Source organism: Streptomyces sp. NPDC048361 (assembly GCF_040651795.1).
GTDB lineage: Bacteria > Actinomycetota > Actinomycetes > Streptomycetales > Streptomycetaceae > Streptomyces.
The window spans coordinates 1-57,671 of record NZ_JBEZKW010000011.1 but is presented as its reverse complement, the minus strand read 5'-3'; the positions used below and the strand labels follow the sequence as shown (position 1 = coordinate 57,671).

Sequence of the window (57,671 nt, the reverse complement as noted above, 5' to 3'; positions counted from 1 at the left end):
CGACGAGGAGCTGTTCCAGCGGCTCAAGGAGGCCGACCCGGACATCATCGTCGCCAACAACTGGCGCACCTGGATACCGCCGCGCGTCTACACCCTGCCCAAGCACGGCACCCTCAACGTGCACGACTCGCTGCTGCCCCAGTACGCCGGTTTCTCGCCGCTGATCTGGGCCGTCATCAACGGCGAGCCCGAAGTGGGCGTCACGGCGCACCTGATGGACGAGGAGCTCGACGCGGGCGACATCGTGCGCCAGGAGGCGGTCGCCGTCGGCCCCCGGGACACCGCGACCGACCTCTTCCACAAGACGGTCGACCTGATCGCCCCGGTCACCATCGGCGCCCTCGACCTGATCGCCTCCGGGCAGACGGAGTTCACGAAGCAGGACCGCACCCGGGCCAGCTTCTTCCACAAGCGGGCCGAGGAAGACATCCGCATCAACTGGGAGTGGCCGGCCGAGGTGTTGGACCGCCTGATCCGCGCGCAGTCCGCGCCGTACCCGGCCGCCTTCACCTTCCACAAGGGCAAACGTCTGGAGGTGCTCGGTGCCGTGGTGTCCGAGGGCCGGTACGGCGGCACCCCGGGCCGTGTCTTCTATCGCGAGGGCGACGGCGTGGTGATCGTCGCCGGGGCGGACGCCCGCACGGGCCGCAACCACGGGCTCGCCGTCACCCGGGTACGGACCGAGGACGGCCGGGAGCTGCCCGCTGCCGAGTACTTCACATCGATGGGTGGCTACCTCACCGCGCGCCCCTGACAGCGACGGCGACCGTGATCACCGGCCCGGCCCGGACGGTCCCGGGCAGGCCGTGATCGCCGGGCTCAGAGCAGGAAGCCCGCCGGGAACGGGTCGGCCGGGTCCAGGAAGTACTGCGCCGTGCCGGTGATCCACGCCCGTCCGGTCACCGTGGGAATCACCGCGGTGAACGGGCCCACCGTCGTCTCGCCGACGAGCCTGCCGCTGAACTCCGTACCGATGAAGGACTCGTTGACGAAGTCGCGGCCCAGGGGCAGCTCGCCCCGGGCGTGCAGCTGGGCCATGCGTGCGGAGGTGCCGGTGCCGCACGGGGAGCGGTCGAACCAGCCCGGGTGGATCGCCATCGCGTGCCGCGAGCGCGTGGCGTCCGAGCCCGGGGCGGCGAGGTAGACGTGCTTCACCCCGGCGATCTCCGGGTCCTCGGGGTGCACGGGCGGCTCGGCCGCGTTGATGGCGTCCATGATCGCGAGCCCGGCGGTGAGCAGCTCGTCCTTGTGGTCCCGGCCGAACGGCAGGCCCAGCGCGTCGAGTTCGACGAAGGCGTAGAAGTTTCCTCCGTACGCGAGGTCGTAGGTGACCGTGCCGAGCCCGGCGACCCGCACCTTGCGGTCGAGCGCGAGGCAGAACGCGGGGACGTTGGTCAGCGTGACGGACCGCGCCGCGCCGTCCTCGACCCGCACCTCCACGCTCACCAGGCCGGCCGGGGTGTCGAGCCGTACCGTGGTGACGGGTTCGCTGACCGGGACCATCCCGGTCTCCACGAGGACCGTCGCCACCCCGATGGTGCCGTGCCCGCACATCGGCAGAAGACCGGACACCTCGATGTAGAGCACGCCGTAATCCGCGTCGGGCCGGGTCGGGGGCTGGAGGATCGCCCCGCTCATCGCGGCGTGTCCGCGCGGTTCGTACATCAGGAGCGTACGGATGTGGTCGAGGTGCTCCGCGAAGTACCGCCGGCGCTCGGCCATGGTGGCGCCCGGCACGACGCCGAGCCCGCCGGTGATGACGCGGGTCGGCATGCCCTCGGTGTGCGAGTCGACCGCGTGGTAGACGTGTCGGGTCCGCATGAACGTCCCTCTCTGACGGGCTGGTTGTGGCCTTCGGCCTGGCGGGCCAGGGGGTGTCCGGCCGCTCTAGTTGTGGCCTTCGGCGAGCGCCTTCTCGGTGGCGGCGCGCACCACCGCGTCCTGCTCGGCCGTCAGCGGCTGCCTCGGCGGCCGGGTCGGGCCGCCCGGGCGCCCGGCGATGTCCATGGACACCTTGATGGCCTGGATGAACTCGGTCTTGGAGTCCCAGCGCAGCAGCGGGTGGAGCGCCCGGTAGAGGGGGAGGGCGGTGGCGAGGTCGCCGGCGACCGCCGCGTGGTAGAGCCGGGAGCAGGCGCCGGGCAGCGCGTTAGGGTATCCGGCGATCCAGCCCACGGCTCCGGCGGTCGCGAGTTCCAGCAGCACGTCGTCGGCGCCGGCCAAGAGGTCGAGCTCTGGGGCGAGTTCGGCGATTTCGTAGGCCCGGCGCACATCGCCGCTGAACTCCTTGACGGCGACGATGGAGCCGTCGGCGTGGAGTTGGGCGAGAAGGGCGGGCGTCAGGTCCACCTTCGTGTCGAAGGGGTTGTTGTACGCGACGACGGGCAGGCCCGCCCGGGCGACTTCGGCGTAGTGGGCCCGCACGGAACGCTCGTCGGCGCGGTAGGCGTTGGGCGGGAGCAGCAGCACGGAGCCCGCTCCGGCGGCGGCGGCCCGCTCGGCCCAGCGACGGGATTCGGCGCTGCCGTACGCCGCGACGCCGACCATGACGCGGTCGCCGTCGCCCGCCGCCTCGATGGCCGTGTGCACGACGCGTTCGCGCTCTTCGTCGGTGAGCGTCTGGTATTCGCCGAGCGATCCGTTCGGCACGACTCCGTCGCTGCCGTTCTCGATCAGCCAGCGGACGTGCCGGCCGTAGGTGTCGAAGTCGATGGAGAGGTCGGGGCGCAGGGGAAGCGCAGTCGCTACGAGGATTCCGTGCCAGGGGCGCGCGCGGCGGGGTGCTGCTGACGTCATGGTCCAACTCCCAAGTGTTCCAACCCCAGTGTGGTGTGTGACATTTTACTGAACTGCCACAGCTACCCACAAGGGCCTTGCGGCCGCTGCGCTCAGTCGAGGACCGCGAACCCGTCCAGTTCGACCAACGCGTCGCCGTCCCAGAGCCGGACCGCGCCGATCACGGCCATCGCCGGATAGTCGCGGCCCGCCAACTCCCGCCAGATGGCTCCCAGTTCAGGTGCCCGTTCGCGGTAGTCCGCGACGTCCGTGGCGTACACGGTGACGCGGGCGAGGTCGCTCGGGGTGCCTCCCGCCGCTGACAGGGCCGCGAGAAGGTTGGTGAGCGCAGTGCGGAACTGTTCGGGCAGCGTGGCGCCCACCACCTTGCCGTCGCCGTCCAGCGCGGTCTGCCCGGCGAGGAACACCAGACGGGACCCGGTGGCGACGACGGCGTGGCTGAAGCCGGTCGCCGGGGACAGCCCGGCGGGGTTCACTCGGTCGAGGCTCACCGGTACAGCTCCTTCGCGATGATGGTGCGCTGCACTTCGCTCGCGCCCTCGTAGATACGGGGTGCGCGGACCTCGCGGTAGAGGTGTTCGAGCAGGTGTCCGCGGTGGAGCGCGCGGGCGCCGTGCAGCTGGACCGCCGTGTCGACGACGTACTGCGCGGCCTCGGTGGCGAACAGCTTGGCCATGGCCGAGCCGCGCGCGATGCCGGCATCGCCCCGGTCGTGGGCCGCGGCGGCCGCGTACACCAGGAGCCGCGCGGCCTCGGTGCGGGTCGCCATGTCGGCGACCTGGTGGGCGACGGCCTGGAGCTCCTTGAGCGGGCCGCCGAACGCGGTGCGGCGCGCGGTGTGGGCGAGGGTGGCGTCGAGCGCCGCCTGCGCCATGCCGACGGCGAACGCGCCGACGCTCGGCCGGAACAGGTTGAGCGTGGTCATCGCGACGGTGAAACCCCGGTCCCGCTCCCCCAGCATGTCGTCGGCGCTCACCGGCACGCCGTCGAAGGTGAGGCTGCCGATGGCGTGCGGGGAGAGCATGTCGAGCGGGGCGCCGGCCAGGCCCGGCCGGTCGGCGGGGACCAGGAAGGCGGTCACGCCGCGTGCGCCGGCGTCCGCCGTCGTGCGGGCGAAGACGGTGTAGAAGTCGGCCTCGGGCGCATTGGAGATCCAGCACTTCTCGCCCGTCAGCCTCCAACCCCCCTTGTATTCGGCCGCGTTGAGACTGAGCGCCGCCGCGTCCGAACCCGCGTCCGGCTCGCTGAGCGCGAACGCGGCGACCGCGCGGCCCGCCGACACCTCGGGCAGCCAGCGCTCGCGCTGCGCCGGCGTGCCGTACGCGGCGACGGGGTGCCCGCCGAGGCCCTGGAGGGCGAGCGCGGTCTCCGCCTCGGTGCACGCGTACGCCAGCGATTCCCGCATCAGGCACAGGTCGAGCGCGCCGGAATCGAAGAGGCGGGCGAGCAGCCCGTGCTCGCCGAGCGCCGCGACGAGTGGCCGGTTGACCCGGCCTGGCTCACCCTTGTCCGCAAGGGGACGCAGCCGCGCCTCCGCGAGCACCCGTAGCTCCCCGCACCACTCCCGCTGACCGGGCTCCAGCGCGAATCCGGGCATGGCCACCCCTCTCCCACTCGGGTTTCGACGGTCCCACTCGGCTCGGACGACGACTGTCCCACTCGGCTCGGACGACGACGCGGACCGACACCGGCCCGCACCGCTCACCCCGACCGGCGCCGGCCGGATGTCGAGCCGGCACCGACCGCACCGACCGCTCTATCGCGAACTGTTGACTGTCGTCATCCAAACGATACGCTCCAGAGGCGACAAGGGGGCGATCCCATATGGAGCTGAAGACCTCAGCGCACGCCGACACCTTTCCCCGCGACCATCTGCCGTCCGCCGACCAGTGGCCCCAGCTGCTGTTCGGCCCGCCGGGGCCGGACTACCCCGACCGGCTCAACTGCGGCGCGGAGCTCCTGGACGCCACCATCGCGCGCTTCGGCCCGGACCGTCCCGTCTTCCGCACCGGCGAGGGCGAGGTCTGGAGCTATCGGGAGCTGCGTGACCGGGTCGACCGGATCGCCCATGTCCTGACCGGCGAACTCGGCGTGGTGCCCGGAAACCGGGTGTTGCTGCGCGGGCCGACCACGCCGTGGCTGGCCGCCTGCTGGCTCGCGGTGATGAAGGCGGGCGCGGTCGCCGTCACGGTCCTCGCCCAGCAGCGCGCCCGTGAGCTGGGTGTCATGTGCTCCATCGCACGGATCGGCCACGCCCTGTGCGACGCCCGCGTCCTCGACGACCTGGAGCGGGCCGAAGCACCCGGGCTGCGCATCACGGCGTACGGCGGCGACGGGCCCGGCGACCTCGTGAACCTGGTCAAGCGGGCCCCGGCCGGGCGCTTCGCCGCCGTGGACACCTCCGCGGACGATGTCGCCCTGATCGCCTTCACCTCCGGCACCACGGGCCGCCCCAAGGGCTGTATGCACTTCCACCGCGACGTGCTCGCCATCGCCGACACCTTCGCGCGGCACATCCTGAAGCCGTCCCCCGACGACGTCTTCGCGGGCAGCCCCCCGCTCGGCTTCACCTTCGGGCTCGGCGGCCTCGTCGTCTTCCCGCTGCGGGCCGGCGCGTCCGCGCTGCTGCTCGAACAGGCGGGCCCCAGGCAGCTGTTGCCCGCGCTCGCCGAGCACCGCGTCTCCGTCCTGTTCACCGCGCCGACCGCCTACCGCACGATGCTGGAGGAGCTCGACAGCTACGACCTGGGCGCTCTGCGGCGCTGTGTGTCGGCCGGCGAGAACCTGCCGGCGGCGACCTGGCGGGCCTGGCGGGAGCGGACCGGCCTGCGGATCATCAACGGCATCGGCGCCACCGAACTCCTGCACATCTTCATCTCCGCCGCCGACGACGACATCCGGCCCGGCGCCACCGGAAGACCCGTACCGGGCTGGCAGGCACGCGTCGTCGACGAGGAGGGCGAGCCCGTCGAGGACGGCGAGCCGGGACTCCTCGCGGTACGCGGCCCGGTCGGCTGCCGCTACCTCGCCGACGAGCGCCAGCGCGCCTACGTACGGCACGGCTGGAACGTCACGGGCGACACCTATGTGCGCGACAGCGACGGCTGGTTCCGGTACGTGGCCCGCGCCGACGACATGATCATCTCGGCGGGGTTCAACATCGCGGGCCCCGAGGTCGAGGACGCGCTGCTTCGCCACCCCGACGTGACGGAGGCCGCGGTGGTGGGCCGGCCCGACGAACGGCGGGGCCATGCCGTTGTCGCGTACTGCGTGCTGAGGCCCGGTGTGCCACGCGGCGAGGAGACCGTGGCGCTCCTCCGCGACTTCGTGAAGTCCGAACTCGTTCCCTACAAGTGCCCGCGCGAGATCGTCTTCCTCGATGCCCTGCCGCGCACCCCCACCGGGAAGCTCCAGCGCTTCAGGCTGCGGGAACTAGAGTGACCGCGTGGCCGAGCTGCACACTCCCCGATCCCTGATCGTGACGCTGTACGGCGCCTACGGGCGCGAAACCTCCGGCTCCCTCGCGGTGGCCGAACTGATCAGGCTGCTCGCGGCGGTCGGCGTCGACGCGCCCTCCGTCCGCTCGTCGGTGTCCCGGCTGAAACGGCGTGGGCTGCTCGTGGCGCAGCCCACGGCGCTCGGCTCGGCCGGTTACGCCTTGTCGGACGACGCGCGCCAGCTCCTGGACGACGGCGACCGGCGCATCTACGCCCACCCCGCGCCGCGCGCCGACGACGGCTGGGTACTCGCGGTGTTCTCCGTCCCCGAGACGGAACGCAGCAAGCGGCACGTCCTGCGCTCACGCCTGGCCAGGCTCGGCTTCGGCTCGGCTGCGCCCGGCGTGTGGCTCGCCCCGGCCCACCTGTACGACGAGGCGCGGCACACCCTGGAACGCCTCCAACTCGCCCCGTACGTCGACCTGTTCACGGGCAACCACCTCGGCTTCGCGCCCACGGCCGAGGCGGTGGCACGCTGGTGGGACCTGCCCGCCATCGCTCAGCAGCACGAGGACTTCCTCGCCCGCCACGAGCCGGTGCTGCGCACCTGGGAGTCGCGCGCACCCGCCGGCCCGGGCAGCTCGGAGGCCGCCTACCGGGACTACCTTCTGGTCCTCGACTCCTGGCGCCGTCTTCCCTACGCCGATCCGGGTCTGCCCGCCGGCCTGCTGCCCCGGGCCTGGCCCGGCGCCCGCTCCGCCGACGTCTTCGCCCGGCTGCACGCGCTGCTGCGGGACGCGGGAGCCGGGTTCGTGCGGGGCGAGCTGCCCGGGTCCGGTGTCCGCGCGGGCGTCGTTTCAGTCTGAGGTCAGCCTGAGGCGCGGGCGGGGGGCGTCGGTGCGGCCGGTGGGCGGGGGGCGGCTGCCCGCCCGGTAGGGCAGGGGCCAGCTCGCGCCGGGGCCCGCGTAGGACTGTTCGGCGGCGGCGTGCAGCGTCCAGTGCGGGTCGTACAGGTGGGGGCGGGCCAGGGCGCACAGGTCGGCCCGGCCGGCCAGCAGCAGGGAGTTGACGTCGTCCCACGAGGAGATGGCGCCGACCGCGACGACCGGGATGTCCAGCTCGTTGCGGATCCGGTCGGCGAACGGGGTCTGGTAGGAGCGGCCGAACTCGGGGCGTTCACCGGGGACGACCTGGCCGGTGGAGACGTCGATGGCGTCGGCGCCGTGCGCGGCGAAGGCGCGGGCGATCTCGACGGCGTCCTCGGCGGTGGTGCCACCGTCGGCCCAGTCGGTGGCGGAGATCCGGACCGTCATCGGCCGGTCGGCGGGCCAGACGGCGCGGACCGCGTCGAACACTTCGAGGGGGTAGCGCAGCCGCCCGGCGAGGGAACCACCGTAGGCGTCGGTCCGTTGGTTGGTGAGAGGGGAGAGGAAACCGGAGAGCAAGTAGCCGTGGGCGCAGTGCAGTTCGAGGAGGTCGAAGCCGCAGTCGGCGGCGCGGCGGGCCGCGGCCGTGAACCGGTCGCGGAGCGCGGTGAGCCCCGCGCGGTCGAGGGCGTGCGGGATCTGGTTGACGCCGGGACGGTAGGGCAGGGCAGAGGCGGCGGCGAGGGGCCAGTTGCCGGTGTCGAGCGGCTGGTCCATGCCGTCCCACATGAGCTTGGTGGAGCCCTTGCGCCCGGAGTGGCCGAGCTGGACGCCGAGGGCGGTGCCGGGCGCCTGGGTGTGCACGAAATCGGCGATCCGCCGCCAGGCGTCGGCCTGTTCGCCGGTGTAGAGGCCGCCGCATCCGGGGGTGATGCGACCCTCGGCGCTGACGCACACCATCTCGGTCATGACCAGGCCCGCGCCGCCGAGCGCACGGGCACCCAGGTGCACCAGGTGGAAGTCGCCGGGGACGCCGTCGACCGCCGAGTACATGTCCATGGGTGAGACGACCACGCGGTTCTTCAGTTCGAGGCCGCGCAGCCGGAAGGGGGTGAACATGGGCGGGGTGCCCGGCGGGCAGCCGAACTCCCGCTCGACGGTGTCGGTGAAGCCGCTGTCGCGCAGCCGCAGGTTTCCGTGGGTGACGCGGCGGCTGCGGGTGAGGAGGTTGAAGGCGAACTGCCGCGCGGGCTGGTCGAGATAGCGGCCCAGCTCCTCGAACCAGCGCAGGCTCGCGGCGGCCGCGCGCTGCGTCGACTCCACAACGGGCCGGCGCTCGCTCTCGTACGCCGCGAGGGCCGTGGGCAGATCGGGCTGCTCCTCGATGGAGGCGGCGAGGGCGAGGGCGTCCTCGACGGCGAGCTTGGTGCCGGAGCCGATGGAGAAGTGCGCGGTGTGCGCCGCGTCGCCGAGCAGCACCGTATTGCCGTACGCCCAGCGGTCGTTGACGACGGTACGGAAGGCGGTCCAGGAGGAGTTGTTGCCGCGCAGGGTCCGCCCGCCGAGGGCGTCGGTGAAGATTTTCGCGCAGAGGTCGGCGGAGGCCTTCTCGTCGAGCGTGTCGAATCCGGCGGCCGTCCACACCTCCTCCCGCATTTCGACGATGACCGTGGAGGAGCCGGCGGCGTAGGGGTAGCCGTGGAGTTGCATCACGCCGTGGTCGGTCTCGGCGATCTCGAAGCGGAACGCGTCGAACGCGAAGTCGGCGGCGAGCCAGATGTAGCGGCAGCGGTGGGTCGTGATGCGGGGCGCGAAGTGTTCGGCGTGCGCACCGCGGGTGAGACTGTGCACCCCGTCGGCGGCGACCACCAGGTCGTACGCGGAGGCGAGTTCGGCGGCGGGCGGCGCCTCGGCGCGGAAGCGCAGGTCGACGCCGAGCGCCTGGCAGCGCTCGTGCAGGATCTCCAGGAGCCTGCGCCGGCCGAGCGCGGCGAAACCGTGGCCGCCGGAGGTGAGGGTGTTCCCCCGGTGCACGATGTCGATGTCGTCCCACCGGACGAACTCGGCGCGCAGCGCCCGGTAGACGGCCGGGTCGGCGTGTTCGATGCCACCGAGGGTCTCGTCCGAGAGCACGACGCCGAAGCCGAAGGTGTCGTCGGGTGCGTTGCGCTCCCAGAGCGTGATGGAGCGCGCCGGGGCGAGCCGCTTGAGCAGGGCCGCGGCGTAGAGCCCGCCGGGGCCGCCGCCGATAACAGCGATGCGTAGTGGGGGGCGACCGTTGGGGGTGCCGGGCGCGTCGGGAGTGTTGCGCGCGTCGGGCGCGCTGGATGCATCGGGAGTGCTGGGCGTGTGGGGCGCTTCGGGCACATGGGGCGTGACGGGCGTGCTGGGCACGTGGGCCGCGTCGGGAGTGCTGCGCGCGACGGACGCGGCGGCTGGTGGGTGGGCCATCGTCAGCGGCCCTGCCATTTCGGGGGGCGCTTCTCGGTGAAGGCGGCGTGGAATTCGGCGTAGTCCTCGCCGTTCATCAGGAGCGCCTGGGTGGCCGCGTCCAGCTCGACGGAGGCCGCGAGTGGCATGTCGAGTTCGGCGGTGAGCAGCGCCTTGGTCTGCGCGTACGCGAGGGCGGGGCCGTCGGCGAGACGGCGGGCGAGCTCGACGGCGCGTTCGTCCGCGCGGCCCTCGTCGGTCAACTCGCTGAGCAGGCCGATGCGTTCGGCCTCCGGGGCGCGCACCGGCTCGCCGAGCATGAGCAGCCGGGTGGCGTGGCCGAGGCCGACGACGCGGGGCAGCAGATAGGCGGCGCCCATGTCACCGCCCGACAGGCCCACCTTGGTGAACAGGAACGCGAAGCGCGCGGTGGGGTCGGCGATACGGAAGTCGGCGGCGAGGGCGAGCACTGCGCCCGCGCCCGCGGCGACGCCGTGCAGGGCCGCGATCACCGGGAAGGGGCACTCGCGGATCGCGCGGACGACCTGGCCGGTCATGCGGTTGAAGTCGAGGAGCTCCGCGGTGTTCATGGACAGGGTGGCGCCGATGATGTCGTCGACGTCGCCGCCCGAGCAGAAGCCGCGGCCCTCGCCGGCCAGGACCAGGGCGCGTACGGAGCGTTCCCTCGTCAGCTCGGCGAGCAGGTCGCGCAGGTCGGCGTAGGCGCCGAAGGTCAGCGCGTTGAGCTTCTCGGGGCGGGCGAGGGTGACCGTGGCGACGCCGTCGGCGATGACGAGCCGGAGATGGCGCCAGTCCTCGGTGCGGGGCGCTGAGCTGGGAAAGGGGCTCATCGGGGGCTGCGGCCTCCTTCGGCGGGGCGGCGTGCCGCCGCTGCGTCTGCTGCCTGCCCTCCGAAGGTAACACCCTTGTGTGACTGTCGTCACGAGTACGCGATACGCGCCGCCGGTGGCGCTGGGCCTGCCGACGGGCAAGTGCGGGGCCGGGTCAGTTTGCGACCACTTCGTCGTACGGGGCGGGCACGGTCTGCGGGTACTCGCGGTGCGGGGCCGGGCGGGCACGGCCTGCGGCCACGCCGTGGTGCGGGGCCGGGACCACGTCGCCGTGCGGGCTCACACCACCCCCCGTACGGGCCCGAGACGGCCGTGCAAGGCCGGGGGCGACCGTGGTGCGAGCCCGCACCACCGCGCCATACGCGCCCAGGACCACGGTTCACGGAGGGCCCAGGATCTGCCGAGGCACGGTTCACGGAAGGCCCCCGGGCCCGGCCGAGGCCACGACCCGCGCGAAACCCGTCCCGGCCCTCCAGCGGCCCGCCCGCACACGGGCCCGGCCCCGTCCCGAGCCCGCCGAGCGGGCAGCAGGCCACCGCTCGCGCCGGGCCCTGGGCCGCCCAGAGACCAAAGTCCCGTGCACCGATGGCCCACCGTCCGGCGTCCCCGGCCCCAGCTCCCCTATGACCTGGCGCCACTCCTTCGTACCGTGGGGGGAGGACCACTCCCCGCGCCACGACTGTCCTGGCTACCCGAACGGACCCTCCGCCTTGCCCGACCCCTCCGGTCCCGACCGTGACGCCACGCCCTCCGCGTGGCGCATCGCGCTGCCCCACACCGCCGCCGCGGCGCCGATGTGGCGCATCGCGCTGCCCCACACCGCCGCCGCGGCGCCGATCGCCCGCGCGCTGATCCGTACCGCGCTCGCGGACCTCGACGCGGGCGCCGACAGCGACACGGCCGAGCTGCTCACCGCGGAGCTGGTGGCCAACGCCGTCGAGCACACGACGGGCGACGCGCCGATAGAGCTGGTGGTGGAGCTGCTCGGGTCGGGCTGTCAGGTCGAGGTGCACGACGGTTCGCCGGTACCGCCGGGCGATCTGGGCGAGTCGGCGTCCGGCCCCCACCCCGACCCCTGGCAGGAGCACGGCCGGGGTCTGCTCCTCATCCGCACCCTGAGTTCGGCCTGCGGCCACCGCCCCACCGCGAGCGGCAAGGCGGTGTGGTTCACGCTGTCGGACCGCCACCCCTGACCGGGGCCCGGCTCACGCCGCCGGGCCGGCGCCCCCGGCCAGTCGCGAGCGCCCACGGCCGTAGCAGGCGTACAGGAGCGAGCCCGCCAGTAGGAACACGGCGAACTGGAGCCAGGTCGTCCAACCCGTCCCGTACATCAGATAGAGGCAGAAGCCGACGCCCAGGATCGGGCTGACCGGGTAGAACGGCACGCGGAACGAACGCTTCAGGTCCGGCTCGGCGCGGCGCAGGGCGACGACGGCCACGTTCACCACGGCCATCACGGCGAGCGTGCCGATGGTGGTCAGGTTCACCACCGCATCGAGCGAGGCGAACGCGGCGGGAACCGCGAAGACGAGGGCGACGATCCAGGTGTTGACGGCCGGCGTCGCGGTCTTCGGCGAGACACGCTCGAAGACCCGCGGGACGAGACCGTCGCGGGACATCGACATCAGGATGCGGGTCTGCCCGTACATCACGGCGAGCACCACCGAGGCGATGGCGACGACCGCGCCGAACGCGATGACACCGCCGCCGAACGCCGACCCGGTGACCTGGTTGACGATGAGCGACAGCGCGGCGGGCTTGTCGCCGACGGCGTCCGCGCCGAGTCCGCCGATCGCGGCCAGGGCGACCGCGCAGTACAGCAGGGTGACCAGTCCGATGCAGATCATGATCGCTATCGGGATGTTCTTGCGCGGGTTCTTCACTTCCTCGCCGGCCGTGGTGATCGCGTCGAAGCCGATGTACGAGAAGAAGGCCAGCGAGGCGCCCGCGGTGACCCCGGCGGCGCCGTGGGTGGCGAACGGCGAGAGGTGGCCGGCCTTGAACGCCGTGAACGCGATCGCCAGGAACAGCAGCAGGATGCCGATCTTGAGGACGGCCATGGCGGCCGTCGCCCGCGCACTCTCCCTCACGCCGCGCACCAGGAGGGCCGCCGCGAGCAGGATGACGACGACCGCGGGCAGGTTGACCACCCCGCCGTCGCCGGGTCCGGCGGAGAGCGCGGCGGGCAGCTGCCATCCGACGACACTGTTCAGGAGCTCGTTGAGGTACTGGCTCCAGCCGACCGCGACCGCGGAGACCGAGACGCCGTACTCCAGGAGCAGACACCAGCCCACCAGGAAGGCGGTGCGCTCGCCGAGCGTGGCGTACGCGAAGGAGTACGAGGAGCCGGAGACCGGGATCGCGCCGCCGAGCTCCGCGAAGGCGAAGGCGGTGAAGACGCAGGTGACGGCGGCCAGCACGAAGGAGAGGACCACGGCGGGGCCGGCCTTGGCGACGCTGTCGGAGAGCCCGACGAAGATGCCGGTGCCCACGATCGCACCGACGCCGAAGCAGACGAGCTGGAAGAGCCCCATCGTGCGGCGCAGGCCGTGCCCTTCGAGGTCGGCGCCGGATTCGGCGATGAGCTGCCGCGGCGGTTTGATCCGCAGGCGGTGGGCGGGGCTGGTGGCGGGGTGGGGGCGCCGCATGGGGGGACTCTCGTTCCTGGTCGTACACGCCGCGGCCGGGAGGGGGAGCCGCGCACAAAGAAAGCGGGGCCCGAGCGTGCGAGCTCGGACCCCACCAAGAGGCGACATAGTAGCCACCCCGCCGCATCTTCACCCAATCGAGCGCATTCCTATTCGACGCGTACGCCCGTCTCCGTGTGCCACCCCGGCAGGCTAGGCGGCGCCCCAGCCACCGGAGGCCTCGGGCCGGGCCCCGAGCGTGGCCACCAGGACCGCCTTGATCGTGTGCAGCCGGTTCTCCGCCTCGTCGAACACGACCGAGTGCGCCGATTCGAAGACCTCGTCGCTCACTTCGAGTTCGGTGAGCCCGTACCGCTCGAAGATGTCGCGGCCGACCTGGGTGGCGAGGTCGTGGAAGGCGGGCAGACAGTGCAGGAACTTGACGCCGGGGTTGCCGGTGGCGCGCAGCACGTCCATGGTCACGGCGTACGGGGCGAGCGCCTCGATGCGCTCGGCCCAGACCTCCTGGGACTCCCCCATCGAGACCCAGACGTCGGTGGCGACGAAGTCCGCGCCGGCCGCACCCTCCGCGACGGACTCGGTGAGCGTGATGCGGGCGCCGCTCACCGTGGCCGCCTCGCGTGCCTGCGCGACGATCTCCTCGGCCGGCCAGTACGCCTTGGGCGCCACGATCCGGACGTCCATGCCGAGCAGGGCGCCCGTGGCGAGGTAGGAGTTGCCCATGTTGAAGCGGGCGTCACCCAGATAGGCGAAGACGACCTCGCCCAGCGGCTTGTCCGTGTGCTCGGTGACGGTCAGGACGTCGGCGAGCATCTGGGTGGGGTGCCAGTCGTCGGTCAGGCCGTTGTAGACGGGTACGCCGGCGTGGGCGGCGAGGGTCTCGGCGGTCTCCTGCGCGTCCCCGCGGAACTCGATCGCGTCGAACATCCGGCCAAGGACCCGGGCCGTGTCGCGCGGCGACTCCTTCTTCCCGATGTGCGAGCCGGCCGGGTCGATGTACGTCGTCGACGCGCCCTGGTCGGCGGCGGCCACCTCGAAGGAGCAGCGAGTGCGCGTCGAGGACTTCTCGAAGATCAGCGCGATGTTGCGGCCGCGCAGCTGCTGGACCTCGGCGCCCGCCTTCTTGGCGGCCTTGAGGTCGGCGGCGAGCGTGACGAGCCCGAGGAACTCCTCGGCCGTGAAGTCCAGCTCCTTGAGGAAGTGGCGGCCTGCGAGGTCTATCGCCATGGTGGCTGCTCCTGGGGCGGGTAGGGGACGGCAGCGAGACCCGGCAGCGCCGGACATCACTGGAAGTCTATACGTTTGAGCGCATCACTATACGGCATCACGTTCGACCGGACAGCTCATGCACCGCGGGCCTCCCCTCCCCCGGCCCAGCTCATTGCCCCGGATCTCGATCACCTCGATGCCCTCCTTGCGCAGATGCGTATTGGTCGTGACGTTGCGCTCGTACGCGACCACCACCCCCGGCTCGACCGCGAGCACGTTGCAGCCGTCGTCCCACTGCTCGCGCTGGGCGGAGTGCACGTCCTGGGTGGCGGTGAGCACCCGGATCCGGTCGAGGCCGAGGGCCGCCGCGATCGCCCGGTGCATGTGCTCCGGCGGATGGTCGGTGACCTTGAGCTCCTGCTCGCCGGCGCCCGGCTCGATCGTGTACGAGCGGAGCATGCCGAGGCCCGCGTACTGAGTGAAGGTTTCTCCGTCGACCATTGTCATCACCGTGTCGAGGTGCATGAACGCCCGCCGTTTCGGCATGTCGAGCGCCACGATGGTCGCTGCCGAGCCCGCGGCGAACAGCCCGCGCGCCAGCATCTCGACGGCCTGCGGCGTGGTCCGCTCGCTCATCCCGATCAGCACAGCCCCGTTCCCGATCACCAGGACGTCACCGCCCTCGATGGTCGAGGGATAGTCGCTCTGCCCCCGCGACCAGGTGTTGAACGGCCCCGCCTGCGCGCCCGTGAACAGCGGGTGGTGGCGGTAGATCGCCTCGAAGTGCACGGTCTCGCGCTGCCGGGCCGGCCAGCGCATCGCGTTGATCGAGACACCGTCGTAGATCCACGCGGAGGTGTCACGGGTGAAGAGGTGGTTGGGCAGCGGGCCGAGCAGGAAGTCGTCGAGGTCCATCGCGTGGAAACGCACCGACGTGGGCTCCGGGTGGCCTTCGAGGAATTCCCTCTTGGTCATCCCGCCGACGAGCGCCTCCGCCAGGTCCGCGTCCGGCAACTCCTCGAAGGCCGCCCGCAGATGGTCCGTCGCGAGCGGCCCGTACTCCTTCTCGTCGAAGACCCGGTCAAGGACGAGCCCGCGGGCCGCGGGGATCCCCAGCGACTCGCGCAGCAGGTCTCCAAAGAGGTGCACCTCCACCCCTCGGTCGCGCAGTACGTCGGCGAAGCCGTCGTGCTCCTGTCTGGCCCGGCGCACCCACAGCACGTCGTCGAAGAGCAACGCGTCCTTGTTGCCGGGCGTGAGCCGTTTCAGCTCCAGGTCTGGCCGGTGGAGTATGACGCGGCGCAGCCGCCCGGTCTCGGAATCGACATGGAATCCCATGCCTCCATCCTGTCCCGCCCCGCCCCGCCTCACCCGGCAAACACGGTGGCCTCCGGCGGTAGGGGGGAGAGGACGCCCGCGGTGGGCTCCGGGTGCCCGCTGGTTGCCCTGAGCCGGGCGTCCCCCTTTCGGCCGGAACCGACCGGCTCACGGCCGGGGGCACACCCGCGCCACCACGCGTGAGGGCGGTGCGGCCTCAGCCCCCGCGGGGCGACCCCGGCTCACCATTCCGCGAGTCCACGGGTCCACGGGTCCACGGGTCCACAGGGCGGCCGACTCCCCGGTCCCGGGGGTGACTGCACCAGGGCCGGAAGCCTGCTTGTAGCCGCGGACCGGGCGTCCCGCCGACCGGGTTTCGCCAGGGGCCCCGCACCCCGGCGGAACCCGGCCCGGGCCAAGGCCGCGCACACCAAGGTTTTCGCTACGCCTGAGCGGTGCGGATCCGCGCCGACAGCTCGGAGATCCCCGACGGCCCGACCCTGCAGCACCCTCCGACGAGCCGCGCTCCGGACGCTGTCCACTCCTCGATCCGCGCCGCGTCGAACGTCACGTCACCCGTCCAGCGACGGTGCTCCGCGTCCCAGCGCTCGCCACTGTTGGGATAGACCACCACCGGCTTGCCCGAGACCGATGCCGCGAGCGGCACCGCCCGGCCGGCGTCGGCCGGAGTGCAGCAGTTGACCCCGGTCGCGATCACCTGGTCCCGGCCCGCGACGAGCCCGAACGCCTCGGCCAGATCCTGCCCGGCCCGCGTGCGCCCGCCCTCGATGCTGTACGAGAGCCACACCGGCACCCCGCACCCCTCGACCGCCCGCAGCAGCGCCTCGGCCTCGTCGATGTCGGGGACCGTCTCCAGGGCCAGCACATCGGGTTCCGCCGCGACCAACGCCTCGATCCGGGGCCGGTGGAACCGCTCCAGTTCCCGCACGCTCAGCCCGTACCGCCCCCGGTACTCGCTGCCGTCGGCCAGGAAGGCACCGTAAGGGCCGACGGAGGCAGCCACCCAGATGTCGTCACCGAGCGACTCCGCGCGCCCGACCGCGGAGCGCAACTCCTGCAACTCCCCTGCCGCTCGTGCCAGTTGGACACTGGTGGCGAGAAGGCGCCCGGCCTCTTGACGACCCAGGCCCCGGCGGGCGAACCCTTCGAACGTCGCCTGATAGCTGGCGGTGGTGAGAACTCGGGCGCCCGCCCGTACGTACGCCGTGTGGGCGGTCCCGATCTGCCGCGGGTCGTCCGCGAGCAGCCGGGCCGACCACAACTCGTCGCTCAAGTCGCAGCCTTGCGCAACGAGTTGGTTGGACAAACCACCATCCAGGACGACCGCCCCCTGTGTGAGGGCCTCGGCGAGTGTCCGGGCGGGGCGCACGGTCAGGCTCCGGTCAGCTGCGGCAGCACCTGCGCTGAGATCAGTTCGAGGTGGTCGAGGTCGTGGAGGTCGAGGAGCTGCAGATAGACGCGGGACGAGCCGGTCGCCTCGTATTTGCCGATCTTCTCGACGACTTCGGCGGGCGAGCCCGCGAGGCCGTTGGCCTTGAGCTCCTCCACGTCCCGTCCGATGGCGGCGGCCCTGCGCGCCACCTCGGCGTCGTCCTTGCCGACGCACACCACCAGCGCGTTGGAGTACACGAGGTCGTCCGCCCTGCGCCCGATGGCTTCGGCGGCCGCCCTCACCCGGGTGAACTGCCGCTCGCTGTCCTCGATGGAGGCGAAGGGGATATTGAACTCGTCGGCGTACTGCGCGGCGAGACGCGGGGTGCGCGTGGCCCCGTGGCCGCCGATCAGGACGGGCACCTTGGCCTGCGCGGGCTTGGGCAGCGCAGGCGAGTCGCTGAGCTGGTAGTAGGCCCCCTGGAAGTCGAAGGTGCGGCCCACTTCGGTGGCCCAGAGTCCGGTGACGATGGCCAGCTGCTCCTCCAGCCTGGCGAACTTCTCCTTCGGGTAGGGGATTCCGTACGCCTTGTGCTCCTCCTCGAACCAGCCGGCTCCCAGGCCGAGTTCGACCCGGCCGCCGGACATCTGGTCGACCTGGGCGACCTGGATGGCGAGGACACCAGGCAGCCGGAAGGTCCCTGCGGTCATCAGGGTGCCGAGCCGGATGCGCTTGGTCTCCCGTGCGAGTCCGGCCAGGGTGATCCAGGCGTCGGTCGGACCCGGCAGTCCGTCGGCGGTCCCCATCCGGAGATAGTGGTCGGAACGGAAGAAGGCGTCGAAGCCGAGGTCTTCGGTGGCCTTGGCGACGGTCAGGAGAGTGTCGTAGCCGGCGCCCTGCTGGGGTTCGGTGAAGATGCGAAGATCCATGGCTCCATCCTGCACCGTGGAGCCGCCGTCAACCCTGCCTCCACGACTCCCCCGACCAATCCCCGGTCGGGTGAACATTGGCCGCTCTGGTGGTGCACGCACCCTCTGACCAGTGACGTTGAGGCCCAACGGTCGTTGGCTCGGGCGGAGCCGGAGTGCCCGGCCCGCGTGTCGGCGGCCGTGGCCGGTACGTCGACCGATTTTCCGCCCTCCGCCCCTGCCGGAGGGCTCGGGCCGAGGAGGCCGCCATGTCCCAGGAAGCCGTGCCGGAACAGGAAGCCGGGCCGGAACAGACTGTGCCGCAGCAGTCGGTGCCCCACTCCGCATCCCAGCAGCAGGGCGCGCCCAAGGGGCTGTTGCAGCAGATGGAGGAGCTGATGGCGGCACTGAGCGCGGACCTGACCCAGCTCGACGCGGACCTCCAGTCCACCGCCGACCGCACCCCACCCGCGGCGGGGGCCGGCCCGGCGCCGGTCCCGGCCTCGGCCCCGGTGGCCGTGCCGTTGCCGGACCCGGTGGCGGAGGAAGCGCGCGAGGCGGGCGAGGGGGGCGGGGCGGGCGAGCTGCACGACGTACGCGGAACGGCGCAGGCTCACGGGGAGGGAGCGTGCGAGGTGCGCCCGGGGCACGAGGCGGACGAAGAGCAGTACGAACAGTACGAGCAGCACGAGAGCCGTCCTCAGCCGTAGGCGCCGAGCACCGCCGCGCGGGGGACATCGGCGACTGAGGTATGCGGCGCCCCGCCCGGGGCCACGCACCGGCCCCGGCTATGGGCTCGGCCAAGTGCTCCCTCAAGCTGAGCGGGGCGCTCGGCCCTTCGGCCGCCCCTTGCTCAACCGCGAGGCCGCCCCATCGGCCTCTCGGTCCTTCAGTCCTCCGACTCACTGCCCCTCCCGCCCCTCGGCCCTCTCGCCGGTTGGCCCGTTGGTTCGTGGCTCGCCGGCCCTCTCGCCGGCCCCTGGCTCGCTGCCTCTCTCGTCTTCTCATCCCTTGACCTCCCGGCCCCCGCTGCCCGCCCACCGCCCGCACGTCAGGGTCCCCGCCAGGTCAGGCCAGCCCCGAACCGGCTCGGTTCGGGCCGGAATCAGTTCAGCTCGGCCCACGCCGGAACCGGCTCGGCGCGGCTCGGTCCGCCTCGGCTCGGCTCGGCCCAGGGCCGGCTCAAGCTCGGGCATCCGGGGGGCCTTCAGGGTGGGCCCGTCGTCGAGTCGCGTAGCACCTCCGTCGATCTCTCCTGGTTCCGCAAGGTCAGGCGGCGCAGCATTCCGCGGACCCGGTCCGTCGATTCGTCGGCCGCGTCGATGGCTTCCATGCACTGCCAGTACAGGGCCTCGTCGTCCGTGGCGCAGGCGACGGAGACCAGGGCCATGGCGACATCGCCCAACAGCGCGGCCAACGAGGTCAACGCGCTTGCCGCATCGCCCACTTCGGACAGCTGGCCGGCTCGGACGGCCGACCGTCGCAGGCCGGGGTGGTCGAGGACCGCGCAGCCCCGGCTGCCGGCTTCGGTGAGGCCGCGGGCCTCGCCCCGCAACTCCGGCGGCCCGGTGGCCGCCAGGTGGCCGCCGATCGCCTGGGCCAGTGCCTGTGCCTGCCAGGCCTCCCCCACGATGTCGAGCACAGCCCCACTCTGGGTCAGTGCATGCCGGCTGACTTTTAAGAGCCGTACCGCATCCATTCGATGCCCCCGTTTCCCGCGCCGGACCCGGCGTTCGCGTCCACTACCTAGAGTGAGCTTGCCCGGCCCGGAAAGCCAGAGGAAATCGGAAATCTGTGCACAGCAAGGCGATTGTGAGTATCTCGGTCACTCAAAAGAGTGACTCTCCGTGTTCGTTGGCGAGTTGGGCGGCTGTGGCAAGGACCTCGATGACTCCACGGACCTCGAAGGCTCCGCAGGCTTCGGGGACTCCGCGGACCTCGAATACTCCGCAGGCTTCGCGGACATCGAAGACTCCGCAGGCTTCGCGGATCCCGTGGACCTCTGGGGCTCAGAAACCGGGAAGCGCAGCTCGTTGCGGTCGATCTTGGCGTCGAGCGCCGCGAGCGCGTCGATGCCGAGGACCTCGCAGAGCTGGAGCAGATAGGCGAGGACATCGGCGACCTCGTCGGTGACGCGGTGCGCCGTGTCCGGGTCGTTCATCACCCGGTCCGACTGTTCGGGGGTGAGCCACTGGAAGATTTCGAGGAGTTCGGAGGCTTCGACGCTGAGGGCGGCGACGAGGTTCTTGGGGGTGTGGTACGGCTGCCAGTCACGGGCGGCGGCGAATGCGGCGAGCCTGCGCTGCAGGGCCGCTACGTCGAGTTGGGTCACGGTCGCAGGTCTACCACTGTCGCCCCGTGCGCTTCACGGACGCCGTCCGCGCTACCGACGGCGCCAAGGAGGCGGATGTGGCCCCGGGCGCACATCTCGGCGGCGAGGGCGATCAGTTCGCGGGTCTGACGGGGGTCGAGCGCGCGGTCGAGCCCGTCGGCGATGACGGTGAGGGTCTGCATGGCCGGGGGCACCTCGGCGACGGTGTCCACGGCGAGGACGCCCGGCCCCGTGAGCAGCACGAGCGCGAGCGCGAGATAGCGCAGTTCCCCTTCGCCCAGCCGTCCGACCGGGGTGCCGTGCCGGTTGCCGCCGCGCGCGAGGACGGCACGTACCGTACCGTCGGCGAGTTCTTCGGTGGTCAGGCCGGTGACGGCGCCGTGGCAGCCGGCGCGGGCCGCGGTGACGAGACGGCCGTGGCGGATGCCGCATTCGGTGCGGGTACGGAGCAGAACCTCGGCCAGGTTCTCGCAGCCGCGCCGCAGCCGGCCGCCGGCGGCCCCCTGCGTGGGCACGATGGGCGCGCGCATGCGCTGCGGCTGGGGGTCGCACGGAAACACCGAGCGCAGCGCGACCACGACTTGTTCGGCCGCCGCCAGAACGTGCCGTTGGCCTTCCGTCTTGCCCGCGACGCGCAGCGGCAGCAGCGCGGTGCCGAGCCGGTCGTCGGGCAGGGGCGCGCGTGTCACGGGGACCGCGCCCGCCGTGTGCCAGGCCGCCTGGACGGTGGAGCGGCTCGGGTCGCGCAGCGCGGTGCTCAGGAGGGTCTGTCCTTCGCTGGTCAAACGTTCGCCGACGACGCGGAGTTCTGGCTCGGCCTGGACGGCGAGGTCGAGGCGTACCGGCCCGACGGGACCGTCGACGGTGCAGCCGATGCGGAAACCTCGGCGGCCCTGCGCGTCGGCGTCGGCGCGCTCCGGCACACAGCCCACCGGATCGCGGAACACAGCTCCCAGCGCGGCGCCCGAACCGAGCCTGGCGAGCGCTTCGAACGCTTCGAGGACGCTGGACTTGCCGCTGCCGCTCGGCCCGGTGATCAGGGTGAGGGGGCCGAGCGGGATGACCGCGCCGCGGTGTGTCCTGAAGGCGGACAACCGTAATTCGGTGACGGTGGGTCGATCGGGACGGGCGTTTCTGTCACTGGTGGTGGTCATGGTTCGGACCGTACGCAGCTCGAAAACTGACGAACCGTTCCGCCGCGTGGACCTTCCTACGAATGAGGGACGGCACAACGCTGCGGGACGGTCCTGGGCGAGGCGGTGGGGCGGCGGGGCAATGGAGGGGTGGAGGGGGTGGGGCCATGGAGCGGTGGGTCGCTCAGGGGTGCGGGACGGCCGCCGCCGCGATGCCTTCCACCTCGGTGCCGGCCGGGGCGAGCAGGAAGACGTTGCGGTCGACGCGGTGCATCCCGCTGCCCAGGCCGAAGACGACGCCGGTACTGAAGTCGAGGATGCGCTTGGCGACTTCGGGGTCGGCTCCGGTCAGATCGAGCAGGACCGGGATCTGGGCCATGAGGTAATCGGCCACTTCGCGGGCGTCGGCGAAGATTTGCACGCGCAGGACGACGAAGCGCCGCTGTTCGACGGTGGCGTAGTCGCCGGGGATGGTCTGGTGGTCGGCTCTGGACGGCCATTCGTTGCGGCCGCGCAGCGGAACGACCTGGGCGAGGCCCTCCCACTGTTCGTCGGTGACGTCGTACCTGCTCACCGGACCACCTCGCCCACGTGCTGTATTTGCATTCGGCCATGATGACGCCGCTCACCCGTTCAGCCCAACTTCGACACAGCTGCGGGAGTGTCGTCCGGGACTCATTTACGGGCAAGCGGAGCTCCGGGCCCCTCAGCTCCCGCGCCCTCAGCCCCCGCGCCCTCAGCACCTGACCCCCGAGCCCTCAGCTGCCCACAGCCCCAGCCCCGGCCCCACCCCCGACCCGTCGCCTCACACGCAGGACGGGCACAGCCCCCGGTAGGTGACCTCGGCCCGGGACAGGCTGAAGCCGAAACGCTCCTCCGCGGGGAGGTCGTCCAGCCGGTTGCCGACCGGGTGGACGTCGCGAATGGTGCCGCAGCCGGAGCACACCAGGTGGTGGTGGGGTCGGTGGGCATTGGGGTCGTACCGCTTGGCGCGGCCGTCGGTCGAGACCTCCATGACCTCGCCCAGCGACACCAGCTCGCCCAGCGTGTTGTAGACCGTCGCCCGGGAGATCTCGGGCAGCAGCTCGGCGGCGCGGACATGCACCTCGTCAGCCGTGAGATGGATGTGCTCGCCGCTCAGGACCTCCGCCACGACACGCCGCTGGGACGTCATCCGCCAGCCGCGCCCTCGCAGCCGTTCGAGCAGGTCACTCATGCCGTTCACCTGTCCACGGTTCGGGGTTGGACGGATACGCGCAGTGCTCCGGAGGGGGCGGCCGCGTACCGAGGGGATATGAATTTGGTGTTTTTCTTGACTTGGATTGGGTCCATCGTAGGATCGATATCACCGATAGCCTAGGGACAAGAACACTCCAGCACACCACCACTGCGACACATCGCCAGGAGACGCATTCGTGATGGGGGATCACCGCCGCGAAGGCGCGGGACACCGGGCCGCGGGCGCGTGCCGTCCGCCGCGCGCCGTCGGTCGCCCCTGGTCCGCCCCGGGCGCACGCCAGCGTGTACGCCCCGGTGGACGCGGTGCCGGGCGCCCCGGTGGACGGGCCGCCCGGCGTGCTGCCGGAGCCCCCGCCACCTCAGGGTCACCCCACGCTCGCCGCGACGGCTTCCGGGACGCGTGATCATGTGGGCCGTAGTCTGTGCCAAGTCGTGTGCGCGGCCCTCCACTTGCCCACCTCGTCGGCCGCGGGGCGCGTCACGGCCCCTCCCTGCCGCCCGCAGTTCCTGAGCACCGTGATCCACCGAGTGAAGAAGGATTGCCATGTCCGAGAACCCCGATGCAATCGTCACCGATGCCAAGACGGAGGGCGCGACCGGCTGCCCCGTCCTGCATGACCGCGCCCCGCACCCCACCCAGGGCGGCGGCAACCGTCAGTGGTGGCCGGAGCGGCTCAACCTGAAGATCCTCGCCAAGAACCCGGCGGTGTCCAACCCGCTCGGTGAGGACTTCGACTACGCCGAGGCCTTCAAGTCCCTCGACCTCCCCGCCGTCAAGCGGGACATCGCCGCACTGCTCACGGACTCGCAGGACTGGTGGCCCGCCGACTTCGGCAACTACGGCCCGCTGATGATCCGTATGGCGTGGCACAGCGCGGGCACGTACCGCATCAGTGACGGCCGTGGCGGCGCGGGCGCCGGTCAGCAGCGGTTCGCCCCGCTCAACAGCTGGCCGGACAACGTGAGCCTCGACAAGGCCCGCCGTCTGCTGTGGCCGGTCAAGAAGAAGTACGGCCAGAGCATCTCGTGGGCCGACCTCCTGGTCCTCACCGGCAACGTGGCCCTGGAGACGATGGGTTTCAAGACCTTCGGCTTCGGCGGCGGCCGCGCGGACGTGTGGGAGCCCGACGAGGACGTGTACTGGGGCCCCGAGACCAACTGGCTCGACGACAAGCGCTACACCGGCGACCGCGAGCTGGAGAACCCGCTCGGCGCGGTCCAGATGGGTCTGATCTACGTCAACCCCGAGGGCCCCAACGGCCACCCGGACCCGATCGCCGCGGCGCGTGACATCCGCGAGACGTTCCACCGCATGGCGATGAACGACGAGGAGACCGTCGCGCTGATCGCGGGCGGCCACACCTTCGGCAAGACGCACGGCGCCGGCCCCTCCGAGTCGGTCGGCAACGACCCCGAGGCCGCCTCCCTTGAGCAGCAGGGCCTCGGCTGGAAGAACACCTACGGCACGGGTGTGGGTCCGGACGCGATCACCAGCGGCCTCGAAGGCATCTGGACGAACACCCCGACCGCCTGGGACAACAGCTTCTTCGAGATCCTCTTCGGCTACGAGTGGGAGCTGTTCAAGAGCCCCGCCGGAGCCCACCAGTGGCGGCCGAAGGACGGCGCCGGCGCGGACACCGTGCCGGACGCCTTCGACCCGGCGAAGAAGGTCGCCCCGACCATGCTGACGACCGACCTGGCGCTCCGCCTGGACCCGGCGTACGAGCAGATCTCGCGGCGTTTCCTGGAGAACCCCGAGGCGTTCGCGGATGCCTTCGCCCGCGCCTGGTTCAAGCTGACCCACCGCGACATGGGCCCCGTCGTGCGTTACCTCGGCCCGGAGGTGCCGGCCGAGGAGCTGGTGTGGCAGGACCCGCTGCCGGCCCGTACGTACGAGCTCGTCGACGCGCAGGACGTCGCCTCCCTCAAGGAGCAGATCCTCGCCTCGGGCCTCACGGTGTCCCAGCTCGTCTCGACGGCGTGGGCCTCCGCCTCGTCGTTCCGCGGCAGCGACAAGCGCGGCGGCGCCAACGGCGCGCGCGTCCGTCTGCAGCCGCAGATCGGCTGGGAGGTCAACGAGCCCGACGAGCTGGCCGCGGTTCTGCGTACGCTCGAAGGCATCCGGTCCTCCTTCAACTCCGCGCAGAGCGGCGGCAAGCAGATCTCGCTCGCCGACCTGATCGTGCTGGCCGGTGCGGCCGGTGTCGAGAAGGCCGCGAAGGACGGCGGCACCACCCTGGAGGTCCCCTTCACGCCGGGCCGCGTGGACGCCTCGCAGGAGCAGACCGACGTCGAGTCCTTCGCCGCCCTGGAGCCGACGGCCGACGGGTTCCGCAACTACCTCGGCAAGGGCAACCGTCTGCCGGCCGAGTTCCTGCTGCTCGACCGGGCCAACCTGCTGACCCTGAGCGCCCCCGAGCTGACCGTCCTCGTCGGCGGTCTGCGCGTCCTGGGCGCCAACCACCAGCAGTCGGCGCACGGCGTCTTCACCGAGAACCCGGGCTCCCTGACCAACGACTTCTTCGTCAACCTGCTCGACCTGGGCACGACGTGGAAGTCGACGTCGTCGGACGAGTCCACGTTCGAGGGCCGGGACGGCTCGGGCCAGGTCAAGTGGACGGGCACCCGCGCCGACCTCGTCTTCGGCTCCAACTCCGAGCTGCGCGCGGTCGCGGAGGTCTACGCGAGCGACGACGCGAAGGAGAAGTTCGTGCGGGACTTCGTCAAGGCGTGGGACAAGGTCATGAACCTGGACCGGTTCGACCTCGTCTGACCGTCCGGTTCCGGACACCCGCCGTTCCGCCGCCCGCTCCCGATGACAACCTCGGGGGCGGGCGGCCCCGTGTCCGGCGGCCCCGGGCGCCCGGCGATGCGACCGTCGGGTTTGCGCCAAACCCGCGCGGGAGAGCGGGCTCGTCCGTTCGGGGGACGGGACGGCTCATTACGCTGGAGTGACAGAAGTCGGTCGGGGCCGGAACACGGCCCCCGCACACGGGGGTTGGAGAAGTGAACGGGAACACCGGGGCCGACGCACACCATCCGCCCGGCGAAGACGTTCCCGGATTCCGGTGCGAACGTACCGCCGCACACCCGCCCGCGCGCGAACCGGGCCGCCCCGGATCCGGCTCGTACGGGGGACGAGGGTCCTTCCGGCGTGCTGTGCCCAGCGACAGTGGAAGGCGGCAGAGAGCCAGTGCGGACAACCGGCGCATACGAGGAGCTGCAACGCACGTGTCTCGCGATCCTGCGTGATCTCGGCGTGGAGCGGTCCCTGCCCTTCGACGCGGTCTGCGCGCGGGTGGAGGAGCTCCGGGGGCGCCGACTCGTGCTGCGGGAACTGCCGGAGGAGGCCGCGCAGAGCGGGGTGTGCGGGCTCTGGCTCGGCACCGACACCGCCGACTACATCTTCTACGAGGCCAGGACCGCGCCCCTGCACCGCGAGCACATCGTGCTGCACGAGATCGGCCATGTGCTGTGCGACCACCGCCGCGACATCGCCGCCCAGGCCGACGACCTGGGCGGACCGCCGGACGGCGAGTTCGGGCCGCAGTTCGTCAAACGCCTCATGGCGCGCAGCAGTTACACCACGCGCGAGGAACAGGAGGCCGAGATGATCGCCAGCCTGATCCAGAGTTCGGGGAAGCCGAGCCGGCTGGCGGGTCCCCTGGGCCGCATCGGCGCCTTCCTCGGATTGATGGTCACCGGTGGCGAGTGAGCGGATGGTGGGTCAACTCGCAGACGTGGTAGGCCTGTTCAGCGTCCTCGTGTTGTGGGCCGCCCTCGTGTGGCGGGCGCTGCCGGCGTTGCGCCGCCCCGCGCACCGCGGCCTGTGGCTGACCGTCCTCACCGCTACCGTCGCCATCACCCTGTTCCAGCCCGGGGTCGTGGAGTGGTTCGTGCGCGCCGGCGCGAGCGCCCATCTGGTGTCGCTGACCCGCAACGAGCTGGGTGTGCTGAGCGCAGGTCTCGTGCTGCTCTTCGTCGTCGACACCGTCCGTTCGCGCCGGCTCCGGACCTTCGTGATCCTGGGCCTCGCCGCGGCGATGGGTTCGCTCCTGGTGCTCGACCGGATCGGCGTCGAGCAGTCGGCGTCGCACATGGCGCTCCAGGGCCCGGCCGACCCGTCGACCCTGTACTGGCTGATCCTCGTCGCCGCGCATCTGCTCGGCGACGCCGTCGCCGTGGTCGTCTGCTGGGACTACAGCAGGCGCGCCGAGGACCGCGACCTCGTAGGGTCGCTGCGGCTGTTCGCGGCGGGCAGCGTCCTGGCCATCGTGTTCTGGAGCGGCTACCTCTTCAACCTGTGCTTCCACACGGCCGGTACGCTCCCCTGCCTCTCCCTGGTCATCAGCGTCCACGGCCTGTTCCGCGCGGGCTCGCTCCTGGTGCCCACGGCGACCGCCTGCGCCCGGTCGGCCTCGGACCTGCGCACGACCTGGCGGCTGTGGCCGCTGTGGCGCGATCTGGTCGTCGCGGTCCCCCACGTGACCCTGACGAAGCCGCAGCGCTCCCGCGTCCAGGACGTGCTGCGACCCCGCTCCCCGCTCTCGCTCCAGGCCCACCGCCAGACCATCGAGACGTACGACGCGATGCTGGAGCTCCAGCAGTACGTCGGGCCGGACGCCTACGAGCAGGCGCTCCTGCGGGCCCGGCACGCCGGCCTGTACGGCGACCGTCTGACGGCGGCGGCCCTCGCCGGCGCCCTCGACCAGGCCCGCCGCGCCAAGTTGGCGGGCAGCCCGCCCTCGGCTCCGCGCCCGCTGCCCGGCGTCGATCGCGGCAGCACGACGACGCTTCTGTCGATCGCCCGGATCTGGCCCGCGGTGGCGGGCCGCACCGCCGCGGAGCCGGGCACGCCGGGGTGAGCGCCACCCCGGGTTCCTTACCGGCGCGGGCTCAGAGCGTGGCGTCGTCGCGGGGCGTGATCCGGTAGTCGAAGCCGAGCGTGCCGAGGTCGAGGGCGGTCGCGCCGCCGTCAACGGTGAGCACCGAGCCGTTGACGTACGAGGACGCCGGGGAGAGCAACCAGCCGATGGCCTCGGCGACTTCACTCGGGTCGGCGGGCCGGCCCATGGGCAGCAGCCTGGTGGCCTCCGCGTAGGCGGCCTCGGCGCCGCCGTCCCCGAGCCCGGCCTCCTCGGCGAAACGGTTCATGCGCCGGTCGGCCATCTCGGTCCGCACCCAGCTGGGGCAGACGATGTTGGAACGCACCCCCAGATGCGCGTAGTCGACGGCGACGGAACGGGCCAGTTGCAGCAGCGCGGACTTGGAGACGGCGTACGGCGCGTTGCCCCGCCCGTTGAGCAGCGCGGAGACCGACGCGACGGAGACGACCGCGCCGCGCGCGTCGATCAGGTGCGGCAGGGCGGCACGCAGGAGCAGCAGCGGGCCGGTGACGTTGGTGCGCATGACCTCGTCCCAGTCATCCAGGGAGAGGTCACCGACCGTTCCGCCGCGCCCGATACCGGCGTTGAGGACGATGCCATCGATCCGTCCGTACGTGTCGAGGGCGGCCTGAACGAGACTGTCGGCGGCCTCGGGGGTGCCCACGTCGCAGGGGTGCGCCAGCGCCCCGGTCTCCCGAGCGAGCCGCTCCAACGGCGCGACCCGCCGCCCGCCGGCGACCACGGAATGCCCCCCTTCGCACAACAGCCGGGCCGTAGCCTCCCCGATCCCGGAGCCTGCGCCCGTGACGATGACAACGCGCTTGTCGTTCAATGCGGTTCAGCTTCCTGTTCTGGGGTGCGGGATGGTGTGTGAGGCGGATCCTCTTCGCATCGTAGATCGGGGGCGGGGGCGATTGAATGATCTTGAAGGCGGGACTGGCTTGTTCTCACGGCTGGGGGGGCGCCGAGGTGTCGGCGCCCCCGCCCCGGTCCCCCTACACCGGGGCGACCGACGTGTAGTGCGATGCGTCCCCCGCGATCGAGTAGCTCTCCTTGCCGTCGATGCCGACCGGCACGTCTCCGGCGACCGTCACGCGGTTCAGGCGGCGGGGCAGGCCGTCGTAGTTGTCGATCGCGTAGTGCTGGGTGATGCGGTTGTCGAAGAGGACGAGCTGGTTGGGGGACCAGCGGTGGCGCAGGATGTTCTCCGGACGAACGACGTACGTCTGGAGCAGGTCCAGGACGGTGCGGGACTCGGCGACCGAGAGGCCCACGATCCGCTGCGCGAACCCGCCGATGAACAGTCCGCGTTCGCCGGTCAGGGGGTGCACGCGGACCACCGGGTGCGCGGTGCGGAAGGTGATGGACGTGAACTGGGCGCGCTGCTCCGCCTTCTTGGCGTCGACGTCCTCCTCCGGGACCGCGTAGTCGTAGTCGTTGGTGTGCTCGGCCCAGAGGGTGTCGGCGAACTGCCGCAGCGGCTGGGGCAGCGACCGGTCGGCCAGTTCGACGTAGCGGTGGTCGATGCCGGACAGCGCGGCGTGCAGGTTGAGGTAGATCGGGACGTAGACGACGATGGCGATGATCGCGATCTTGAAGGTTTCGCCGATGCCGAGCCACAGGATGAACAGCGGGATCAGGCCGAGGGTGGGGATCGCCCGGTTCAGCTGGACCGTCCCGTCGATCAGCGCCTCGCCGGTCCGGCTGAGTCCGGATGCCAGCGCGAGGACCACTCCGGCGGTGAGCCCGAGAGCGAAGCCGTATCCGGCGCGTTCGAGGGAGGTGAGCACGTCCGTGGAGAGCGTGCCCCCGCTCCACAGCTGACCGGCCGTGCGCAGGACGGTCCAGGGCGCGGGGATCGCGGCGGGGTCCAGCTGTCCGGCGGCGGACGCGGCGGCCCACAGGACGAGCACGAGGGCCGGCCCGATGAGCCGCGTGGCGGGCAGCCGCCTGCCGGGGGCGAGCGCGCGGCGCCGTGGTCCGCGGACTGCGGCCGCCGGCGCTTCGGCGGGCGGGGACACCAGCGGGGTGGGTGCGGTGGTGGTCATGGCCGTCACCTCTGGTAGTCGGGCGCGACGGCCTTGGCCGCCAGGCCCTCGAAGCGGCGGTCGAAGAGCGAGACGACCCGGAACTCCTTCACGAAGCCTCCCTCGGCGAGGAGATTCGCGGTCTCCTGTCTCCCACGCGATCGCCTCGTCCCAACTGGACGGGAACAAGGGCTTGTTGGCGAGCGCGGTGATCGACTCGGCCTGGGCGACCGTGAGGTTCTGCGTCTTGACGTAGAACTCCCGGTTCCAGATGCCGGGATGTTCGTACGCCCACACCTGGCCCTTGGCCCAGCGCGGAACGTATGCGGCGACCGCGGCCGCCTTCGCCGGGTCGGCGAGCACTGCGGCGGGTGCCCACAACAGGTTGAGCAGGTCGACCACGCCGGTGGTGATGGTGTGCGCACCCTTGGGCCCGTACTGCTTGAGGTAGGCGGGTACCTGACTGTTGGCGAGCGGCGCGACGTCGACCTGGCCGGCCTGGAGCGCGGTGAAGAACTGATTGCTCGTCAGCGGTACGAGGGTGACCTCGTCGTGGGTCAACCCGGCCTGCTTCAGGGCCCGCAACAGGACGACGCCCTGCGCCTGCCCCTGCGAGAAGGCCAGCCTCTTGCCCCGGAACTCCCGGACGTCCTTGATGGCGCTGCCGGGCTTGGTGGCGAAGACATAGGTGGGCTTGCGGGTGATGTCGATCGCGACGATCTTCGCGTCGTACCCCTGGAAGTGCGCCTGGATCGGCGGGATTCCCGCATTGTTGGCGACGTCGAGGGACTTGGCACGGAAGGCGTTGATGACGTCGGGGCCCGCGCCGGTGTTCACCCAGTCCGCCACCGTGAAGGGCAGATCGTCCAACCCGGCCAGTTTGAACTGGAGTTGCTGGACGCCCTGGTACGAGGCGATCTGCAGGCGGGTGCCGGCCGGGACGGTGGTGGACAGCGGAGCGGACGCCGCCGCCTTGGACGGGGTACCGGCGGCCTGGGCACCGGCGCAGCCGCTGAGACCGGCAGCGGCGGCGACGCCGAGCAGGGAGGACAGGAACAGCCGCCGGTCGACACCGGGCACGGCTGGGGACACTGGTGGCATGGGGAACTCCGTAAGGGCAGGAGCGGGCGCAGGAAGCGGAGGAAGGAAGGCGCGCGGCATCGCGAGCGGGCAGCGCGGGGCGGAAAAGCGACGGCGAATGCGAAGGAAAAGGGACGCGGGGCGACGGGGGCGGGAAGAGAAAGCGCGCGCGAAATGGACGGCCACTGGACGGGCCACTGGACGGGCCACTCGGCGGGCCAGGAAATGGATATGTGGGCGCGCGTGGTCAGCGGTTCACGGAGTCACGACGACCGCGACAGCGACGACCGCGACAGCGGGGAGCGCGCCCGGCGCGTTCCCGGTCCCCGACCGCGTTCCCGTCCCCGTTCCCGTCCCCGTCCTGGGAGGACACGGTCCGGATCAGCGACGATGACTGCGGGTGCGGATGCGGATGCGGGTGCGGGTGCGCGAGCGGGTGCGGCCATGGGCGCGGATGCGGGCGCGGCGACACATCAGCAACACCCGGCGGCTCTCAACGACAGAGAGTGCGGCCGATCCGCATCAGATCGATGACCCGGCAGCGGGTCAGAAGCACGGACCGTGCGGACTGTGCGGGCGCGGCATCGGCGCCCCGGTCGCGAACCTGCCGCGACCGGATGGCTACCGGGGAGAATTCCTGCGCGCTGCTCATGCGCAGAATCCTCGCGTCCACGCACAATCGCTGTCAACATTCCGAGTTTCTGAATTAATTCGGTTTGGTGGACGTCGCCGCCCCGGTCCCCGCGGACGTGGCGGTGGGCGCCCTCGGGACACTCAACGGGTCCCGGTACAGCACGTCGAGCGCCACGGCGCCGCCCGCCACGGCCAGGACCGACGCGGGGAAGCTGCTGGGCACGACCAGCACGTCCCGGCGCTCCACTGCCTCGCGCAGCGCGTCGAGGCAGTCCTGCCGGTGCATCACGCCGACCTCGGTGACGACGACGGTCTCCGGGTTGAGGACGTCGAGCAGCAGCCGGGCCGCCTGCCCGACCATGCCGGCCCGCTCCACGAGGAGGCGTACGGCGGTGGGATTCCCGGCGGCCGCCGCGCGCACCACGTGGAGGGGGTTCGCCGTGCGGATGACCTGTAGGTCGCGGGCGCGACGGCACAGGGTGCGTTCGCTCAACTCGGCCTGGAGGCACCCTGTTCGGCCGCACTCGCACGGTTCGGTACCGCCGGCGAGCGGGAGATGGGCGATGGCGCCGGCCTGTGAGCGGGGGCCGTGGTGCACCTCGTCGTGGGTGGCGAAGGCCGCGTCGACCACGTTGCCGACGAAGAGGTGCAGCATGCTGCGGCTCCCCCGGGCCCGCCCGAACAGTCGCTCCGCGTTCACCAACGCCCGCGCGTGGCCGTCGACTTGGATGGGAAGGAGGGTGCGTGCGCTGAGCGTGTCGCGTACGGGGACGTCCCGCCAGCCGAGGAGGGCGTGCTCCACGACGGTCCCGGAGTCCCGGTCCACCCAGCCGCCGACCGCGACCCCGACGCCGAGCGGAGTGCGCCCTTCGGACTCGTCGAGCAGCATGCCCAGCGCCTCGGCAGCATTGGCGAGGATCGGGCGGGGCTCGGTGCCGCCGTCATGACCGAGGCGCCGTTCCGCGATCACGCGCCCGCGCAGATCGAGCAGGGCGACGCTGGTGTACGGCACCGCGATGTGCACCCCGCCGACGACGAGCCGGCCGGTGTTCAGATCGACCGGCACATGAGGCCGGCCGGCCCCCGCGGACCGCCGGGGCGCGGCGGCTTCCTGGATCAGGCCGAGCGCGTCGAGCCGCGCACAGTGACCGGAGACCGATGCCGGAGAGAGGCCGGTCAGCCGCGCGACGGTGCTGCGGGCGACGGGGCCGTGGTCCAGGACGGAGCGCAGCACCGCGCTGGCACTGGTCCGGAGCCGCTCACCGTCCGCGGCCCGGCGCGCCGCCGGAAGGGTGGGTGGATCGAGCAGGGAAAGGGGGCCCGCTGAAGGGGACATGGCGTACTTCCTCGGGGAGCTGGTCCGACACCGCGCCGGTCGCGTACTCGGCGGAACCGGACGCACTGCCCCCGGGCCGCCTCAGGCGGTGCGACAGGTGGCCGTACCCTGGCGCCGCAGGTCGACATAGCGACGCGACGCGAAGTTCTCAGCCTGCGGAACCATGGCCCGAAGCTAGCAAACGCCGTGCCCCCTGCCCAGGCCCCGCCCACGCTACGGACGCTCCGGGGCGGCCCTGCGGCCGCAAGCCCCGCGGGAGAAGACGCTGCCATCGCCAGTGTGAGCCCCGAGGTCGGGCGGGCCGGGCCCGAGGGGGGCCTGGTCGGACCCGAGGCCGGTCGGCCCTGCGTCGGGTCCGACTCGGCAATAATCCTCGATGCCCGGCCACTGCCCGCCAGGAGCTGCCTGCTGCGACAAGCGCCTCCGCGTCCGTGCCGGCCGGGCGGCGCCCGGACCGGGCATCAGGCCGGAGTGATCCGCTCCCTGACCAGTTGGACGAACTGCCGCGCGGAGGAGTTCCGGTAGAAGTCCCGCACGGCGATCTTCGGCGCGCCAAGGTCCTTGACCTCGGCCAGGACGCGGACCACGAGGAGCGAGTTGCCGCCCCGCTCGAAGAAGTTGTCCTCGGGGCCGACCCGCGTGCCCAGATGACGGCTCCAGATGTTCAGCAGGTCGCGCTCCAGCCGGTCGGCGGCCCCGGACGCGGATTCGGCTTGCAACCCCGTCTCGACGGGGTCCGGGGGCTCCGCCGCGGCCGGGCGGGCGGCGGCCGGCCCGGGGAGCCGTGCGACATCCACCTTTCCGTTGATCGTCAAAGGGATGGCATCGAGTTCCGTGACCGTCGCCGGAACCATGTAGTCGGGCAGAAGCCGCCGAGCGTGCTCCGCGACCGTGGCCACGGTCGTGTCCCGCTTGAGCACCACGTACGCGTCCAGCCGGTCGGCCGCTCGGTCGCCGTTCTCGTCGTGCCGTACGACGACGGCCGCTCCGGAGACCGACGGCGCGCCGAGCAGGACGGTGCGGATCTCGTCCAGCTCGATCCGGTACCCGCGGATCTTCACCTGGCTGTCGATCCGGCCCAGGTGTTCCAGGGACCCGTCGGGCCGCATGCGGCCCTTGTCGCCGCTACGGTAGACCCGCTCTCCGGTCACCGGGTCGAGGACGAAACGCCGCGCAGTGAGGTCCGGCTGCCCCTGGTAGCGGAGCGCGACGCCGGCCCCGCCGACCCAGATCTCACCCGCCGCTCCCAGCGGCAGGACCTCGCCTTGTGGCCCGCGTACGGACACCGACCAGCCGGGGAGCGCCCGGCCCACCGACCGGCTCCCCCGCAGGGCCGCCTGCGGTGTCACGGTCCGGGCCGTCACGTGCACGGTGGTCTCCGTGATGCCGAACATGTTGACCGGACGGCACTCCGCCTGCGGGTGGCGGGCGAACCAGGGCAGCAGTTCACGGGCGTCCAGCGGCTCCCCTCCGAAGATGACCAGGCGCACCGCGAGCTCGGCCGGCGATTCCCGGTCCTGTGCGACGAGGGGCAGGAAGGCGGAGGGCGTCTGGCTGAGCACGGTGACACGCCGTTCGGCGAGCAGTGCGTGGAACTGCGCCGTGTCCCTGGTGACCCAGAAGGGCACCACCACGAGGTGCCCGCCGGTCAGCAGACAGCCCCAGATCTCCCAGACGGAGAAGTCGAACGCACTGGAGTGGAACATCGTCCACACGTCGTCCGGGCCGAGCCCGAAGTCCTCGGCCGTGCCGTCGACCAGCGCCAGCACATTGCGGTGCGGGACGACGACGCCCTTGGGCCGCCCTGTCGATCCGGACGTGTAGATGATGTAGGCGGGGTCGCTCTCGTCGCGGGGTGCGGTCCGGCCCCGGGTGGCGCTCGTCCCGCCGAGCCGGAGCAGCTCCTCCGGGGCCAGGGACCGGACGCCCTCGACGGCCGGGAACGCCCCGGCCGCGGCGACGACCACGCGCACCCCGGCACTGCCTGCGGTGTAACGCAGGCGCTCGTGCGGGTACGTGACGTCCATGGGCACGTAGGCGCAGCCCGCCTTGAGGACCGCGAGCAGGGTGACGACGAGGGTCGCATCGCGCTCCAGGCACACGCCCACCATGCTTCCCGGCGTCGCCCCCGACAAGCTCAGCCCCTCGGCCATGAGGGAGGCCCGCCCATCCAGCTGACGGTACGTCAAGGCCTGGGTGCCGTCCGTGACGGCCACCGCGTCCGGGTGGCGGCGTACCAGCTCCTCAATACGCCCGTGGACCGTCGAACCGGCCGCGAGTGCCCCGGCGACCGCTGGGGTCACTCCGCGCCGCACGATCTCCGCGGCGCGTTCGATGGGCATCAAGGGGACGGCCGACAGCGGCAGTTCACCACCGGCATTGCCTGGATCCGCCAACCAGCGAGCCACATGGGCCACTTGCTCGGCGAAGGCGTGCGCGATCAGCGGATCGATCAGGCCCGCGTCGTACCAGCAGGTGCCGCTCCAGGACCCGTCCGGGCGTCGCTCCGCCTGGAGCGTGAGCGGGAAGACGGGCGCGAGACAGGGGTAGTACCGCCGCGCGTCGTCCCACTCGCCGAAGACCATGCCCACGGGAATCGCGGGTCCGCCCGTCACCGCTTCACCGGCCGGCTCCGCCGACCGGGGGCCGCCGGCGAGGAAAGCGGCGACGGACATCGTCTCGTCGTACGTGAAGTCGTAGGCGGAAACGGCCGCGGAGACAGGCGTGGCAGCGCGCGGGGGCAGCGCGGCCGGTTCCGCCGCTTCGGGATCGAGCAGGCCGACCCGCGGAGTCTCCTCGGCGTCGTACCGGGACAGGACGAGGGCGGCCGCGGCTGTCAACAACCGCTGGTTCACAGGATGTTCGCCCACTTCCACGCAGAAGGGGGCCGTACCGAGGACGCCGCGGTGCGCGGGTTCGCCGAGGCCCCACGCCGGTCCCGCGAGGGGGGCGGCACCCGGCTTGCCCGACTCCGGCGCCGTGCCGTGCCGGCCCCTGCGGGGCAGGGCGCCGCCGGTGAGGAACCCCGCCAGGTCGCTCAGTGCCGTCCGGGACAGGACGTCTCGGGCGGCGACCAGCACCAGATCGGCGGCGCCGTCCGAATGCCGCACGAGAGTGATGCGCAGCCGAGGGCCGGCGGTGGCGCGCAGCGGCCGGCGGGCTTCCTGGTCCGCGTACCGCCGCACCCGCGGTGCCGTCGAGCGTTCCCGGGTGTGCCGTTCCCACAGCACACCGTCGGCGAGTTCGCCGATCTGGTCCAGCAGTGTCCGAAGCTCGCTCACGCCCGGGGGCCGCGGGCATCTGACCGTCAGGCTGTGGCACAGGGCGGCCTGCTCGTGGCAGTGCGGCGGCACGGACCAGTGGGCTGTCGCCATCGGAGATCTCCTGTGGGTGCGCTAAGAGGGGTGCGCGGGGGAACGCGGTCGGGCCGGCGCGGGTCAGCGCGCGGTGAAGCCCCCGTCGACCGTCAGTACGCTGCCGGTCACTTGCTGGGAATCGTCACCGGCGAGCCAGAGGGCGGCGCCGGCGATGTCGGAGGGGGCGATGAGCGAGTTCATCGGCTGTGCCTGGACGAAGACCCTCTCGTGGTCCTCGACGGCCACGTCGAGGGAGCGGGCGATCTCGGACAGCATCCGGCCGTCGACCGCCGGGTCGTCCGCGACGGAGCCCGGGCAGAGGGCGTTGACCCGGACCCGGTACGGCCCGTAGTCGAGAGCCGCCGCCTTGGTCAGCCCGATCAGCCCGTGCTTGGCGGCGACGTACCCGGCGAAGTGCCGGTAGCCGACCAGGCCGGCGGTGGACGAGACGTTGATGACGCTGCCCCGCCGTTGAGCGATCATCGTCGGCGCCACGGCTTTGATCATGCGCCACGCACCGGAGAGGTCGACGTCGAGCATCAGCTGCCACTCGTCCTCGCCGATCTCGTGGACGGCCTTTCCCGAAGGGGCGGCGATGCCCGCGTTGTTGACGAGGACGTCGATGCCGCCAAAGCGGTCGAGCGCCTTCTCGACCGCCGGCGCGACACTGCCGCGTACGTCGACGGAGTCCGCCAGCACCGCCGCGCCCCGCTCCTCGCAGAGCTTGGCGGTGTGCATGAGCTGACCGCTCGTCGACAGGGGGTAGGGGACACCGTCGATGTCCTCACCCACATCGAGCAGAACGAGGTCGGCTCCCTCTTCCGCGAACCGCAACGCGCAGGCGCGTCCCAGGCCACGGCCCGCGCCGGTGATCACCACGGTCCGGCCCTCCAGGGCCGGGCGTGCCGGACTCCTCCTGTCGCGTGTCATGTGCGGGCGCCTCGCGCCGCGGCGTCGATGACAGCGAGCAGTTCCTGTGGCCTGTCGGTCAGATACATGTGTCCGCCGGCGAGTTCCTTCAGCTCGAACGGTCCGGTCGTCGCCATCTCCCAGGTCGCGCACTGCGCCCGGCTCACCAGGGCGTCGTCCGTCCCTCGCAGGGCGGTGACAGGCAGCGTCAACGGCTCGTCCGAAAGGGGTCGGTAGTCCTCGTGCAGGGCCACGTCCGCCCTGAGCAACGGAAGCAGCAATTCCCGCAGGTCGGGGTCGTCGAGTGCCTCATGCCGGTATCCGGCGAGCTCCGCGACCCGCTCCACGAAGGTGTCGTCGTCGAGTTCCGCGGTCCGCCCGCTGCGACCGCTCCGTGGACCGGGGGACCCGCTCACGAAGAGGTGCTCCAGCACCGTGAAGCCCTGTGCCTGGAGTTCACGCGCTGTCTCGTAGGCGAGAACGGCGCCGAGACTGTGTCCGAAGAGCGCCACTCGTTCCGCCCCGCCGACCAGGCGGAGCGCGGCGCCGGCGAGATCCTTGGCAGCCTCCGCGGCGTCCTTGTACGGGTCCTCAAGGAAACGCTCCTCCCGGCCCGGCATCTGCAGCGGGACGATCCGAAGGCCCTGCTCACCGCCGTTGGGCCACGCCCTGTAGAAGCCGGCGCCGCTCCCGGCGAAGGGTACGCACAACAATGACAGGGTCATTTATCATCCTCATACTTGGAATGCCATTTGCCCAATAGCGCCTTCATCGTCACGGACACCGGTCGAACACGTCCTGACACATGAGGAATCCTGATGTGTATTGCCGATGCAAACCGTCCCACAGTCGGGGTAAATGCACTCTGCATCGGGGGTCGGGTTCGTTGTTCGGGACATGTTGCGGCAAATCCTGAGAGGACGGCGAAGGTATTCGCCTGGGCCTGACCGACGGCACGTGCCAGCATCCGCCGTGGCTCGCTTTCGGGACGGTACCGGCGACCACCGCACGTCGGGAAGGTGCCCGGGGGGCTCCCGACGTGCGACGGCACCCTCGCCTCAGGACCCGCCGGCAGCCCGTCGCAGTATCTCCATCGCCCAGGTCTCGACCGGCGCGCCTTCCTTCCTGGCAGCGGTCCGGATCTGCGCCAGGATTTCGGCGGGGAGTTCGATGTGCAGCAGGCCCGCTTCGGGAGAGGGATCGACATCACGCGGGGCCGGATCCGAGCCGGATCCGGTCGCGGCGGGTTCGACCCGCCGCGCAGCGGAACCGGCCCCGCCGGAAACGACCTTGTCCAGCTCAGCGCGGCTCTCCGGCGCGGCCACCTCGCTCTGCCGCGCGCGGAGGCTGCTACGAACCTCGCCGCGAAGCTTGTTTCTGCTCCAGCCCATCGCTTCCGCTTTCCTCAGCCAGTAGTCCTGCTCCGGCTGATCGAGCGCCACCACTTCGAGGTGATGACTGAAGCTCAGACTCTGCCGCCTGCGGGTCAGCGGGAACTTGCGCGCGACCCACGTGTAGTTACGAAGCGTCTGGTAGCTGAGCGAGGTCCGCTTGACGGCTTCGTGGTAACGGTCCTGGAACTCGGATTCACCGTAGACAAGCCAGTCGGCGACCCACCAGGTAGAAGAGTTCGCGAAGGAGAGAAGTCCGGTTCCGACTTGCTCCCACATATTGGCGCTCTGCTTGGAAGTGAACGACAAGCCGGACTTGTGGAACTGCACGCCCAAACTCCGCAGCTGTCCCGCAGTGCTTGCCGTTGCAACGTTCCGTTCGATTGTCTCGTTTGTCCGTTTTGTTAGAATGGCAGTGCTCAACGATCCCCCGTTGGTTGTCGCTTTGCGTTACCGGCCAACCGTAACGGTTGGATGTCATCCTGGGCGTAACTGTGCACGACGGGCGGGCCGTTCGCTACGGCATGCGAGAGGGCTCACACGGCCCGAGCGGCGGTTCACCAGATAAATGTTTTCTCCGAGCAAAATCTCTCCGGCACCGCCCCCGCCCGTCATTTGCGTCACTCATTTCCACACCGCCCCATACCTCCCATCGGACAACTCGCCACGTTCCGGGCCGATCCGTGCGAGAGTGCGCTTACGTCCCGGCGATGTCTCGCCGGCGAGACACCTGAGCAGAGCGAGCCATTCCAGCCGGGGCTGAGCGTCCGACACACGGTCGAGCGATTGCGTTGATCGAGCTCGTAAATAGGGTGTTGTCGAAACGGCCGATCGATTGGGGAGGGCTTCCGTGCCCCGAATGCGTCACACACATGGGCTGGATATGCCGGATCTTGAGGGTGACGGTCTCGCGGGCAAGCGTCATTCGCGGATGGTTCCCGCCTCATCAGCGCAGCGCCGGATGTACTTCTCCTCGGTGCTGCGCCCCAACAACTCGTCCGACGTATGGAGGCCGGTTCTCACCGTTACCGGAGATCTCTCGACGGACAGGCTGGAGCGCGCACTTCACGTGCTGCGCAGCAGGCACGAGGCATTTCGAACCACGTTCCTGGAGCGCGACGGCGAAGTATTCCAATGGGTGCACGACGAGGACCGCGACGCCACACAGCCGGCCCTGATCGACTTCGTTCAGGCCGAGGGCGACTCGCAGGACGAGCGCCGAGCGTGGGCAGACACCGAGGCCAGGAGGTTCGTCGCCCTCCCCTTCGACATTTCGGCGGGCCCGCTCTGGCGCACGTCGGTGATACGGATATCGCCGGGCCTCCACCTGGTGGTCTTCGCGTTCCACCACATCATCACGGACGAAGTGTCCGGGAAGGTGTTCGCCGAAGAACTCCGCCTCGCCTACGCGGACCCGCACGCGCCCGCCTTCTCGGTGCCGGCCGTACAGTACGCCGACTTCTGCCTGACGGAGAACGCCTCCAAGGTGGATGAGGCCGACCTGGACTACTGGCGTGGCCAACTGGCAGGTATTCAGCAGGCATCGATGCCCGAGGACGGGGAAGAGAGCCCGGACGGGATGATCGGATCGAGGTTGCCGATCGCCGTCCCGCAGAATGTGCTGGCAGAATTCGAAGAGTTCTGTCGAGCTCGTTCGGTGACCCCGTTCGCCGGCCTCCTCTCCGTCTACTTCGTGCTGCTGAAGCGTTGGGCGGGAACGACCGACATAGCGGTCGGAACGCAGACACTCGGCCGACCGAGCCCAGAACTTTTCGGCACGATCGGATTCTTCTCCAATACGGTGGCACTGCGTTGCCAGGTGGATTCGTCACTGACTTTCGATCAACTTCTCGATCTCGTGAGCGAAACGGTTCACGACGCACTGGACTACCAGGACGTCCCGTTCGAGGTGGTGGTGGGCGCACTGGCTCCCGACCGTGAAGCCGACCGCAACCCCCTGTTCCAGGCGGCCATCACCTACGGCATGATCGACCTGAGCGACGTATGGGCACTCGAAGGTCTCCAGGTGACGCTCCTGCCGGAACCCGCGGAATTGTCTGGGCTTCAGTTCGACCTGAGGCTGGACATACAGCAGTTGGCAGGCGAAGTCTCGCTCGACGTCGAATTCAACCGCAGGCGGTTCTCCGAGGCAGCCATGCAGCGTTTCGCCAAGGCCTACGGCGACCTGCTGGGCTCGCTCAGCCGGCAACCCGATGTCGCGCTCGGCAGCATCCCGCTGCTCGACCCGGCCGCACTGACGCAGACGCTGGCGCTCGGCACGAGCGGCGAACCGGAAAGCGACCGTACTTTCTCGGAACCCACCTCCGTGTGGGACCTGTTCGAACTGACCGCGGCCACCGTGCCCGAACGCGAGGCGGTCGTCGCGGACGGCGCCTCGCTCACCTTCGCCGAACTGGCCGACCGGGCGCGGACGATGGCCGCGGGCCTCAAGGCGCGCGGTGTGCGGACCGGCACCGTGGTAGCGATCTGCCTGGACAGGCGCAGCGATCTGATCGCCGCCATGCTCGCCACCTGGTGCGCGGGCGGTGCCTTCCTGCTGCTGGATCCGCAACACCCCGAGTTCCGCCGCCGCATGCTCCTCGAGGAGGCGGGCATCGCTCTCGTCATCGCGGACGAGGCGGTCGCCGAGGTGGAGGTGGTCTCGACGGCCGCCCTGCTGGCGGACCCCGGGAAGACCTCCGGAGACGATCCGGCCGGCGGCGCCTTCGCGCATCGCCCGGCCTCCGCTCCGGCCTACCTGGTCTTCACACCGGGTTCCACAGGCCGGCCGAGGGGTGTGGTCATCGACCAGGCGGGCCTTCTCGCGCTCGCCACCACCCAACTGGCCGCGCTGTACGCGCGGTTGCCCGAGGGCCGACAGGTGAATGTCGGTGCGCTGAGTTCCGTGACCTCCGGCGTGTTCGTCAACCACTGCCTCGGCATGATCGCCTTCGGGCATCGGCTGCTGCTGATCGACGAAGAGGAGCGAACGGACCCGTACCGGCTCCTCGCCCGTGGCTCGGATCCCGAAACGGCGATCGATGTACTCGACTGCGCGAGCGGCCGGCTGGACGAGCTGGTCGAGGGCGGCCTCCTGACGCTCCCGCACCCGCCGAAGATCGTGGTGGTCGGTGGCGAGAGCCCGTCCGACCGGCTGTGGCAGCGCCTGCACGACCAGCCCGGGCTGCTCGCGTTCCACGTCTACGGTCTCAACGAGTGCACCGTCGAGTCGACCAGGGCGGAGATTCGCGAACACCCGAAGCCGGTTGCCGGACGCGCGTCGGGTACGTCCCGGATCTACGTCGTGGACGACCGGATGCAGTTGCTGCCGCCCCTGTTCGTCGGCGAGATCTACATCGGTGGCCCCGGCGTGGCCCAGGGGTATGCGGGACAGCCGGCGCACACCAGCGAGCGATTCGTGGCCGATCCTTTCAATCCTGTTCCCGGACAGCGCATGTACCGCACCGGCGACAAGGGCCGGCTGCGTCCCGACGGGCAGCTGGAGCTGTGGGGGCGCCTCGATGATCAGGTCAAGGTCCGCGGCCTGCGCATGGAGCCGGCCGAAGTGGAGGGCGTGCTGCTCGGGCATCCCGCCATCGCCCACGCCGCGGTCGTGGCGACCGAGGCCGGCACCCACGTGGCCGAACTGGTGGCGTACGTCGTGCCCTGCGACGAAGGCCAGGACGCGCTGATGCCCGCCACCGTCCAGGAGTTCCTGCGCGACAGGCTCCCCTCCGCGCTGTTGCCCGACCGGGTGCAGGTTCTCACCGCTCTTCCGACCACGCCCGACGGGACGTTGGACCGCAGGACACTGTCGGGCGGCACGCCGTCGAGCACCGTGTCGGACACCGTCAAAGGCGTCTCGGTCTCCGACGACCCCCGCGTACGGCAGCTGTGCCAGATCGTGGCCGAGGTGTTCGACATTCCGCACACGGACGTCGACGACAACTTCTTCCTTCTCGGCGGAGATTCGCTGCTCGCCATGACCGTCATCGGTCGGGTGCGCGCCGTCATGGGCTGTGAGTTGGGGCTGCGGGCGTTCTTCGAAGTGGACTCGCTCGGGGAGCTCGCCGCTCTGCTCAGTGCCGAGGTCAGCGCGCCCCGGCCCGTGCTGGGCAGGAGAACGGACTCATGACGGTGGCGACGCGTTCATACGCTCCGCGCGGTGTTGTCTCGCCGGCGGGACAACCGCAGCATGGGAAGAGCCTGCGGGCGTATGCGCATGCCGCGGCGAAGCGGGGTCGGCCGCCGTTCGGATGCCGAGTGTCGGATTGTTTGCACAGGAGAATCATGGCGAACCCAGTTCGAGGAGCAGGGAGATGGCTGATGAGCCGCGGCAGAGAGGCCGGGAGCAGATGACGATCAGCGACGGCGACGGCCTCCTGGCTGTCCGCGACTATCTCGACGGGCTGATCCGAGCGCGAGTGACCGACCCGTTCAGCTGCGACATCCCGTTGGTCTCGCTCGGGTTCGACTCGCTCGCGGCCATTGAGCTGTGGAGCCGGCTGCGCACCGACCTCGGTGTGGACGTCCCGGCCGGCGAGCTGCTGGAACTCACCGTGGAGGGCCTGACGGCGCGGGTGCGGGCGGAAGGTGGGTCTGTCGCCGCCCTGGCTGCCGGACCGGTTGCCGGCGGACCCGCCGGGGCAGACCTCGGCAACGCCTCTCCGGAGACGGCCGCGCAGCTGCTGGCGGCCCTCGACGGCCTGGACGACGCGGGGATGGAGCACTTGGCGGCCGAACTCGGAGCCGGACCCGGGACAACGCCCGTGGACTGAGCCTGGCCTCCCCGACAGGGCCGTCCATCATTCGTGTCGGCCGTCGACCTGGACCGTGATCAAGGTCTGCCGGCGAATCTCCTGGTCGGTGACGCGCGCTGTACGCGGGGAGTCCGCTCTTGAACGGCCTTCTCGCAGCCGCGGGACGACGGGTCGCCCCTTCCGCACGGTAGGCGCGTGATCGACAAAGCCGAGAACGCGATGCACAAGAAGTCCCCGTGGCACAACGGAGACTTCATGCTCGTGTGGAGCGGGCGGGCCGCCCGGTGAAGTCGGCTCGTCGGTCTCCCTCCCGGCCGGTGGCGTCGTCGACCGCCTCGCCAAGCGCAAGCTGACGATGTGGTGTGACATCGGTCGCCCGCTGCCGCCGGCCTCGATCCCGCCGGACATGCTGCCCGGACCGCACCTCACCTCCGCACAGCTTCTGAGTAACCCGACTGCCCGAACACACATCCCCTTGTGGAGCCTCGATGAGTTCCTCCTCTGTCTTCCTGAGCGGACCGCAGTACGTGCTGGGGGAAATCGCGTCGCACCATACGGAGACCCCGGATCTGAAGGCGCGGGCCGATGAACTAGGTGTGCCGTATGCCCCGGAACTCTGGGGCTGGGGCCATGTGCACCGGAGCCACAAGTCGCTGGAGGACCTGGCGGTCGAGGCGGGCAGGGCGACTCTCCGCGCCGCCGGCGTCGACCCCTCCTCCGTCGACGCACTGGTGCTGTGCTGCACCAGTTTTCCAGGAGGGCCGGACAGCCACGGCAGTTTCGTGCGGACCATCGCGGAGGGGTTGGGAACGCGTGAGGCCGACTTCCTCGGCCTCACGCTCGCCCGATGCACCAACCTGCTGGCGGGTCTGCGCGTCGCCGAGGCCTTCGTAGCCTCCGGTATCCATCGGCGGGTCCTGGTCGTCACCACCGATCGAGTCACTGTCGAGGCGGAAAGACTGGCCAAGTTCGCCCTGTTCAGCGATGGCGCGGCCGGTGTGCTGGTGTCGGACACCGAAGGGGAGTACGAGATCGTCGCAAGTGCCGCAGCGCACGAGCTGAAGGACCTGGACTGGTCGAACCAGATCAGTCCGGACCTCTCCCGCCGCGTGAACACGCAGCTGATGAAACGTGCATCCATCGGAATCGACCAGGTCGACATCCTCATGCACGCCAACATCTTCGAAGCCGTCGTCGTGATGAAAGAGCTTCAGGCGGGGTTTACGGCAGCGCAGTTGTATACGGACAACATCGCACGGGTAGGCCACTGCTTCGCCGCCGATCCGATCATCAACCTGACGGACCTCGCGGCAGCCGGTCGCCTCCGGGACAACGGCCACTACCTGCTGGCCGCCTCGGTTCCTGGAGTACGGTACGGGGTTCTGCTCCGCAAGCAGCCGCGCTGAGGTCCGTCCACAGTCCCCGGCGGGCGTACGTCACAACGGTCGGCGAGAGCGTTGTCTCGCTGGCGAGACAGGCGCCGGCCGACACGTCGCAGCAGGCTCATGGCGAAGACGGCAGGCGGGGCGCGGATGCTGCCGGCGTACGGTTTTCCGACGCCGGACGATCATCAGGTTCCGAGCCTTCTTGCCGAATTCCCGCCCCGAGGTGATCCGCCGGCATCGGCGAATTGCGGATGCGCCTGGTGATCCACGATTTCGCCTTCTGTCATGCCCGTGAGTACGCGACCACCGCCTTCTTCTGATGGGGAGAAGGACCGTCACAACGCCGACATCCGCGTGGTGCCGCGAAAGGGCGGCGGATTCTGGCGGGGCCGCGCTTCGGTCGCGTAGTTTCATCGAGCATCGCCTGATGAAAGTGCCGCCGGGCTCACGGCCGTCCCGACCGATGCTGACCTGCGAATCTGAAAGGGCGACATGACGTACCCGCCGTTCAGCGGAATCGACGAGGAAATCCTGGCATTGCCGTTCTACGAAGAGCGGCACCGCGCGTCGGCCGTGCAACTCGCCGACTGGTGCGCCGGCCACGCCGGTCTCTGGTCGCGTCCTTTGGCGCAGGCCCCGGAGAAGGCCGGCCGGGAGATCCTGAGCGCACTGGGCTCCGCCGGATGGCTGGGATTCCTCGATCCTGCGAGCGGGTCGACCGCCGGTGACTACCGCTCGATCTGCGTGGCCAGGGAGATTCTTGCCTACGCCGACGATCTCGCGGATTTCGCCTTCTCCATCCAAGCATTGTCGGCGACCACGATCGTCCTGTACGGAAACAGTGAGCAGCGGCTGGAGTATCTGCCGCGCATGGCGTCGGGCGAGGTGGCGGGATCGTTCGCGATCTCGGAGGAGGAAGCCGGCTCCGACATCTCCGCGGTCGGCCTGACGGCCGACCGAGTGTCCGACGGCTATCTGTTGAACGGCCGAAAGGCCTGGATCGCCAATGCCGGCACCGCGGATCTGCACTGCGTGATCGCGCGAACGGGTGGAGGACCCGGTGCGCTGGGGCTCACGGCCTTTCTGGTACCCGCACGAACGCCCGGAGTCCGGGTGCTGGAGGAGGTGCGGTTGGTCGCTCCCCGCTCGTTCGGACACTTGGCCTTCGAAAACTGTCTGGTCCCCGAATCGAGCGTACTCGGACGCCCCGGAGCGGGGTTCGTGGTCGCGACGGACCTGCTGGAACGATTCCGTATGACGGTGGGGGCGGCCGCGGTGGGGTTCGCGCGGCGCGCTGCCGACTCGGCGGTCCAGCGGGCCCGCGAGCGTCGGATCCACGGCGGAAGGCTGATGGACCTGCAGTTGGTGAAGGGTTCTCTCGCCGACATGGAGATAAAGCTGAACTACTCGGCCATGTTGGTCGCGCGGGCCGCGTGGGAGCTCGACCACGGGAACACCGGCTACGCGAAGCACTCGAGTATCGCCAAGTTGGCCGCCACCGAGGCCGCTCAGGAGGTCGTCGACGCTGCCGTCCAGATCCACGGGGCAGCCGGCCTGGTCGCCGACAGCGTCCCCGAGCGCCTGTACCGGCAGGTCAGGTCCCTGCGTATCTACGAAGGTGCGTCCGAGGTCCAGAAGATGATCATCGCGGACGCGCTCGGACGACGGCCGCACGCGGGCCGATCCCGAGCGTCGTCCGGACACGGCGCGAGTCGAACGGAGCGCTGACTTTGTCCTTCCCTGTCGTCGCCATGACACGGGCAGATCCGGTCCCGTACCTGCTGGCCTGGCTGCCGGGTACGGACAGACATTTGATGCAACCACGGGGAGAGCCATGAGTGACCAACAGCACTACGAGTGTGTCGGCGTCGGCGTCGGCCCTGCGAACCTGAGTCTTGCCTCCCTGTTGCACGGTTGTCCGGGGCTGCCGAGTCTCTTCCTCGAGAAGCGTGAGGACTTCAGTTGGCATGACGGACAACAGATCCCCGACGCGACGCTCCAGGTGTCCGTCTTCAAGGATCTGGTGAGCCTGTCGGACCCGACCAGCCCCTTTTCCTTCCTGTCCTACCTGAAGGACAAAGGACGGATCTACCACTTCATCAACGCGCAGTTCAGCGCGGTGCCGCGACAGGAGTTCCGCAACTACCTGGAATGGGCGAGCCGGCGGAATCAGAACGTGGTGTTCGGCGAGGAGGTCGTGTCCGTCGACTTCGACGACGTATTCGTTCTGCGTACCAACCGGCGCACCGTCACGGCGAACAACGTGTCGATCGGCATCGGCAGCCAGGCCTGGGTGCCGACGGCGGCCCGTGACCACCTCGGTCCCCATCAATTCCACGTCAGCGAATTCGTGCCTCGTAGCCGCGACGTGGCGGGGAAAAGGGTCTGCGTGGTCGGCGGCGGCCAGTCCGGCGCCGAGGCGTTCCTCGACCTCATATCGCGGCCGTCCCCCGAGCGGCCGCGCCGGGTCTCGTGGGTGTCGCGCCGCCGCAACTTCTACCCCATCGACGACTCGCCCTTCACCAACGACTTCTACATGCCCGGCTACTCGGACTACTTCGCCCGGCTGAACCAGGAGACGCGCGAATCGTTCAACCGGGAGCACGTCCTCACCAGTGACGGCATCTCCGAGAGCACCCTCCGCGAGATCTACCAGCGCATCTACGCCGAGCGGTTCCTCCACGGCAACACCGACCTGGTCTCGCTGTACCCGAACCGGAACGTGGTCGCGGTCACCGCCTCCGACAACGCATGGTCGTTGAAACTGTCCAACAGCAACCATCCCGCGGTCCTCGGTCAGGTCGACGCCGACGTGGTGGTCTGGGCGACCGGATTCCGCACCACCGCACCCGACTTCCTCGCGCCCCTCGCGGACCGCCTCGAACGCGAGGGCGACGAGTACCGCATCGACGGTGATTTCGCCGTGAGATGGGACGGTCCTTCGAACCGAAGCGTCTTCCTCCAGAACGCGGCACTGGGACAGCGCGGACTGGCGGACAAGAACCTCAGCCTGCTCGCCTGGCGGAGCCAGCGGATCATCGACCGCCTTCGATGCGTGCGCAGCGACGATCCGGCACCTTCGTTCATCGAATGGTCGGCGAAGCTCAGCCCGGACGAGAGCGTGGGGTGAGTCATGACCCATGTCGACCTCGCCGTCGTGGGCGGCGGAATCATCGGGTGCGTGATCGCACGGGAGCTGGCGCTTCGGGCTCCGGAAGCCTCCGTGCTGGTGCTCGACCAGGACGCCGTCGGATCCGGGGCCAGCCGCCGCTCCGCCGGTCTGCACTTCCCCCGTGGCGCGACGGAGCGTGTCCGTCGCATGTCCGGCTACAGCCAGGCCTGGTACCGGGCCCTGCTGGACGCTGATCCGGCGCTGCCGATCCACCCGCTTCCCATGCTGGTGGTGGCCGACCGCGCCAGCGCGGGCCAGGTGGAGGCGGCCTATCTCGACGAGGCCCGGATGTCCCGCGTGGACGCGCTGCCCGACTGGCTGCCGCCGCTGTCGGACGAGACGGCGGCATGGAAGGGCGAGGGCTGCCAGTACGCCGACGTCGGCGCACTGGCCCGAGCACTGGCCCGGTCGCTGCGGCCGGGGACGCGTTTTCGCGACGGGGTCTGCGTCACCGCCCTGGACCGGGCCGGGCACGGATACGAACTCGCCCTCGGCACCGGAGAACGCGTCACGGCCGACGCGGTCGTGCTCGCACCCGGCCCGTGGCTGGCCGCACCGGCCTGGCGGGAACGGCTCGCGCCCCTGAACGCCAGGGTGAAGAAGGTCGTGGCGCTGCACATCGAGCAGCCGCCCGAGGCCGAGGACGGAGTCGTCGTCTTCCATGACGAGGACGCGTTCCTGCTCCCCCTCCATGAGCAGGGGCGCTGGCTTTTCAGCTACACCAGCCAGGTCTGGGACGTGGACCCCGACCGGCTCTCGGGCAGCGTCTGCGCGTCGGACCTCGCCGAGGCCCGCGAGGTGCTGCGCCGCCGTGCCCCCCGACTGGACGACTCCGCGCGCAGCGGGCGGGTGTTCTGCGATGCGTACAGCGCGGATCGGGAGCCTCTGGTACGCGCACTGGACGAGGAGGGCCGACTGGTGTTCGCGGGTGCTGCCAACGGCTCCGGCTACAGGCTCGCACCCGCCATCGCCGCGGAAGCAGCACATCTGCTCCTCACGGCCGTTCGACACGTTTCCGAGCAAGGGAGCCACCCATGAATGTGAGCGTCTTCGCCACCGAGGATCTGCACCAGGCATTCGGCATCGAGATGAGCTCCGTGGAGTCGATGAGCGCCGGAGCCGGCTGGGGCCGGGTCGCTCCCGGCGTCACCTCCGATCCGCACCAGCACGACGAGACAGAGATGTTCGTCGTCGTCGCCGGAACGGGATGGGTGGTCTTCGACGGCCGGCGCATCCGGGTGGAGCCGGGCACGGTGTGCCAGTTCGAACCGTTCGAGACGCACGTCGTCGAGAACGACGGCGACGTCGACCTGGTCTTCTTCGACCTGTACTGGCGCGACCCGGAGCTCGCCGCCCGGACCGCGGCCGCGGGTGCCGCGCGTCGCCGATTCCCCGAGCGGCCGGTCTTCGTCTTCTCGACCCCGCCCACTCCCAATGGCGACCTGCACCTCGGCCATCTGTCCGGCCCCTACCTGGGAGCGGACGCCTACGTCCGGTTCCAGCGCATGCAGGGCACCGAAGCGTGGCACCTGACGGGGAGCGACGACTACCAGAGCTACGTGGTCGAGTGCGCCCGCCGCGAGGAGCGCGAACCGGCGCGCACCGCCGGGCACTACAGCGCCGAGATCGCCGCGACGCTGCGTCTGATGGACATCGAGGTCGACCACTACACGGCGACCGACCAGGACCCTGGCTACCGGGACGGCCTGCGTGGGTACTTCTCGAAGCTCGTCGACTCGGGTGCGGTCGCCGTCCGGCAGGCGGACGCCCTGGTGGACGCGGAGACGGGAGCCTACCTGTACGAGGTGGACGTCTCGGGCGGTTGCCCCGGATGCGGCAATGGCACCAGCGGCAACATCTGCGAGGAATGCGGCGAGCCGAACGTCTGCGTCGACCTGGTCGACCCGCGGAGCAGCCGGTCGCAGACGCCCGCGAAGCAGCAGCCGGTCCCCCGCTTCGTCCTGCCGCTCCACGAGTTCGGCAAGGAGGTGACCGATCACCACCGCCTCGGCCGGGTCCCGGCCCGGCTTCGCGAACTGGCGGACCGGGTGTTCGCGCGTACCGACCTCGACATTCCCGTGACACACCCGTCGAACTGGGGCGTCGCACCCGCGGAGACGACCGTGGACGGGCAGGTGATCTGGGTCTGGCCCGAGATGTCCTACGGCTTCCTGCACGGCATCGAAGCCCTCGGCGGGCGTCTGGGCCGTGACTGGCGAGCAGCCGCCCCCGAGCAGGACTGGAAGCTCGTCCACTTCTTCGGCTACGACAACAGCTTCTACCACGCCGTGCTCTACCCGGCGCTCTACCGGTCGGCGTACCCGGAGTGGAACCCCGACATCGACTACCACGTCAACGAGTTCTACCTGCTGGAGGGCGGCAAGTTCTCCACCAGCCGGCGCCATGCCGTCTGGGGCAAGCAGATCCTGCGCCCGGAGACCGTGGACGCGGTGCGCTACTACCTGTCGCTCACCCGTCCGGAGCAGCAACGGACGAACTTCGAACTTGAGGCGTACGCGGAGACCGTTCAGAGGGTCCTGGTGGACGGCTGGCAGGGCTGGCTGAACGACCTGGGCGCTCGGACAGCCGGGCAGTACGGCGGGATCGCCCCCGACGCCGGCGTCTGGACTCCCGAGCACACGGCGTTCCTCAACCGTCTTGGAATACGTCTCGCCGCTGTCGCCGACAGTCTCGGACAGGACGGGTTCTCGCTGAACCGTGCGGCCGCCGAGCTGGACGGGATCGTCGTGGACGCCCGGCGGTTCGCCGAGACGGAGGCACGGACCGCGCTGATCGCCGACTGGAGCGACGAGGCCCGAACCGCCGTCGCGCTGGAACTGGCCGCGGCGCAGCTGCTGGCACGCGCGGCCGCGCCGATCATGCCGCGCTTCGCCGCCCGCCTCGCCGAGGCACTCGGGACGGCCGACCTCTCGTCCTGGCCCTCCCAGGTCGAGCTGGTCGCGCCCGGGACCCGGATCAGCCTTCAGGACCGGTCCTACTTCGCGGCTCTGCCGTCGGACTGGCCGCTCGCCGCGGAGGCCACGCAATGACGGACTCCGTGATCAACCGTGTGGTGGCGGGGCCTCCGGCTCCCGGCCACCGGATCTCCTTCCTCCGGCTCGGCAGCCGCAGGACGCTGGACCTGACGGAACTGTACGAACTGTCGGGTCGTGTCGCCGCCCATCTTCGGAGGCTCGGCGTCGAGCCCGGGGACCGTGTCGGCATCCTGGGCGCCAACAGCCTGGAATGGGTCCTGCTGGACCTTGCCGCGCTGCGGCTCAAGGCCGTGGTCGCGGGTTTCGAGCCGGGCAAGTTCGCGGACGCCGCAGAGCTGGTGGCGCGCTACGGGCTCAAGGCTCTGTTCACCGACCAGGACGTGCCGGCGGGCGGGCCGGCGGCGGTCCGGGCCTTCGCCGACGTCGCCGAGGCCGCGGGACGGACAGGGACGGAGCTGGTCGAGCCCGTCGGGTACGAGCCCGAGGAGGTGACGACGATCAAGTTCACCTCCGGCAGCACCGGCGTGCCGAAGGGGCTCGGGGCCACCGTCGGCAGCATCGACGCGTCGATGCGGGCCGTGCAGGAGATCTTCGAGCACCGGGACGGTGACAACCTCTTCGTCTTCCTCCCGCTGTCGCTGCTGCAGCAGCGGTACTGGGTCTACTCCGCCCTCTGCTTCGGCCACGACGTGACCGTCACCACGTACGAGGCGGCCTTCGCCGCGCTCGCGACGGCCCGGCCGACCGTGGTGATGGGCGTGCCGGCGTTCTTCGAGGTCGCCAGGCAGCAGATCGGCCAGGACGCCGCGCGCGCGTCCGGCGTCACGCCGGACGCGGCACGCCGCGCGGCCGCGCGCCGGCTGTTCGGCGATCGGATCCGCTACCTGTGGACGGGATCGGCACCGGCGGACCGGGAGGTGCTGCGCTACCTCACCGACGCGGGCCTTCCCATCTATGAGGGCTACGGGCTGAACGAGACGTGCATCGTCAGCAAGAACCACCCCGGTGCCCACAAGGAGGGCAGCGCGGGGCGGGTGCTGCCGGGCAAGCAGGTGCTGTTCGACGAGGACGGCGTGATCCTGGTCCGTAGCGAGCATCCGGTGAACCGGCGTTACGAGTTCGCCGATCCCGGCGCCTCCGAGGCGATGTTCGTCGCGGACGGGGTGGTGCGCACCGGCGACCTCGGCTACGTCGACGAGGACGGCTTCCTGTTCATCCAGGGGCGCGCCGACGACGTCATCGTGCTCGGGAACGGCAAGAAGGTGATCGTCCGGCCGATCGAGGAGCACATGCGGACGAGCCCGGCGATCGAGGAGTGCGTGGTGTTCTGCCCCGCGCAGACGTCCCTGGTCGCGGTGGTCTCGCCGTCCTCCGACACGCCCGACCTCGCGGCGATCGCCGACCAACTGGCCCACACCAATGCCTCGTTCGGCCGTGACGAACAGATCCGCAAGGTCGTGGTCGCGAGCCCCCGGCCGAGCATCGCCAACGGAATGCTCACTTCGCAGTTCAAGCCGAGACGCCAGGCCATCTTCACCGCCTTCCAGGCGGAGATCACGAACAACCAGGAAGGCATCCATGCCCAGTGACATCGAGACCATCGCGCGGGAGAACCTGTCGGCCGCACTCCAGCCGGCCGCGGATCCGCACCTGATCGACCCGGACGTCGCGTTGACCGACCACGGACTGACCTCGCTGCAGAAGGTCCTGTTCCTGACCCGGCTCTGCGAGGACCTCTCGGTCGACCTCGCGCATCTGACCGAGCGCGACGTCGCCGAGATGCGCACCCTCCAGGACGTCGTCGACACCCTGTCGCGCTACGCGGGAAAGGCTGCTTGAGATGAGTTGGGCGGAGCTGGCAGCGGCCACGCTGGAGAACGACCACGTGAGGCTGCGTCCGATCGTTCCCGAGGACCGCGAGTCGATTCACGACATCGCGATGGACCCGGTGATCTGGCGCTACTTCGTGAGCCTCGTCGAGACCGAGGCGGACTTCGACGCCTTCTTCGAAGGCATGATCGCCGACCACGCGGCCGGTAGGCGCGTGGTGTTCCACATCACCGACCGGACGACGGGGCGCTGCGCGGGGAGCATGAGCTTCGGCAACCTCTCGGAGGCGGACTCGCGCCTGGAGATCGGCTGGTCCTGGTTGGGCGTCGACTTCCAGGGCCGCGGCATCAACCGCTGGGCCAAGTACCTCCTGCTCGATCACGCCTTCGAGACCCTGGGCGCCGAGCGCGTGGAGTTCAAGACGGACCGGCTCAACGTGCAGGCCAGAGCGGGCTTGCGCAACATCGGCGCGCTGGAGGAGGGCGTCTTCCGCAGCTTCAACCCGATGCCGGGCGGCAGGCGCCGGGACGCGGTCTACTACAGCGTGGTGCGCGGCGAGTGGCCCTGGCTCAAGGGCGAGCTGGCCACTCACGCGAAGGTGACCCGTCAGGACACGGTGGTGTGACCGGCGGAGCGGGCATCCCCCATCTGCGTCTTCGTGGCGATCCGCACGAGGTCGGCCGGCAGCACGGCGCCGCTCTCGCGGGTCCGTTGCGCGGCTTCGTCGACGACTCGCTGTGCCGGCTCGACCTGCTTCTGGACGAACAGGTCACGATGTCCGGTCTCGAACCGGTGCTGTCCGCGTTCGACAAGGTGATCACGGCGGAGGTGCCACGGCTCGCGAACGAGATCACCGGACTCGCCGAGGGGATCGGCATCCATCGCGACCAGGCGCTGCTGTTGCAGCTGCGCCGGGAGATCCTGGGCTACCGGAAGATCCCGGCGCGGGGCGACTGCACCACCTACGCGCGAGCCGGTTCCCATCCGGTGCTGGCCCAGACGGTGGACCTCAACGGCGACCTGGACGATCAGATCAGCGTTCTCGACGTACGGCTCGCAGGTTCGCCGCGCGGGGTCCTGGTGCTCAGCTTCGCGGGCCTCCTCGGCTATCTGGGCGTCAACAGCGACGGTCTGGCCGTGGGCCTCAACCTGGTTCTCGGCGGCGACTGGAAACCCGGAGTTCCGCCGTACCTGGCCATTCGCCACGTGCTGGACTCGGCCGCCACCGTCGACGAAGCGGTCGAGTGTCTGCGCGGTCTCCCGTTGGCCAGTTCACGGTCGTTCATGCTCTGCGACGCGTCCAAAGCGGTCTGGGTGGAGGCTCTCGACGGCGGGTTCCGGTGTTTCGAAGCTCAACAGGCCGAGCACACCAACCACTTCCTCCACCCGGAGTTCGCACCCTTCGACGAGATCAACGTCTTCGCGCGGAACTCCTCACGCCGAAGGTTGGAGGCGTGCCGCGCCGGTCTCGCCGCGATGGCGCCGGACGCGGGGGTGGAGGAGCACTTCGCGCTGCTCTCGGCCCCTCCCATCCGCGTCGCCGGGACCGGTGACATCCGGTACGAGCGCACCGTCGCCGCGGCCGTCGCATTGCCGGGGAGCCGCCGGTTGTACATCCGGCCGGGTGATCCCGCCGTCTCCGTCACCAGGGAGTTCACCTTCACGGACCCGGACTGCGGCGCCGACGGCTCTCCCCGGACCGGCGCGGACGACGCGGGGTGACCCCGCGGGTGCCGCGTTGCCGGTCCCTCTTGATCTTTTCGAACTCCGACGGGCAGGAACATGAACGTGCTCGATGACGAGAACGGGCGATTCGTCGCCCTTGTGAACCACGAGGATCAGCTCACGACAGTCCTTGCGGGAGACGCGTCAGAAGCTTTTCCGGAAGGGAACCTGTCGTGAACACAAGTACTGCCGTCAGCGGCGCCGGGACCGACCCCGGAACCGGTCCCCGGATCGACGTCGACGATCTCTCCAGCCTGCTGATGATCAGGCACTTCGAGCAGGCCGTCCTGGACCTGTTCGCGCGCGGGCTGCTGAACGGCACCACGCACACCTGCCTCGGCCAGGAGTACGTGCCGATAGCCCTGGGGCCGCTGCTGGTCACGGAGGACTTCGTGTTCAGCAACCACCGCGGCCACGGGCACTACCTGGCCCGCTTCGACGACCCTGAGGGCCTGCTGGCCGAGATGACCGGACGCGAGGGCGCCGTCTGTTCGGGCGTCGGCGGCAGCCAGCACATCTTCCGGGAGACCTACCTGTCCACCGGGGTGCAGGGCGAGAGCCTGCCGGTGGCCGCGGGCACGGCCCTGTGGTTCCAGCGGACCGGCCGGCCCGGGATCGCGGTGGCCTACATAGGCGACGGCACCTGGGGCGAGGGCGCCGTCTACGAGGCGTTGAACCTGGCCGCGCTGTGGCGGCTGCCGCTGCTGGTGGTCGTGGAGAACAACGGCATCGCGCAGACCACGCCGACCGCGCACGCCATGGCCGGCGACATCGCCGGGCGGGCCGCGGCGTTCGGGATCGCCCATGTGCCCGTGACCGGCAGCGACGTCGCCGCGATCCGCGAACGCCTGGCACCGGTGGTCGAACGGACGCGCGCCGGCGGCGGGCCGGTGGTCGTGGAGTTCGCGACCCACCGCCTCGGCCCGCACAGCAAGGGCGACGACACACGTTCCGCCGCCGAGCTCGCCGCCGAGCGGGAGCACGACTGGCACGACGTCTATCGACGCCTGGACCCCGACCTCTTCGCCAAGGTCGACGACGAACAGCGGACGCGGATCGCCGAGGCCGTGGACCGGGTCCTGGCCCGTCCGGCCTCGGTGTGGGAAAGGAACTGAACCGTGGAACGTGTCGCCGAGAACCTGAACCGGGCGCTGCACGCGGCCTTCGCCGCCGACCCCGACCTGTTCCTGCTGGGAGAGGACGTCACCGATCCGTACGGCGGGACCTTCAAGATCACCAAGGGGCTGTCATCGGGCTACCCCGACCGGGTCCTGAGCACGCCGATCAGCGAGCAGTCGCTGGTGGGCGTCGCCAACGGGCTGGCCCTGTCCGGCGGGCGTGCCGTCGTCGAGATCATGTTCAGCGACTTCGCGACCTTGGCCTTCGACCAGATCGTCAACTTCGCGGCCAAGTCGGTCGCGATGTACGGCCGCCACGTCGAGGTCCCGGTGATCGTGCGCTGTCCCACCGGCGGGCGGCGCGGGTACGGCCCGACCCACAGCCAGAGCCTGCAGAAGCACTTCATCGGCGTGCCGCACCTGTCGGTGCACGAGATCTCGCCGTTCCACGACAACACGGTGCTGCTGGCCGGCCTGCTCGCCGACGGCGAGCCGGCTGTCCTGTTCGAGGACAAAGTGCTCTACACGCAGCCGATGCACGAGCCCGGGACGGACGGTCCGTTCGTCGCCGATTTCCCGTTCGGAGCCGGCGGCCCGGCACGGCTGCGGGCCTCGGACGGCGACGACGCGGCCGACTGCGTGATCATCGCGCCCGGTGGCGTGTCCCGGCGGGCGCTGGCGGCGGCCGGAACGCTCTTCGCCGAGCACGAGATCACCTGCGAGGTGATCGTGCCGACCCGGTTGTACCCGTTCGACGTGGAGCCGCTGCTGCCCGCCCTGGCCGGCGCCGAGGTCGTGTGCCTGGTCGAGGACTCCGCCGCCGGCGGCACCTGGGGCACAGAGGTCGCCGCGCGCGTCTATGAGCGGCTGTGGGGCCGGCTGCGGCGCCCGGTCGTGCTGTGCAGCGCCGAGGCCGAAGTGATCCCGACCGCCGCACACCTGGAACAGGCCGTGCTTCCCCAAGCTTCCGACATTCACCGCGCCATCTGGGAGGCGTTCCATGCGTGAACTGCTGCTGCCGAAGTTCAACAACAACGACGAGGGCTGCGTCCTGGTCGGCTGGGCGGTCGACGACGGCGCCGAGGTGTCCGAGGACGCGGTCGTCGCCGAGGTGGAGACCGCCAAGGCCCTGGAGGAACTCGTCGCGGACGCGGACGGCGTCCTGCACCGGCTCGTCGAGGCCGGAGCGCACTGCGAGTTCGGGCGGCCCGTGGGGCTGCTGTTCGACAGCCACCAGGAACGGGACGACTACCTGGCGAACCTGGCGGCCGCCGTCTCGACCACCGCACCGGAGGCCGAGGGCGAGGACCACGGCGGCGGCCCGGACCCGATCCTCAGCGACGCCGCGCGCACCCTCGCCCAGGACCACGGCATCCGGACCGGGCAACTGCGCTCGCTCGGCAAGCGGGTGGTGAAGGCCTCCGACGTCCAACGGCTCATCGACCAGGGGGACATGGGCCAGGAAACGGCGTCAGAGGCCGCCGGGGGGTCCGCGGACGCCGCCGTCGTCAGCCTCGGCACGCACCAGCGCGCGGTGGCCGCCGTCGTCAGCGAGGCGCACCGCACGATCCCGGCAGCCTTCGCCGCGATCGCGGTCGACCTGACAGCGTTCCACGCCACCCGCGGCGGGGGCGCCCCATACGGGCTGGTCGAGCTCCTGGTCAAGGCCATGGCCGCCCGCCACGCCGACTTCCCGCTGTTCTTCGCCACGCCCGGTGCGGACCACACCCTCGTCCTCGCGCCGGACGCCAACGTCGGAGTCACCATCGACGTCGGGACCGGCCTGTTCATCCCGGTGCTCAAGGACGCCGCCCGCCGCCCGATCGGCGACCTGGCGGACGACCTCATGGACTTCCGAGTCAGCGCCCTGCGGCAGAACTTCCGCGGGGACGCGTTCACCGACGAGGCCATCACCCTCTCGCTGCACAACGATCCGGACATCATCCTGGCCGCGCCGATCGTCCATCCGGGCCGCACCTGCGTCGTGACCTTGTGTGCCGAGCGGAGCGAAGTCGCGCTGGCCGAGGACGGAACGCCGTTCACCCGGCCGGTGACCACGGTCGCGGTCACCTACGACCACCGCTGTCTCAACGGCCGCGACGCGGTCCGCTTCCTCACCGCGGTGAAGCAGGACCTGGAGAACGCCGACGCCATCGCCCGGCTCACGGGCTGACGGGAGGACGGCGATCGCCGCGAGCAGGCGAACCGCCGCCTTCGTCGCAGAGCCGTGACCCCGGCGGCCGGCGCCGGCGCCCGGTCTCCGATCGCGGACAACCCGGCCTCGGGGATGGCAGACTCAACGAGCAACGGGGCTCCGGTTCAGTCGATTTGTGGTGAGAACCCTCCTCCTACCGGAGCGCCCCCCTGCCCAGCGCGCCGACACACGGCCCGCCACACACCTCTAACCGATCTTGAGACGGCCGTGGGTCTGTCTCGCCGGCGAGACACAGTCATGACGGGGGTGTTGCCGACGGCTTCGGCAGCGGCCGCGGGGAAGGAGCCCGGGCC

At 70.7% G+C, this 57,671-nt stretch carries 44 protein-coding genes and 3 pseudogenes (1 of these 47 running past the window's edge); 22 read left to right on the top strand and 25 right to left on the bottom strand.

Features of this window, described 5'->3' with window-relative positions; all coding sequences use genetic code 11:
* Positions 1–754, top strand: partial view of a methionyl-tRNA formyltransferase gene (locus AB0D31_RS08775; protein ID WP_362718999.1) — the 3' portion only. 194 nt of this gene lie to the left of the window's left edge; the window shows 754 of its 948 coding nt (coding positions 195–948); the start codon falls outside the window, past its left edge; its stop codon occupies positions 752–754.
* A 65-nt stretch (positions 755–819) separates the two neighbouring features.
* Here AB0D31_RS08775 and AB0D31_RS08770 read toward each other — a convergent pair whose 3' ends face one another.
* The 4 genes from AB0D31_RS08770 to AB0D31_RS08755 form a co-directional block, all read right to left on the bottom strand.
* Positions 820–1,821 carry a proline racemase family protein gene (locus tag AB0D31_RS08770; RefSeq protein ID WP_362718996.1) on the bottom strand — a complete coding sequence of 334 codons (1,002 nt, stop codon included), beginning with the start codon at positions 1,819–1,821 and terminating at the stop codon, positions 820–822.
* Positions 1,822–1,887: 66 nt separating this feature from the next.
* The gene (locus tag AB0D31_RS08765; protein ID WP_362718993.1) at positions 1,888–2,796 is read right to left on the bottom strand and encodes a dihydrodipicolinate synthase family protein; all 909 of its coding nucleotides are present in this window, start codon (positions 2,794–2,796) and stop codon (positions 1,888–1,890) included.
* 92 nt (positions 2,797–2,888) lie between these two features.
* On the bottom strand, positions 2,889–3,287 hold the full coding sequence (locus AB0D31_RS08760) for a RidA family protein (protein ID WP_362718990.1): 399 nt from the start codon (positions 3,285–3,287) through the stop codon (positions 2,889–2,891).
* Positions 3,284–4,393, bottom strand: a complete 1,110-nt coding sequence (locus tag AB0D31_RS08755; protein WP_362718987.1) for an acyl-CoA dehydrogenase family protein — start codon at positions 4,391–4,393, stop codon at positions 3,284–3,286. Before AB0D31_RS08755 ends, AB0D31_RS08760 begins: the two co-directional genes overlap by 4 nt.
* 227 nt (positions 4,394–4,620) lie before the next feature.
* Between AB0D31_RS08755 and AB0D31_RS08750 the strand changes: the two genes are divergently transcribed.
* Together AB0D31_RS08750 and AB0D31_RS08745 are read left to right on the top strand one after the other, a co-directional pair.
* Complete coding sequence (locus tag AB0D31_RS08750) at positions 4,621–6,237, top strand: AMP-binding protein (protein ID WP_362718984.1); 1,617 nt, start codon at positions 4,621–4,623, stop codon at positions 6,235–6,237.
* A 4-nt stretch (positions 6,238–6,241) separates the two neighbouring features.
* Complete coding sequence (locus AB0D31_RS08745; RefSeq protein ID WP_362718982.1) at positions 6,242–7,099, top strand: PaaX family transcriptional regulator C-terminal domain-containing protein; 858 nt, start codon at positions 6,242–6,244, stop codon at positions 7,097–7,099.
* Here AB0D31_RS08745 and AB0D31_RS08740 read toward each other — a convergent pair.
* Both AB0D31_RS08740 and AB0D31_RS08735 read right to left on the bottom strand, forming a co-directional pair.
* Positions 7,091–9,568, bottom strand: coding sequence for a bifunctional salicylyl-CoA 5-hydroxylase/oxidoreductase (locus AB0D31_RS08740; RefSeq protein ID WP_362718979.1), 2,478 nt, complete (start codon positions 9,566–9,568; stop codon positions 7,091–7,093). The two genes, AB0D31_RS08745 and AB0D31_RS08740, sit on opposite strands and share 9 nt — an antisense overlap.
* Complete coding sequence (locus tag AB0D31_RS08735; protein WP_362718976.1) at positions 9,553–10,380, bottom strand: enoyl-CoA hydratase family protein; 828 nt, start codon at positions 10,378–10,380, stop codon at positions 9,553–9,555. Before AB0D31_RS08735 ends, AB0D31_RS08740 begins: the two co-directional genes overlap by 16 nt.
* A 794-nt stretch (positions 10,381–11,174) precedes the next feature.
* Here AB0D31_RS08735 and AB0D31_RS08730 point away from each other — a divergent pair.
* Positions 11,175–11,573, top strand: a complete 399-nt coding sequence (locus tag AB0D31_RS08730; RefSeq protein ID WP_362719151.1) for an ATP-binding protein — start codon at positions 11,175–11,177, stop codon at positions 11,571–11,573.
* Positions 11,574–11,585: 12 nt separating this feature from the next.
* Here AB0D31_RS08730 and AB0D31_RS08725 read toward each other — a convergent pair whose 3' ends face one another.
* The 5 genes from AB0D31_RS08725 to AB0D31_RS08705 all read right to left on the bottom strand — a co-directional run bounded on the left by AB0D31_RS08725 (position 11,586) and on the right by AB0D31_RS08705 (position 17,876).
* A complete protein-coding gene (locus tag AB0D31_RS08725) occupies positions 11,586–13,028 on the bottom strand; it encodes an amino acid permease (RefSeq protein WP_362718975.1) in 1,443 nt (480 codons plus the stop codon).
* A 192-nt stretch (positions 13,029–13,220) separates the two neighbouring features.
* On the bottom strand, positions 13,221–14,255 hold the full coding sequence (gene argF / locus AB0D31_RS08720) for an ornithine carbamoyltransferase (protein ID WP_362718972.1): 1,035 nt from the start codon (positions 14,253–14,255) through the stop codon (positions 13,221–13,223).
* A gap of 87 nt (positions 14,256–14,342) precedes the next feature.
* Positions 14,343–15,575 carry an arginine deiminase gene (locus AB0D31_RS08715; protein ID WP_362718970.1) on the bottom strand — a complete coding sequence of 411 codons (1,233 nt, stop codon included), beginning with the start codon at positions 15,573–15,575 and terminating at the stop codon, positions 14,343–14,345.
* Positions 15,576–15,996: 421 nt separating this feature from the next.
* A complete protein-coding gene (mmuM, locus tag AB0D31_RS08710; RefSeq protein ID WP_362718967.1) occupies positions 15,997–16,944 on the bottom strand; it encodes a homocysteine S-methyltransferase in 948 nt (315 codons plus the stop codon).
* Positions 16,945–16,946: 2 nt separating this feature from the next.
* Positions 16,947–17,876: an LLM class F420-dependent oxidoreductase gene (locus tag AB0D31_RS08705; protein ID WP_362718964.1), complete on the bottom strand. Its 930-nt coding sequence runs from the start codon at positions 17,874–17,876 to the stop codon at positions 16,947–16,949.
* Between the two features lie 248 nt (positions 17,877–18,124).
* Here AB0D31_RS08705 and AB0D31_RS08700 point away from each other — a divergent pair.
* Positions 18,125–18,304 (top strand): annotated as a pseudogene (locus AB0D31_RS08700) (hypothetical protein); the annotation flags it as partial.
* A 758-nt stretch (positions 18,305–19,062) separates the two neighbouring features.
* Here the strand turns inward: AB0D31_RS08700 and AB0D31_RS08695 are convergent.
* From AB0D31_RS08695 to AB0D31_RS08675, 5 genes and pseudogenes are all read right to left on the bottom strand, one after another.
* Positions 19,063–19,554, bottom strand: coding sequence for a DUF6099 family protein (locus AB0D31_RS08695; RefSeq protein ID WP_362718961.1), 492 nt, complete (start codon positions 19,552–19,554; stop codon positions 19,063–19,065).
* A 318-nt stretch (positions 19,555–19,872) separates the two neighbouring features.
* Positions 19,873–20,187 (bottom strand): annotated as a pseudogene (locus tag AB0D31_RS08690) (nucleotide pyrophosphohydrolase); the annotation flags it as partial.
* Positions 20,184–21,341: an AAA family ATPase gene (locus AB0D31_RS08685; RefSeq protein ID WP_362718959.1), complete on the bottom strand. Its 1,158-nt coding sequence runs from the start codon at positions 21,339–21,341 to the stop codon at positions 20,184–20,186. The pseudogene AB0D31_RS08690 and the gene AB0D31_RS08685, both read right to left, overlap by 4 nt.
* 163 nt (positions 21,342–21,504) lie before the next feature.
* Positions 21,505–21,894 carry a cell division protein SepF gene (locus AB0D31_RS08680; protein WP_362718956.1) on the bottom strand — a complete coding sequence of 130 codons (390 nt, stop codon included), beginning with the start codon at positions 21,892–21,894 and terminating at the stop codon, positions 21,505–21,507.
* 231 nt (positions 21,895–22,125) lie between these two features.
* Positions 22,126–22,536: a transcriptional repressor gene (locus AB0D31_RS08675; protein ID WP_362718954.1), complete on the bottom strand. Its 411-nt coding sequence runs from the start codon at positions 22,534–22,536 to the stop codon at positions 22,126–22,128.
* A 567-nt stretch (positions 22,537–23,103) separates the two neighbouring features.
* On the opposite strand from AB0D31_RS08675, the gene katG reads away from it, so the two are divergent.
* The 3 genes from katG to AB0D31_RS08660 all read left to right on the top strand — a co-directional run bounded on the left by katG (position 23,104) and on the right by AB0D31_RS08660 (position 27,424).
* Positions 23,104–25,332, top strand: a complete 2,229-nt coding sequence (gene katG, locus AB0D31_RS08670; protein WP_362718952.1) for a catalase/peroxidase HPI — start codon at positions 23,104–23,106, stop codon at positions 25,330–25,332.
* A gap of 420 nt (positions 25,333–25,752) precedes the next feature.
* Entirely contained in the window at positions 25,753–26,274 is a 522-nt protein-coding gene (locus AB0D31_RS08665; protein ID WP_362718950.1) for a regulator component, read from the top strand.
* A 25-nt stretch (positions 26,275–26,299) separates the two neighbouring features.
* Complete coding sequence (locus tag AB0D31_RS08660) at positions 26,300–27,424, top strand: MAB_1171c family putative transporter (protein WP_362718948.1); 1,125 nt, start codon at positions 26,300–26,302, stop codon at positions 27,422–27,424.
* A 31-nt stretch (positions 27,425–27,455) separates the two neighbouring features.
* On the opposite strand, the gene AB0D31_RS08655 is transcribed toward AB0D31_RS08660, so the two are convergent.
* From AB0D31_RS08655 to AB0D31_RS08615, 9 genes and pseudogenes are all read right to left on the bottom strand, one after another.
* A complete protein-coding gene (locus tag AB0D31_RS08655) occupies positions 27,456–28,277 on the bottom strand; it encodes an SDR family oxidoreductase (RefSeq protein ID WP_362718945.1) in 822 nt (273 codons plus the stop codon).
* A 163-nt stretch (positions 28,278–28,440) separates the two neighbouring features.
* Positions 28,441–29,502 carry a TauD/TfdA family dioxygenase gene (locus AB0D31_RS08650; RefSeq protein WP_362718943.1) on the bottom strand — a complete coding sequence of 354 codons (1,062 nt, stop codon included), beginning with the start codon at positions 29,500–29,502 and terminating at the stop codon, positions 28,441–28,443.
* Positions 29,499–30,573: pseudogene (locus AB0D31_RS08645) on the bottom strand (ABC transporter substrate-binding protein). The gene AB0D31_RS08650 and the pseudogene AB0D31_RS08645 overlap by 4 nt, the downstream one beginning before the upstream one ends.
* Positions 30,574–31,045: 472 nt before the next feature.
* Entirely contained in the window at positions 31,046–31,204 is a 159-nt protein-coding gene (locus AB0D31_RS08640) for a hypothetical protein (RefSeq protein WP_362718940.1), read from the bottom strand.
* Between the two features lie 54 nt (positions 31,205–31,258).
* Entirely contained in the window at positions 31,259–32,521 is a 1,263-nt protein-coding gene (locus AB0D31_RS08635) for an ROK family transcriptional regulator (protein ID WP_362718937.1), read from the bottom strand.
* 461 nt (positions 32,522–32,982) lie between these two features.
* Positions 32,983–35,895, bottom strand: a complete 2,913-nt coding sequence (locus tag AB0D31_RS08630) for a non-ribosomal peptide synthetase (protein ID WP_362718935.1) — start codon at positions 35,893–35,895, stop codon at positions 32,983–32,985.
* Between the two features lie 63 nt (positions 35,896–35,958).
* Entirely contained in the window at positions 35,959–36,807 is an 849-nt protein-coding gene (locus tag AB0D31_RS08625) for a mycofactocin-coupled SDR family oxidoreductase (RefSeq protein WP_362718932.1), read from the bottom strand.
* Entirely contained in the window at positions 36,804–37,511 is a 708-nt protein-coding gene (locus AB0D31_RS08620; RefSeq protein ID WP_362718930.1) for an alpha/beta fold hydrolase, read from the bottom strand. Before AB0D31_RS08620 ends, AB0D31_RS08625 begins: the two co-directional genes overlap by 4 nt.
* A gap of 333 nt (positions 37,512–37,844) precedes the next feature.
* Positions 37,845–38,507 carry an LmbU family transcriptional regulator gene (locus AB0D31_RS08615; RefSeq protein ID WP_362718927.1) on the bottom strand — a complete coding sequence of 221 codons (663 nt, stop codon included), beginning with the start codon at positions 38,505–38,507 and terminating at the stop codon, positions 37,845–37,847.
* 553 nt (positions 38,508–39,060) lie between these two features.
* On the opposite strand from AB0D31_RS08615, the gene AB0D31_RS08610 reads away from it, so the two are divergent.
* The 14 genes from AB0D31_RS08610 to AB0D31_RS08545 all read left to right on the top strand — a co-directional run bounded on the left by AB0D31_RS08610 (position 39,061) and on the right by AB0D31_RS08545 (position 57,336).
* The gene (locus AB0D31_RS08610; RefSeq protein ID WP_362718924.1) at positions 39,061–42,312 is read left to right on the top strand and encodes a condensation domain-containing protein; all 3,252 of its coding nucleotides are present in this window, start codon (positions 39,061–39,063) and stop codon (positions 42,310–42,312) included.
* Positions 42,313–42,496: 184 nt separating this feature from the next.
* Positions 42,497–42,955, top strand: a complete 459-nt coding sequence (locus AB0D31_RS08605; protein ID WP_362718922.1) for an acyl carrier protein — start codon at positions 42,497–42,499, stop codon at positions 42,953–42,955.
* Between the two features lie 470 nt (positions 42,956–43,425).
* Positions 43,426–44,343, top strand: coding sequence for a 3-oxoacyl-ACP synthase (locus AB0D31_RS08600; protein ID WP_362718920.1), 918 nt, complete (start codon positions 43,426–43,428; stop codon positions 44,341–44,343).
* A 471-nt stretch (positions 44,344–44,814) separates the two neighbouring features.
* On the top strand, positions 44,815–46,050 hold the full coding sequence (locus AB0D31_RS08595) for an acyl-CoA dehydrogenase family protein (RefSeq protein WP_362718917.1): 1,236 nt from the start codon (positions 44,815–44,817) through the stop codon (positions 46,048–46,050).
* Positions 46,051–46,156: 106 nt separating this feature from the next.
* A complete protein-coding gene (locus tag AB0D31_RS08590) occupies positions 46,157–47,452 on the top strand; it encodes a SidA/IucD/PvdA family monooxygenase (protein ID WP_362718914.1) in 1,296 nt (431 codons plus the stop codon).
* Positions 47,453–47,455: 3 nt separating this feature from the next.
* Entirely contained in the window at positions 47,456–48,532 is a 1,077-nt protein-coding gene (locus AB0D31_RS08585; RefSeq protein ID WP_362718912.1) for an FAD-dependent oxidoreductase, read from the top strand.
* Positions 48,529–50,544, top strand: a complete 2,016-nt coding sequence (locus AB0D31_RS08580; protein ID WP_362718909.1) for a class I tRNA ligase family protein — start codon at positions 48,529–48,531, stop codon at positions 50,542–50,544. The genes AB0D31_RS08585 and AB0D31_RS08580 overlap by 4 nt, the downstream gene beginning before the upstream one ends.
* A complete protein-coding gene (locus AB0D31_RS08575; protein ID WP_362718906.1) occupies positions 50,541–52,079 on the top strand; it encodes an AMP-binding protein in 1,539 nt (512 codons plus the stop codon). Before AB0D31_RS08580 ends, AB0D31_RS08575 begins: the two co-directional genes overlap by 4 nt.
* Positions 52,069–52,329, top strand: coding sequence for a phosphopantetheine-binding protein (locus tag AB0D31_RS08570; RefSeq protein ID WP_266353633.1), 261 nt, complete (start codon positions 52,069–52,071; stop codon positions 52,327–52,329). Before AB0D31_RS08575 ends, AB0D31_RS08570 begins: the two co-directional genes overlap by 11 nt.
* Position 52,330: 1 nt before the next feature.
* Positions 52,331–52,945 (top strand): GNAT family N-acetyltransferase, encoded by a 615-nt coding sequence (locus tag AB0D31_RS08565; RefSeq protein WP_362718903.1) that lies wholly within the window; start codon positions 52,331–52,333, stop codon positions 52,943–52,945.
* Positions 52,942–54,042: a C45 family peptidase gene (locus AB0D31_RS08560; protein WP_362718900.1), complete on the top strand. Its 1,101-nt coding sequence runs from the start codon at positions 52,942–52,944 to the stop codon at positions 54,040–54,042. The genes AB0D31_RS08565 and AB0D31_RS08560 overlap by 4 nt, the downstream gene beginning before the upstream one ends.
* A gap of 176 nt (positions 54,043–54,218) precedes the next feature.
* Positions 54,219–55,160 carry a thiamine pyrophosphate-dependent dehydrogenase E1 component subunit alpha gene (locus AB0D31_RS08555; RefSeq protein WP_362718897.1) on the top strand — a complete coding sequence of 314 codons (942 nt, stop codon included), beginning with the start codon at positions 54,219–54,221 and terminating at the stop codon, positions 55,158–55,160.
* 3 nt (positions 55,161–55,163) lie between these two features.
* The gene (locus AB0D31_RS08550; protein WP_362718895.1) at positions 55,164–56,171 is read left to right on the top strand and encodes a transketolase C-terminal domain-containing protein; all 1,008 of its coding nucleotides are present in this window, start codon (positions 55,164–55,166) and stop codon (positions 56,169–56,171) included.
* Positions 56,164–57,336 (top strand): 2-oxo acid dehydrogenase subunit E2, encoded by a 1,173-nt coding sequence (locus AB0D31_RS08545; protein WP_362718892.1) that lies wholly within the window; start codon positions 56,164–56,166, stop codon positions 57,334–57,336. Before AB0D31_RS08550 ends, AB0D31_RS08545 begins: the two co-directional genes overlap by 8 nt.
* Positions 57,337–57,671: the final 335 nt, after the last annotated feature.

Excerpts from the sequence above, each read along its gene's own strand:
- AB0D31_RS08770 (WP_362718996.1), bottom strand. The coding sequence starts at position 1,821 with ATGCGGACCCGACACGTCTACCACGCGGTCGACTCGCACACCGAGGGC.
- AB0D31_RS08765 (WP_362718993.1), bottom strand. The coding sequence starts at position 2,796 with ATGACGTCAGCAGCACCCCGCCGCGCGCGCCCCTGGCACGGAATCCTC.
- AB0D31_RS08755 (WP_362718987.1), bottom strand. The coding sequence starts at position 4,393 with ATGCCCGGATTCGCGCTGGAGCCCGGTCAGCGGGAGTGGTGCGGGGAG.
- AB0D31_RS08750 (WP_362718984.1), top strand. The coding sequence starts at position 4,621 with ATGGAGCTGAAGACCTCAGCGCACGCCGACACCTTTCCCCGCGACCAT.
- AB0D31_RS08740 (WP_362718979.1), bottom strand. The coding sequence starts at position 9,568 with ATGGCAGGGCCGCTGACGATGGCCCACCCACCAGCCGCCGCGTCCGTC.
- AB0D31_RS08735 (WP_362718976.1), bottom strand. The coding sequence starts at position 10,380 with ATGAGCCCCTTTCCCAGCTCAGCGCCCCGCACCGAGGACTGGCGCCAT.
- AB0D31_RS08730 (WP_362719151.1), top strand. The coding sequence starts at position 11,175 with ATGTGGCGCATCGCGCTGCCCCACACCGCCGCCGCGGCGCCGATCGCC.
- AB0D31_RS08725 (WP_362718975.1), bottom strand. The coding sequence starts at position 13,028 with ATGCGGCGCCCCCACCCCGCCACCAGCCCCGCCCACCGCCTGCGGATC.
- argF (WP_362718972.1), bottom strand. The coding sequence starts at position 14,255 with ATGGCGATAGACCTCGCAGGCCGCCACTTCCTCAAGGAGCTGGACTTC.
- AB0D31_RS08715 (WP_362718970.1), bottom strand. The coding sequence starts at position 15,575 with ATGGGATTCCATGTCGATTCCGAGACCGGGCGGCTGCGCCGCGTCATA.
- AB0D31_RS08705 (WP_362718964.1), bottom strand. The coding sequence starts at position 17,876 with ATGGATCTTCGCATCTTCACCGAACCCCAGCAGGGCGCCGGCTACGAC.
- AB0D31_RS08695 (WP_362718961.1), bottom strand. The coding sequence starts at position 19,554 with ATGGATGCGGTACGGCTCTTAAAAGTCAGCCGGCATGCACTGACCCAG.
- AB0D31_RS08685 (WP_362718959.1), bottom strand. The coding sequence starts at position 21,341 with ATGACCACCACCAGTGACAGAAACGCCCGTCCCGATCGACCCACCGTC.
- AB0D31_RS08675 (WP_362718954.1), bottom strand. The coding sequence starts at position 22,536 with ATGAGTGACCTGCTCGAACGGCTGCGAGGGCGCGGCTGGCGGATGACG.
- katG (WP_362718952.1), top strand. The coding sequence starts at position 23,104 with ATGTCCGAGAACCCCGATGCAATCGTCACCGATGCCAAGACGGAGGGC.
- AB0D31_RS08640 (WP_362718940.1), bottom strand. The coding sequence starts at position 31,204 with ATGAGCAGCGCGCAGGAATTCTCCCCGGTAGCCATCCGGTCGCGGCAG.
- AB0D31_RS08635 (WP_362718937.1), bottom strand. The coding sequence starts at position 32,521 with ATGTCCCCTTCAGCGGGCCCCCTTTCCCTGCTCGATCCACCCACCCTT.
- AB0D31_RS08630 (WP_362718935.1), bottom strand. The coding sequence starts at position 35,895 with ATGGCGACAGCCCACTGGTCCGTGCCGCCGCACTGCCACGAGCAGGCC.
- AB0D31_RS08625 (WP_362718932.1), bottom strand. The coding sequence starts at position 36,807 with ATGACACGCGACAGGAGGAGTCCGGCACGCCCGGCCCTGGAGGGCCGG.
- AB0D31_RS08620 (WP_362718930.1), bottom strand. The coding sequence starts at position 37,511 with ATGACCCTGTCATTGTTGTGCGTACCCTTCGCCGGGAGCGGCGCCGGC.
- AB0D31_RS08610 (WP_362718924.1), top strand. The coding sequence starts at position 39,061 with ATGCCGGATCTTGAGGGTGACGGTCTCGCGGGCAAGCGTCATTCGCGG.
- AB0D31_RS08605 (WP_362718922.1), top strand. The coding sequence starts at position 42,497 with ATGGCTGATGAGCCGCGGCAGAGAGGCCGGGAGCAGATGACGATCAGC.
- AB0D31_RS08600 (WP_362718920.1), top strand. The coding sequence starts at position 43,426 with ATGAGTTCCTCCTCTGTCTTCCTGAGCGGACCGCAGTACGTGCTGGGG.
- AB0D31_RS08595 (WP_362718917.1), top strand. The coding sequence starts at position 44,815 with ATGACGTACCCGCCGTTCAGCGGAATCGACGAGGAAATCCTGGCATTG.
- AB0D31_RS08590 (WP_362718914.1), top strand. The coding sequence starts at position 46,157 with ATGAGTGACCAACAGCACTACGAGTGTGTCGGCGTCGGCGTCGGCCCT.
- AB0D31_RS08585 (WP_362718912.1), top strand. The coding sequence starts at position 47,456 with ATGACCCATGTCGACCTCGCCGTCGTGGGCGGCGGAATCATCGGGTGC.
- AB0D31_RS08580 (WP_362718909.1), top strand. The coding sequence starts at position 48,529 with ATGAATGTGAGCGTCTTCGCCACCGAGGATCTGCACCAGGCATTCGGC.
- AB0D31_RS08575 (WP_362718906.1), top strand. The coding sequence starts at position 50,541 with ATGACGGACTCCGTGATCAACCGTGTGGTGGCGGGGCCTCCGGCTCCC.
- AB0D31_RS08570 (WP_266353633.1), top strand. The coding sequence starts at position 52,069 with ATGCCCAGTGACATCGAGACCATCGCGCGGGAGAACCTGTCGGCCGCA.
- AB0D31_RS08565 (WP_362718903.1), top strand. The coding sequence starts at position 52,331 with ATGAGTTGGGCGGAGCTGGCAGCGGCCACGCTGGAGAACGACCACGTG.
- AB0D31_RS08545 (WP_362718892.1), top strand. The coding sequence starts at position 56,164 with ATGCGTGAACTGCTGCTGCCGAAGTTCAACAACAACGACGAGGGCTGC.